The sequence below is a fragment of the Hymenobacter sp. H14-R3 genome, assembly GCF_030063445.1.
Taxonomy (GTDB): Bacteria; Bacteroidota; Bacteroidia; order Cytophagales; family Hymenobacteraceae; genus Hymenobacter.
The window spans coordinates 168367-226037 of the sequence record NZ_JASITD010000005.1 but is presented as its reverse complement, the minus strand read 5'-3'; the positions used below and the strand labels follow the sequence as shown (position 1 = coordinate 226037).

Sequence of the window (57671 nt, the reverse complement as noted above, 5' to 3'; positions counted from 1 at the left end):
CCGCTTTTTTTATGCCCGGCCGGGTGGTATTTGGTAGCAAATAACTTCCGCTACCCGGCGGCCCTTAGCTAATTCGGCTCCAGTTGACGGCCGTAGGCGGCAGGCTTTCGATGTGGCGACGAATGTTGCCGTGCTCGGGCCGGGTCAGCTCGGGGTCGTCGGCCAGGATGGTTTGGGCAGCAGCCCGGCTTTCGCTCATGATGCGGCCATCTTTGGCCAGGTCGGCTATCAGCAAGTCTAATACGCCGCTTTGCTGGGTGCCCATGAGGTCGCCGGGGCCGCGTAATTTGAGGTCAATATCGGCTATTTCGAAGCCGTTGTTGGTACGCACCATCGTTTCGAGGCGGGTGCGGCTGTCTTTGCTCAGCTTGTAGCTCGTCATCAGGATGCAATAGCTTTGGTCGGCCCCGCGGCCCACGCGGCCCCGCAGCTGATGCAGCTGCGAGAGGCCAAACCGCTCGGCGCTCTCAATCACCATTACGGAGGCATTGGGCACGTTCACGCCTACTTCGATAACGGTGGTAGCCACCATTATCTGGGTTTCCTGCTTCACGAAGCGGGCCATTTCGAAGTCCTTTTCCTCGGCCTTCATGCGGCCGTGCACAATGCTGATTTGCAGGTCGGGGAAGGCGCGGCTCACGCTCTCGTAGCCATCAGTGAGGTCTTTGTAGTCAAGGGTTTCGCTTTCCTCAATGAGCGGGTACACAATGTACACCTGCCGGCCCAGCGCCACCTGGTCGCGGATGAACTGAAACACTTTCAGGCGGTTAGCGTCGTAGCGGTGCACCGTTACGATGGGTTTGCGGCCGGCGGGCAGCTCGTCAATCACGCTCACGTCGAGGTCGCCGTAGAGCGTCATGGCCAGCGTGCGCGGAATGGGCGTGGCCGTCATCACGAGCACGTGCGGAATCACGTAGGGGTTTTTTTGCCACAGTTTCGAGCGCTGCGCCACGCCGAAGCGGTGCTGCTCGTCCATGATGGTCAGGCCCAGGTTACGAAATTGCACCACATCTTCGAGCAGCGCGTGGGTGCCCACCAGCATTTGCATCGTACCCTCGCGCAGTTGCTCGTGCAGCACGCGCCGCTGGGCCGTGCGGGTGCTGCCCGTGAGCTTACCCAAGTTGATGCCCAGTTGGTCGGCGTACACTTTCAGGCCCTGGTAATGCTGGTCGGCCAGAATTTCGGTGGGAGCCATGAGGCAGCTTTGCGCACCGTTGTCGGCGGCCATGAGCATGGCAATGAAGGCCACAATGGTCTTGCCCGAGCCCACGTCACCTTGCAGCAAGCGGTTCATTTGCTGGCCGTTACAGAAGTCCTTATAAATCTCGTGGATAACCCGCTTCTGCGCCCCGGTGAGGTCGAAGGGCATGATATTTTTGTAGAAGTGCACCAGCGTGGGCACCTCACTAAAAATCTGGCCGGCCAGCGTCACCTTGCGCTGGTCTTTCTGGCGCAGCAGCTTGAGCTGGATATAAAACAGCTCCTCAAACTTGAGCCGAAACCGCGCCTTTTCCAGCAGCTCGGGCGTTTGGGGAAAGTGAATCTGCTGCAAGGCCGTGGCCTTATCCAGCAGCGCATAGTTTTGAATGAGCGCCGGCGAGAGCGTTTCGGTTACCTGCGGCAACGCAATTTTGAGCAGGTCGCCCACCATGCGCATAATAGTCTTGCTATCAACGCGATGGTAATTTTTAAGCTTCTCGCTGGTGTTGTACACGGGCTGCAAAAAGCTCTGGCCGGGCTTCTGCTCGCTCACCTCTTCCAGCTCCGGGTGGGCCATCTGGGGCCGGCCGTTGAACATAGTAGGCTTGCCAAATACGATGTATTCCTGATGGTTCTTGATGACTTTTTCCAGGTAGTTCACGCCCTTGAACCACACCAATTCCAGCTCGCCACTGGCGTCGCCCACCTTGGCCACCATGCGCTTTTTGGGCCCCTCACCTATCACTTCGCGCCCGCGCAAAATGCCCTTTACTTGCACGTAGGGTAAGTCATCGTGCAGGTCCACAACGTTGTAGAACTGCGTGCGGTCGAGGTAGCGAAACGGGTAGCGCTGGATGAGGTCTCCGTAGGTAAACAGGCCCAGCTCCTTGCCCAGCAGCTGCGCCCGCTGCAAGCCCACGCCGCGCAAATATTCGAGCTTGGTTTGAAAGAAATTACTCATTTCCGGAATAGAATGAGACTAGTATAACGGTAAAAAAAGAACGTCATGCTGAGCCTGCCGAAGCATCGCGCTCGCATCGTTGAGCTAGTAGTCTAACGATGCGAGCGTGATGCTTCGGCAGGCTCAGCATGACGTTCTTTTGGAGAAAATTATTAATACTACTTATACTTCAACGTATTGAGCATCCGCATCATATCGTACTTTACGTACTCAATCACTGGGGCCAGTGAGTCGTTGGCGGTGGCAGTGCGGAAGTACAGCGCCGCCCGAAAGAAGTGCTTGGTGCTATCGGTAGTATAGAACTGAAACTGGCTCGGTACCTCGCCCTCCAGCTCAAACACGGAGGCGCGCATCCCGTTGGGCGTGCGCAGAATTTTCTCCTCAATGGAGGTCGCCTTAATCTGGTGCTTACCGGTGAGCTTGCGCGCATCCTCCATCATCTTGTTGTAGAGCTGGCGATTGTGCACCACATCGGTGTACGTAATCTGCACATTAGCATGTAGTTGCGGGTAGTACACATTCAGCCAGTCGGGCTGCGCCAGGTACGAGGAGTCGCGCAATACTTTGGCCTGGCGCGAATATTCAAACGTATAGGGGTGCCCCGCCGGCAGCGCCCGGTAGAGGTGCGGCGGCAGGTCGATGCGGTTGTAGCCCTTGGGCTTGGGCGTGTAATCGGGGGCCGACGAGCAGGCGCTCAACAGCCCGGCCGCGCCCAGCGCCAGCAGCACTACCCTCCCAAAACGAACAACAATCATAGAATGCAAAAGCCAGGCGAATCCCAAAGTTAGCAGGTGCCTTGCGGCCTAACGCCAAAAAGCCTCGGCTTGGTGCCGAGGCTTTAAGTTTAGCAGCACTTTGCCGCTGGCTAGGTTTGTTTAGAAAGGCAGTTGGTCGAGTTCAGGCTCCTGGCGGAGGCTCACAGTTTCGTCGGCGCTGTTTTGGGCAGCGGCCCCGTTGGCGGGGGCCGCCCCGCCGGGCCGGCCGCCCAGCAGCGAAATTTCCTCGGCGATAATCTCGGTGATGTAGCGCGTCTGCTGGTCCTTGTCCTGGTACTGGCGGGTGCGCAGCTTACCTTCTATGTATACCTGGCTACCCTTTTTCAGGTATTTCTCGGTCAGCTCGGCCAGGCCGCGCCAAGCTGAGATGTTGTGCCACTCGGTGCGCTCTACGCGGGCGCCTTGCTTGTCCTTGTAATATTCGTTGGTAGCGAGGGTAAAATGGGCCACGCTGTTGCCCCCCTCCAGGTGGCGCACCTCGGGGTCTTTCCCCAGGTTACCTACCAAAATCACTTTGTTTACTCCGGCCATAATCCTATACTTTATAGCGTATGCGACAGCCAACCACAGCTGTCATTGACGGGTTAAAAGTACGAAATAATTTTTTATTTTGCAAATATTATTAGCAAACTAAATCTACTTTCACTAGTAATTCTTCATCAGCTAGTGACTGTGCAAAATCAGTAATAAGGAAGCTGCGCGCGAATAACGCACAAGCAATTGCTCAACAATGATTTAGCTCACTTTAGCCAGGTAGTTGCTGATTAGTACGGGCTTGGGCAGCTCCTCAATTTCGGCTGGCGAGTAGGCGCGCAGGCCAGTATCGCGCATGGCGGTTTCGGGTAGCGGCGCGGCCAGCTCCACGGCGTGGAAGCAGGCCTCCAGCTTCTGGTGGCTCAGTACGTGGCGCAGGGCGGGGGCGGGGCGGTCCTCGGCTACGCGGCTGGTATCGGGCTGGCCACCGAAGGCCGCCACATGGCGCAGCACTTCGGCGGCGGGCAGGTCGGCGCTATCGGTTTCGGCCAGGGCAAAGTCGTAGAGGCCCTGCCAGATGTCGCCGGCCAGGCGCTCCTTCAGGTACAGCTGCTCGCCATGGCGCAGCACCAGGTAGTGAAAGAAGCGCACCCGCGCCGCCTTGGCCTTGCTCTTGACGGGCAGCAGCGCCACCTGCCCGTGCTGAAACGCCCAGCAGGAGCCTTGTAGTGGGCAAAACAAGCAGTCGGGCTTGGCGGGGGTGCACTGCAGCGCCCCAAACTCCATAATGGCCTGATTGAACTCGGCGGCCTCGGCGGGCGGCAGGTGCTGGTCGGCCAGCGCCTGGAATTCTTTACGCGAACTCGGCGCCGCGATGTCGGAATACAGGCCAAAAACCCGTGCCAACACCCGAAAAACGTTACCATCAAGCACTGCCACGGCCTCATCGAAGGCAAAAGATGCGATGGCTGCCGCCGTGTAGGGACCCACGCCTTTGAGCTGGCGCAGGCCAGCATAGGTGGCTGGGAACTGCCCACCGAACTCGCTCACTACCTGCTGGGCTGTATGGTGCATGTTGCGGGCCCGGGAGTAGTAGCCCAGCCCCTGCCAATGGCGCAGCACCTCCTGCTCGGGGGCGGCCGCCAGGTCGTGCACAGTGGGGTAAGAAGCCAGAAAATCAAGGTAATACGGCAGACCTTGCGCTACCCGGGTTTGCTGCAGAATAACTTCAGAAAGCCAAATGGCGTAGGGGTCCTGGGTGTGGCGCCAGGGCAAGTCGCGCCGGTGGCGCGGATACCAGGCCAACAAAGCCTGCGTTAGGAACGAACGGCCCGAAAATGGGGCCGTAGCAGCGGGATTTTTGAGCAAAATAATGAGGCAGAATATTTTGGCTAATGGAGAAACTTGGAGATTTCCATTGGCCGAACAAGAATTAAGTAGTACCTTTGCGCTCCGTTTCGAATGGCGAACTTCCTACCGGGCAAGGATTTACGTCGGAAACGGTTGATTATCCGCCTGATATTTTTTTTTCACTTTTAGTACCCCCCTTACCAACGTGACCAAAGCTGAGGTAATTTCCGAAATTTCGCAGAAAACTGGCATTGAGAAAGCCGACGTTCTGACGACCGTTGAAGCCTTCTTCAAAGTAGTGAAGGATTCGATGACCGAAGGTCATAACATTTACGTGCGTGGCTTCGGCTCGTTCGTGAACAAAAAGCGGGCTCGTAAAGTAGCCCGTAACATCTCGAAGAACACGTCGCTCATCATTGATGAGCACTACATCCCGAGCTTTAAGCCAAGCAAGACTTTTGTTGCCAAAATTAAGGGCAGCAAAAAAATCACGGGCGATGTATCGGCCAAAGCCCCTAAGGCTGCCAAAGGCACCAAAAAGGCAAAAGCTTAGTTGTTAGCAAGCGCATGCTTGTGAAAGCAAGGGGGTGATAAGGGCGGACATGGCTAGCCGTAAGGCCGGCTGCGCGTTCCCCTTATCACCCTCTTGCTTAAAGGCTTAACTCACTTTTCAATGGCTACCACCTCCCCTACTAGTACGCATCAACTGTTGCTGCTAGCCGGTGCCCTGGCACTGGCGGGCGGGCTCTACGCCCTGCCAAAGGGCATTGTGAAGCCCAAGGAAGGCAAAGCGGAGCTCACGCAGGACGTGGCGCGCACGGCCAATCGCGACGGAGGTGGCGCCGCCACCAACGGCTCGAAGGCCGATGCCTCGTCGGGCCCACGGCCGGCCGAAACCGGTACTGTAGGCGACGGACACGTGCACAAGGACGGTGACGAGCATGGCCCCGAGGCAAATGCGCCTCACACGCAGGCTACTACCGCCCAGCGCCAGGAGCTGAACACCCTACTGGCTCAGTACCACACCAGTACAACGGCCAACCGCCGCCAGGTAGCCACCACGCTGGCCGCCCGCTACGCCACGGTGCAGCGGTTTGATAGCGCTGGCTACTACCTGACTACGATTGCCACCGTGCAGCCCAGCGAAAAGGCCTGGCAACAGGCTGCCGATGCGTATTTCCAAGCCTATAGCTTCGCGGCTTCGGCCGAACGCAAAAAGATGCTGGGCACTCAAGCGCGGGAGTTGTATGATAAAGTGCTGGCTGCCAACCCGAACAACATGGATGCCAAAACCAACCTGGGGATGGCATACATGAGCAGCGACGACCCCGTAAAAGGGATTGGCCTACTGCGCGAGGTACTGGAGCAGGACCCCAAGAACGAGAAAGTGCTCTATAACCTGGGTATCCTGGCTATTCAGAGCAACCAGTACGACAAGGCTATTGAGCGTTTTTCGCAGTTGGTGCAAGTCAACCCGAAAAACGTGGAAGGTCAATTCTACCTGGGCGTGTCTTTGGCGCGCACCAAACGAGGCGACGCGGCCCGCGCTGCCTTTCAAAAGGCCAAAGCTCTCAGCAACGACCCGGCCCTGGCCGCATCAGTTGATGAGGAGTTGGCTAAAATCAGAAATTAATCCCTGCTTTCAAGCAACTGGCCGCCGGGGCGTTACTTTTACACCCCCAAACCAAGTACAAAAAACAGGAATACTTCCTATCTACCCTTTAACTCACCACGACAATGCCCTGCGGTAAGAAACGTAAACGTCATAAGATTGCCACCCACAAGCGTAAGAAGCGCCTGCGCAAGAACCGTCACAAGAAGAAGTAATATTCTGACTTAGTGCGGAGTAAGGGGTGGGCAGTGCGCCGCGCAAGCGGGGGCTGCTCACCTATCTCTCACGTAGCCTCCGCCACGCGGACGACTAACGTGGTGTTGCCGGACTGCCCACGTAGGGCAGAAGCCGTGGCTCGCGAGGGGAAGCTGGGACACTCTAGTCCTGGCTTCCCTTTTGCTGGTTTCGGGGCATTCCAACCCGTGTTCGGGGCCAGGCGGGCTACTTTAACTAAACCTACTACGTTGAGCAATGAATTAATAATCAACTCCACCCCTGAAGGGGAACGGATTGCTTTGCTCCAGGATAAGCGGCTGATTGAGTATCACTTCGACCGCAATGACACCAACTACGCAGTGGGTGACATCTTCCTGGGTACGGTGCGCAAAGTGATGCCGGGCCTCAATGCGGCCTTTGTAGATATTGGTTCCGAAAAGGATGCCTTTCTGCACTACGGCGACCTGGGCGAGCAATATCCGTCCCTCAACAAGTGGGTGGGCAGCGTGCTGAAGCACCAAGCCCCGGCCGCGGGACTAGAAAATTTCAAGCTGGAAGCGCCCCTCGAAAAAGTTGGCAAGGCCGATAGTGTGTTCAAAAAAGGCCAGAGCCTGCTCGTGCAGGTGGTAAAAGAGCCGATTTCGACCAAGGGGCCGCGCGTGAGCACTGATATTTCGATGGCTGGCCGCTACCTGGTGCTGATGCCCTTTACGAATACCATCTCGGTATCGAAAAAGATTGTGAGCAAAACGGAGCGCGACCGCCTTAAGCGCCTCATTGCCAGCATTAAGCCCGAGGGCTTTGGCGTGATTATTCGCACCGTGGCCGAAGGCCACGAAGTGGCCGAGCTGGACCGCGACATGCAGAGCATGGTCGAAAACTGGGAAACGCTTTACACCAACCTGCGCAAAGGCCAGCCCCGCGACAAGCTTCTGGGCGAGCTGGGCCGCACTTCCTCCATGCTACGCGATATGCTCAACGAGTCGTTTGACTCGATTGTGGTAGATACGCCGGGTCGGTTTGAGGAAATGAAGGAGTACGTGCAGAAAATTGCTCCCGATAAGCTCGGACTGGTGAAGCTGCACAGTAATAAGGCCAAAGTATTTGAGCACCTGGGCATTGAGAAGCAGCTTAAGACCCTTTTTGGCAAAACGGTGAGTGTGCCGGGCGGCGGCTACCTCGTGATAGAACACACCGAGGCGCTGCACGTGATTGACGTGAACTCGGGCTCGAAGAGCAACCAGGAAAACGACCAGGAGGCCACGGCCCTCATGATTAACCTACTGGCCGCCAAGGAAGTAGCGCGCCAGCTGCGCCTGCGCGACATGGGCGGCATCATCGTGATTGACTTCATCGACATGCGCGCCGCCGAGAGCCGCAAGAAGGTGGAGGACGCGGTGTACAACATCATGAAGCAGGATAAGGCTAAGTTTACCATCCTGCCGCTCACCAAGTTTGGCCTGATGCAGATAACCCGGCAGCGGGTGCGCCCGGCCGAAACCATTATTACCGGCGAGGTGTGCCCCACTTGCGGCGGTACCGGCAAGATTTCGGCCTCCATCCAGGTGACGGACGAGATTGACAATAGCATCGACGACCTGCTGGTGAACCAGAACCAGAATGGCCTCACGCTGTACGTACATCCCTTCTTGCACGCTTACTATACTAAAGGCCTGGTAAGCAAGCAGATGAAGTGGTACCTCAAGTACTACAAGTGGGTGAAGGTGATGAAAGACACCGCCCTCGGCCTCACCGATTTCCGCATCGAGGACGAGCACGGCGAGCAAATTGAGCTGCACTCGGCCGCTGGCGCCATGGCCCGCGCCCAAGACCGCGAAGTAGTCGCAGATTTAGACTAAATCGCAGATTTAGACAGATTTCGCTGATTCAGACGACTTCTGAAGGAAACTATCAAAACACAAACGCCACTCCTCTCGGAGTGGCGTTTGTGCTTCAGAGCCGAGCTATCTGAGGCTGATCGGGGTCGTTCTGATCAGCGAAATCAGCGCAATCAGTCTAAATCTGCGCTTAGAATTTGAGGCCTAGGTCGAGGGCGAAGACGCTGTTTTTGATATTGACATCGCTGAAGCCGCGGTTCTTTTCGAAGTAGCGGTCGAGGTCAATCAGGCCGTGGTGGTAGCTGATGCCGGTGAGGACTTTGGTACTTTTTCCTAATTGGTACTCGACGCCGAGGCCGCCAATGAGGTTGGCATCGACGGCGAAAACGTGCTTGGAAGCGTCGGTTTGGGTATTGCTGTTGTAAGCGTCGGTGTAGAATTTGTCGCCGTTGATGCGCGTGCTGACCGGGAAAGCCACCGAGCCGCCCACCTGGAAATAAACGCGCGTGCCGGGAGCTATCTCATTGGTGAACAGCTTAATAGTAGCTGGTATTTCCAGGTACTGCATCGCTATCTTTTGCGTGGTACGCGGCACCGCCGCACCGATAATCGGCTCCTGATAGGAAATAGTACCCCCCTTACCCGTCAGAAAAAGCCCGGTATTGAAGGCGTAATTCTCGCCGAAGAAGTAGTCCATAAAAATGCCACCGCCAAAGCTAAACTTACTTTTTTCGCTCTGAAACGACGTATTCGAAGGCGAATCGGTGCGCAGGTAACTAATAGAGGGAGAAACCTTAAGGCCAATTTCAACTTGCGCGAAGGCAGCGGGAGCTACGGCGAGCGCCGCCAGAGTGAGAATGATTTTTTTCATATGTAGTAGAAAATACGCTTGGCACTACGCAACGGAATGCGGCGTTGGAAACGTGTAATTTTATGCAAAAATACTCTGCGTTTGAAACTCTCTCCTATTATATCAGTGCTGCTGCTGGCCACTACGGGCCTCGTGAGCAGCTGTCGCCAAGGCCAGAACGGTAGCTGCCGCCCCGACCCCGCCGCCGATGCACCGGCCGCACCCGTGCACCTCAAGCACTTAGAACAGGCTTTTTTTCAGATTAAGAATCCGGCCGAAGGGTTGCAGTTCATGCGGGCCAATCCGGTTTTTGCTCAATCTTTCTTGTTATCGGGCCAGGTGCCGGCCGATACGGTGGCGCGTACGCTGGCGCAGCTAGCGAGCAACGCGGGCTTACAAAAACTAGGCCGCGAAACTACGGCCGCCTTCCCGGATACGGCCGCGCTACGGCAGGATTTGGGCGGGCTGTTTGGGCGGGTGCACTACTATTTTCCCGATTTCAAGACGCCTCCCGTAGCCGTTACCAATGTGAGCGGACTGCTGGGTAAGGGCATCTTTGTGAATGATAACTTACTGGTGCTCAACTTAGATTGGTACGCCGGCCCCAAGGCCAGCTACCGGCCCGACATGCCGCAGTACATGCTGCGGCGCTACCGGCCGGCCGACCTGCTGCCCGCCCTGGCCACGTCCGTAGCCGATAAGTACAACAAGCACCAGCTCACGGCCAACTCCATGCTCGACCAGATGGTGGACCAGGGCAAGCGCCTCTACTTTGCGGGCGCGGTGCTGCCCTGCACCCCCGATTCGCTGCTGCTTGGTTACTCGGGCAAGGAGCTTAAGAATGTGCAATTCAACGAAGCGCGCATCTGGGGGCATTTTTTGGAGAACAACCTGCTGTTCAGCACTACGCCATTTGTGATTCAGAAGTACGTGGGCGAGCGGCCGGCTGTGCCCGAGATTGACCGCACCTGCCCCGGCCGGGTGGGCCAGTGGGTGGGCCTGCAGCTCGTGCGCAAGTACATGGCCGAGCACTCCGACGTGACGCTGGCCCAGCTCATGGCGATGAAAGACGCGCAGAAGCTACTTAACGACTCGCACTACCGACCCAAAAAGTAACTAAGTAGCTGGGTAAGTACGTGAAGTTTTCTGTTGGCGCATTTACCCAGCTACCTAGCTACTCAGCTACCCTATGCACGTTGCCGTTTTCAGCCAGTACCACACCAGCCCCGACTGCCCGGCCACCAGCCGGCACTATACGCTGCTGACTGAACTCACAAAGCACCACCGGGTTACGCTGCTGACTACGCCCGCCTGGCGGCCCCAGCAACTGACGCACGAGTGGCCCTGGGTGCCGCCGGGCGTGGAGTTGCTGGAGGCTGATATTCCGTATGAAAATACGATGGGGCCGGCGCGGCGGGCGCTGGCCTTTGCGCAGTATGCGGCCTGGGCCGTGCGGGCGGGCCGCCGCCTGGCCCGGCCCGATGTGGTATGGGGCATCAGCACGCCGCTGACGGCGGCCTGGGCAGCAGCGCGGTGTGCGCGGCACTGGGGGGTGCCGTGGGTATTTGAGGTGCAGGATTTGTGGCCTTCGTTTCCGGTGGCGATGGGCGCGGTGCCCACGGCGCTGGCCCGGCAGCAGCTATTTGCGCTGGAGAAGCGGCTGTACCACAGCGCTGCGCATGTGGTGCCCCTTTCGCCCGATATGAGCCAGTACGTGGCGCAACTGGGTGTTCCGGCTGCTAAGATAACGACCCTGCTCAACGGCACCGACCTCGACCTGGCCGCTCGCGCTACGCCCAAAGCAGTGGCCAGGCTACGCGACGAGCAAAGCATAACGAATAGCAAGACAGTACTTTACGCGGGTACCTTTGGACGAGCTAATGATATGCCTACGGTGGTAGCCGCCGCCGAAGCGCTGGTAGCAGCCGACCCGGCCGTGACGTTCCTGTTTCTGGGACACGGTTTTTTTGAGCCGTTGGTGGCGGTGGCGGCGGCGCGCTGGCCGGGGCGCATCCGGCTGGTGGGCGGGCAGCCGCGCCACGCGGTGTTTAGCTGGTTTGCGCTGGCCGATGTAGCCGTGGTTTCGTTTCTGGATATGCCGGTGCTGGACACCAACTCGCCGGCCAAGCTTTACGATGCGCTGGCCGTGGGCACGCCGGTGATAGTTACTAACCAGGGTTGGACCAAGGCGCTGGTGGAGCAGCATGGCTGCGGTTGGTACACCCCAGCCGGCGACGCGGCTGCGTTGGCCGCGCGGCTGCGCGCGGTGCTGGCCGACCCGGTGGCCGCGGCTGAGGCCGGTAAGCGCGGGCAAGCGCTCGCGCAGCGCGCGTTTGATAGAAGACTGTTGGCTGAGCAAATGCGTGCTATTTTGGAAGAAGCGGCACGCTCGCACAAAAAATAAGCCCGGTCGCAACGCGTGCGACCGGGCTTATTTCACTTGTAGCTTGGCTAAGCTTACTTGATTTTGATGCGCTTGCCGTTGCCCTTCACTTTCGTGCCGGGTGCGGGCTGAATTACGGTTTTACCCTCGTTTTTGGTATCAGCCGACATGGTAGCGGGGTTGTCCGTAGTGGTAGTCGACTCCACAGTGGTCGACGAAGGCGGCGTTGCCGTCTGGTCGGGGCTCGTGGTGGCCGGCGTAGTCGTGGTCTCGCGGGTCGTCGTCGTCGTGGTGCCGGTTTGGGCATTGGCCGAGTAAGCACCGGCGGTCAACATGGCGGCGAGGATGAGCAGCTTTTTCATAAGAAAACGTGTTTTCGTTGGAAGAAGTAGAGTATAGCCGGCAGCTTGCCAGCTGGTGCGGATATCCGCGGTGCCTCTAACGCAGCCTTAGCCGATAGGGTTGTGCTTGATTGAATGAATAGCTTCTATCTCCCTTCAGTAAAAGGGGAAATAAGTACCACTCGAAGTGCGGTAAACCTTACGAAATCGGCACTTTCCGTAGAATAGCCTCAATCAGGTCGTGAGTGCGGATGCCGTCGGCCTCCGCTTCATAAGTCATTAGTATTCGGTGATTTAGCACATCCTGGGCTACGTCTTTGATGTCTTCGGGCAGCACATAGTCGCGGCCGTCGAGGTAGGCCACGGCGCGGGCAGCGCGGTGCAGGGCAATACTGGCGCGCGGGCTGGCGCCAAACTGCACGGCCTGCGCAAACTCGGGCAGGTCGTAGTCAGCGGGGCGGCGCGTGGCGAATACCAATTCGATGAGGTATTTCTCCAGCGTATCCGAAATCTGCACCTGGTTTATCTGGTCGCGGATGCCAAAAATATCTTCCTTGGTGAGCACGGGCTGCACATCGCCCTGGAAACCCATGTTGGCCATGCGGCGCATCACCTCCAGCTCGTCGGCTTTTTTGAGGTAATCGACGTGCACTTTCAGCATGAAGCGGTCTACCTGAGCCTCGGGCAGCGGGTAGGTACCCTCTTGTTCCACAGGGTTTTGGGTGGCCAGCACCAGGAAAGGTCGGTCGAGCAGGTAGGTTTGGTCGCCAATGGTGACCTGGTTTTCCTGCATGGCTTCGAGCAGGGCGCTCTGCACCTTGGCGGGCGAGCGGTTGATTTCGTCGGCCAGCACGAGGTTGGCGAAGATGGGGCCTTTCTTGACTTCGAAAACCGACTGGTTCTGGTTGTAAATCATGGTGCCCACCAGGTCGGAGGGCAACAGGTCGGGCGTAAACTGCACGCGCTGGAAATGCAAATGCAATACTTTAGCTAAAGTACTTACTGTAAGTGTTTTAGCTAATCCAGGTACGCCTTCTAACAGAATATGACCGCCCGTAAACACGCCAATGAGCAAGCGGCTGACCAGCGCGTGCTGGCCCACCACCACTTTTTCCATTTCGGCGAAAGCCTGGCGAATGAGGGGGCGGTAATCGGGGGCGGAAGTAGGCTGCATGGGGCAAAGTAACGGCCGGCCGCGGCTTTGCCCGGCTGGGGAAGCATACCAAAAAGCCTCCTTCACGGCGTTAGCGCTACGGTTGTGCTGCCTCAACCAACGCTATTTTTGCCGGTATTCGCCCAACCCCGTCCAATAGTTTCCCGTTTGGGAAGACTTAGCTCGGTTTAACTACCGGGCTGTACCCGCTTCGCCCCCTTTTTATCTGCTTGTGACCATCTATCTACGACGCCTGCTGTACGTTATCCTTGGATTAATCGCGCTGGTACTCGTGCTGGTGGTGGGAGTAATTGCGTTTTTACAGTTTCCGGCAGGGCAGGATTTTGTGGCGCGGCGGGCAGAGGGCTACCTGCGCGACAAGCTCAAAACGGAAGTGCGCCTGGGGACGTTTCGCACTGATTTTCGGCACGCCATCAACTTCGATAACGTGTACCTGGCCGACCAGCAGCGCGATACCCTGCTGAGCGTGGGCCACTTAGGAGTAAGCGTTGATATTTTCGCGCTGTTAAAAAAACAGGTCAACATCAAGGACGTGGAGATGGAAAACGGCCGCGTGCGCCTGACCCGCACCGAGCCCGACAGCATCAATAACTACGACTTCATTATCAAGGCCTTTACCGACCCCACAGCGCCGGTTGACACCACCAGCGCGGGGCTGAAATACAACGTTGGCAGGGTGCACCTGAGCAATATTCTGTTTACCCAGAATGACCAGGTAGCAGGTTCCGACCTACGCGCCAAACTCGGCGACCTACTGGTGAACATGGACGAGGTAGATGTGGATAACGCTGTGTATAAGGTGGATAACGCAGCGTTGCGCCACGCCTTCATTCGCATGGAGCAAACCAAAACTGCGCCCGAGCTGGATGACAAGAAGCCTGAGAAGCCGCTGGACCTGACGTTTGGCCTGAACAAAGCCACGCTGGAAGACGTGGGCTTCGTGTATAAGAACGCGCCGTCGGCGCAGTATATCAACACAAAAATCGGGTTGGCCGACATCACGGCCAAGAACATTGACTTGGCCAAGGAGCGAATCGACCTTAGCAAGCTCACGCTGAAAAACACCACGTTTGCTTACTCGCAGAACAAGGACGTGCCGGTGGAGCAGCGGGCCATCAACCCTGCCGAAGCGGTGCGCAAAGTGGACGAGGCCGCCGACAAGGCCAGCGCCACGCCCCTGAAATGGCGCGTAACGCTGGGCGAATCCGATATCAGCCAGGTGACAGTAAACTTCGATAACTTCAACGACCCCAAGCTGAAAAGCCGCTACCCGGCACTCGACTATAGCCACCTGCACTTCACTGATTTAGTGCTGAATACGCGGGAACTGTCCTTCACCGAGAACCTGACCACGGTGAAGATTGACAACCTGGCGGGCAAGGACCAGAGCGGCTTCGCCATCAGCTCGGCGCGGGCTAATGTGGTGTACGACTCGGTGGAAATCCGGCTCGACAGCCTCGACCTCGTGACGCCGCACACGCGCCTCAAGCGCAGCCTGGGCATGCACTTTAAGAGCCTGAGCGCCATTGCCGACGACCTGCCCAACCTGGGCCTGAGCGGCGACCTGCGCAACACGCGCCTCGGCTTCCGCGACGTGCTGTACCTGGTGCCGAGCCTGGCCAACACGCCGCCCTTCACCACCGGCCCCAACCAAAGCGTGCTACTGAGCGGGCTGGTGAGTGGCCGGCTGGGCGATTTGCTGATTCGCAACTTCGACTTTGTGGGGCTGCGCAACACTACCATGCAGGCGCGCCGGGCGCATATCGTGGGCCTGCCCAATGTGGATGGCCGGCTGTACGTAGACCTTGATATTCAGAAGTTTAGCAGCACGCGGGCCGACCTGCTGAGCGTGCTGCCCAAGGGCACGGTACCCGACAACATCAGCATTCCGCCGACTGTTTCGCTGAGCGGCACCTTTAAGGGGCGGCCCACTACGCTGGCGTTTGACACCAATTTGAAGTTGCGCTCGACGTATGGTAATGTGGCGTTCAACGGCAAGCTGGGGGCGGCGCAGGCCAATGGGCAGCAGCCGCTGGTGGGCACGTTTGCGCTGCAAAGCTTCGACGCGGGTAAGCTGCTGAAAGACCCTACTATTGGCACGATTACGGGCACGGGGCGCATCAACGCCACTGGCAACTTGCAGGACCCCAACACGTTGGTGGGCAAGCTTACGGCCAATATTCAGAGCGCCCGCTACAACGGCTACAACTACCACGGTGTGGCTACCACGGTAGCTATTGACCGCGGCAAGTACACTATTGCGGCCAGCAGCCATTCCGACCCTAACCTCGACCTCGACCTGAACGCGGTAGTGAACCTGCGCGACGCCAAAAACCCCACCTACGAAGTCACCTCGCTGAACCTGCGGGGCGTAAACCTCACAAAACTAGGCTTTTACACCGGCGGCGACCTGCGCATTCAGGGCGACCTGACGGCCAGTATCCGCGGCTCGGATTTGAACACGATTAACGGCACGTTTAGCGGGCGCAAGGTGGTGATTACTACTGATGGGCAGCCCATTGCGCTGGACTCGCTGCAAGGCAGCATTGTGCAGAACGCCACGCGCACGGCGGTTAAAATCAACTCGGACCTAGCCAACGTGCGGCTGGATGGCAACGTGCGGCTGGGCGAGCTGGCTACCGAATTGCAGCGGCACATCAGCCGCTATTTCAAGCTGCCGGGCGTGCAGCCATTTACCAATACTAGTGGCGACCAGCGCTTTACCTATTCACTGCAAGTGAAGCGCACGCAGCTGCTGACCAAGCTGGTGAAGGATTTGAAGGAAATATCGCCCTTCACGCTGGCCGGCGAGTACAGCCGGGCCCAGGCCAGGCTCACAGCCGATACGCGCATTTCGGTGGTGCGCTACAGCACCTACCGCCTCGACTCGGTGCGGCTGGATGTAGGCTCGAACCCGCAGAAGCTCGACTACGCGCTGCGCCTGGCCAGCGCCAAGCAAGATACCAGCCTGAACCTGCGGCGGCCCAGCATCACGGGTACCGTGGCCGATAACAAGGTGAACGTGCGGGCCGCCATACTCGGCGACAGCAGCAACCGCGAGCGGCTGGTGCTGGCCGGCGCGCTGGCCGTAGTGCCCCAGGGCCGGCGCGGCGACGGCTACCAGTTTGCCTTCGCCAACGACCAGATAATCAACTACGATACCTGGACGGCGGGCGCCGGCAACTACGTGCGCTACAACGCCGACGGCACTGTTGTGGCTAACAATCTGCGCCTCAGCAACGGCACCTCAGCGCTGGTGGTGCAGAGCGAGAACCCGGCCGTGAACACCTCGCCGCTGGCCGTGCGCTTCGAGCAGTTCAACCTGGGCATCATCAGCAAGGCCATTGGGCAAGCCGACTCGACGCTGGGCGGCACCCTCAACGGGCAGGCCGTGGCCCGCAACCTGGGCACCAAAAAGCAGGCATTTACGGCCGACCTCACCATCAAGGACTTGCTGTACAGCAAAACGGTGCTGGGCGATGTGGCGCTGCAAGCCCGCAACCCTACCCCCGACCGCTACGACGTAAACGCCCGCCTTACGGGCGGCGGCGGCAACGATGTGACCCTGAGTGGGTACTACTCTACGGCCACGGGCGCCCAGAACCCGCTCAACTTCGTGGCCAACGTGGCCCGGCTGAACCTGAAGACGGCCGAGCCGTTCTCGGCCGGGCAGCTGAGCCAGAGCACTGGCTACCTGCGTGGCAAGCTCGATGTGGCGGGCACCCCCAGCGCCCCCGAGGTGCGCGGGCAGCTCACTACCTCAACCGATGCCAGCTTTGTGGTGCCGCAGCTCGGCTCGCCGTTCCGCATTGCCAACCAGGAAGTGGGCTTTGATGCAGAAGGCATTCGGTTCCGGGATTTTACGGTGCTGGACTCGGCTGGTAATAAAGCGGTGGCCAACGGGTACTTGCGCACCAAGAACCTGGCCGACCCAAAGGCCTATTCCCTGGACCTGCGGGCCACAACCGATAATTTCCTGGCCGTGCGCAGCAAGCGCAGCAAAGACAATACCCTCTACTACGGCCGGCTGGTGGTAGACTCGGACACGCGCCTGACGGGGCCGCTCTCACTCATTAAAATCGACACCAAGGCTACGGTGGTGAAGGGCTCGGACCTGACGGTGGAAAACCCGGCCATAGACCCCTCGGTAGTAGCGCGGGAGGGCATTGTGGAGTTTGTAGACTTCAGCCTGCCCGACTCATTGCGCAGCCTGAAGGCCGACACGGCTAACTCGGGCGTGGTGGGCTACGAAATAAGGGCCGCGATTACCATCACCGACGCCACGCCGTTCACGTTCATCGTGGACCCGGTGAGCGGCGACAACCTGCGCATTCGGGCGGCGGGCACGCTCACAACCACCATCGACGCGGGCGGCAACATTGGGCTGAGCGGGCGGCTCGACGTGCGGCGCGGGCAGTACCGGCTGTCGCTGTACGGGCTGGCCAGCCGCGAATTCATCATCACGCGCGGCTCCACCATTATCTGGACGGGCGACCCCTACAACGCCGACCTCAACATTACGGCGGTGTATAAGGTGAAGGCGGCCCCGGCCGAGCTGCTGGCCTCGCAGGGCACCAGCAGCGGCTACGCCACTAACATGGCGCGCAATACGCTGAATTTTAACGTGGCTATTAAGGCCACGGGGCCGCTGAGCAAGCCCATTATCGGCTTTGATATTACGCTGCCGCAGGCCGATAAGAGCAGTGCCGTGGGTGGCGAGGTAGATGCGGCGCTGGCCCGCCTGCGCCAACCCGACCAGACTTCGGAGCAAAGCAAGCAGGTGTTTTCGCTGCTGGTGCTGGGCCGCTTCATTCAGCAAAACCCGTTTGAGACGACGGCCGGCGAGGGCATCCTGGCCAGCCAGCTGCGCGGCTCGGTGAGCCAGGTGCTCACCGACCAGCTTCAGAACCTGACTGGCAAGTACCTGGCCGGCCTGGGCCTCGACCTGGGCGTGACCAACCAGGCCGACTACAGCAGCGGCTCGGCCCAGAGCCGCACCGACCTGAACGTGGCCGTGCGCCGGCAGCTGTTTAATAACCGCCTCACCGTGCGGCTGGGCACCGACGTGCCGCTGAGCGGGCAGGGCAACAATGCCACCTCGGGTAAAAACTCGGCTAGTAGCTTTGCCGGTGATGTAAGCCTGGAATACACCATCTTGCGCGATGGCCGGTTGCGGCTGCGGGCCTTCCGGCAAAACTCGTACGAGGATATCGACGGGCCCATTGTGCGCACGGGCGCAGCCCTGGTTTTCCAGCGCGACTACGACAGTTTCAAGGACCTGTTTGCGAAGCTGGCCCCGGCCCAGAAGGAACAGATGCGCGATGCCCGCGAGCAAACCAAAAAAGACAAGGAGGAAATGAAGGAGCGCGAGCAACGCATGGCCGACTCGACGGCCGCCGCCCGCGGTGCCCGCGCCGCCACCCGCCCCGATACCACGAAGTAATGAGGAAGCTGATTAATACCTGTTTATCTGACAAGGTGCAACCGGTGGCGGCACCGCGCCGCGCCGCCTGGCTGCTACTACCCGCGCTACTGCTGGCCTCGTGCTCGGGGCTGAAATACATTCCCGACGGGCAGAAGCTCTACACGGGCAGCACGGTCACGATTGAGGCCCCCGAGAAGCTGCGCAACCAGGATGTGCTGCAAACCGAGCTGGAAGCCGTGGTGCGGCCCGCGCCCAATGCGTCTTTTCTGGGGCTGCGGCCCAAGCTATACTTCTGGCACCTGGGCGTGGGCAAGCAAAAAGGCCTGGGGCACTTTTTGGCCGGCAAGCTGGGCGAGGCCCCAGTGCTGTTGAGCCAAGCCCAGCCAAGCGCCACCCAAAAGCTGATGGCCAACCGCATGCAGAACCGGGGCTACTTCCACGCCACGGCTAGCAGCGAGGTGAAGAGCCAGGAAAAAACCGCCCAGATTGCCTACACCGCCCGGCCGGGCACGCAGTACCTCATCAAGGAAATTCTCTGGCCGGAGCGCGACACGCTCATCGACCAGGCCATTCGGGGCCTGCAGGCCGAAACCCTGCTCAAAGTGGGCGACCCCTACGACCTGGATGTGCTCACCAACGAGCGGGTGCGCATCGACTACGCCCTCAAAAACCAGGGCTATTACTACTTCAATTCCAGCTACTTATTATTTCAGGTAGATAGCACACTGGCCGGGCGCGGGCAGGTGGGCGTGCACTACCGCGTGAAGCCCGACGCGCCGCTGAAGGGACTGCGGCCCTACTGGCTGAAAAAGGTGAGCCTGAACACCGACTTTCAGCTCACCGACACGGTAGCCCGCGAGCCATTTCGCTACAACAAGTACCTGTACTACCCCGACGAGTCGATGTTTAAGGCCAAGGCCATTACGCGGGCCGTGTTTCTGTACCCCGACAGCCTGTTTCGGCAGAAGCGGCGCGACCAGACCCTCTCGCGCCTCATGAGCCTGGGCACTTTCCGCTACGTCGAAACCAAGTTTGACCTCTCGGCAGCCCCCGACTCGGCCGGCCGCGCCTTTTTGGATAGCGACATTCTGATGACGCAGCTCAAGAAGAAGAGCCTGCGGGCCGAGTTGCAGCTGGTGAGCAAAAGCAGCGGCTTCACGGGGCCGGGCCTCACGGCGCAGTTCCGCAACCGCTCGGCGTTGCGCGGGGCCGAGCAGCTGCTCATCAACGCCGTGGCCTCGTATGAGGTGCAAACCAAGGCCCCCTCCAACGCCGAGAGTCGTAACAACTCGGGCCTCATCTCGACCGAATTTGGGCTCGATGCCAAGCTGATTTTGCCCCGGCTGTTGGCACCCAACCTGCCTTTTCTGAACCCCCGGCTGGTAAATTCCGACTTTCAGCCGCGCACCAACTTCGGGGCCGGCATCCGGTATGTGACGCGCACCGGCTACTTCAGCACCACCACCTACTCGGCCAACTACGGCTACTCGTGGAAAACCAAGATTACCAATGAGCAGGAGCTGAAGCTGGTTGATGTGTCGTACAACGCCGTGAGCACCGACCCAGCCTTTGACCGGGTGCTCGTGGCGCGGCCGTTTCTCAAGCAGGCCTACACCTCACAGTTTATCCTAGCCAGCAGCTACCGCTATACCTATAACCAGCAGGTGCTGGAAAACCGCCGCCAGCAGATTTTCTTCCAGGGCCAGGGCGAATTGGCGGGCAACTTCGCCAACCTGTTTGCCCGCGCCGCCGTGGGCACCAAAACGCCCACTGAGCGCTATACCCTAGCCGGCCAACCGTTTGCCCAGTTTGCCAAAGTCGATTTGGAGTTGCGCGAGTATTACCGCATCAGCCCCAAGCCCACGTCGGGCAACCGCCTGGTGGGCCGGCTCCAGCTGGGCGTGGGCCTGCCCTACGGCAACTCGGGCGGCCTGTCGCTGCCCTACGTGCGGCAGTACGGCATTGGGGGGCCCAACTCCATCCGGGCCTTTGCGGCGCGGCAGATTGGCCCCGGCTCGTACCACCCAGTGGCCACCGATTTTATCAATAACTACTACGACCAGACCGGCGACATTCGTATGGAAGGCAACCTGGAGTACCGCCAAGACCTGTTTCCCTACGTGAAGGGCGCGGCCTTCGTGGATGCCGGCAACGTGTGGCTGGTCAACGACGACCCTTCGCGCCCCGGCGGCAAGTTCAGCCCCAGCACGTTTATGCAGCAGCTGGCCGTGGGCGCGGGCCTGGGCCTGCGCATCGACGTGCAGTTCTTCGTCATTCGTTTCGACTACGCCATTCCGCTGCGCGCCAACTACGGCACGCCCGACGATAAAACCGGCCGCCTGAACCTGGCTATTGGGTACCCTTTCTAGCTTTTTTGGGCGCGAAGGCTGGCTATTGGAGGGCCCGTTGCAGCAGCAACGGGCCTTTTTTTTGGCGTGGGCGGGCCTTGCATGGACGCGGCAGTTGGTTTATTTACCGTAGCGCATGGCTTGCGCAGTCGCGGTGCAGGGTAAGCTTTAGCTTACCAGATGCCAGAACCTTATTACTACTATTTATCTGATATACACTATTTTATAACAACGACTGGCAAGCTAAAGCTTACCCTACCTTGCAGTAATTCACTCTTCCCCTCCCCTTCCCCCATGGCTAAACGTTTCTTTTGGCACGGTGCCGCCCTGCTTGGCCTGGCTGGCTGCGCCAGCAGCGGCCCAGCCACGCCCGTAGCTACCACCCCCACGCCGGCCACGCCGGCCGCTGCGCCCGCCCCGGCCGGCGTGGGCCTCGACGTGGCCGACCTCGACCGCACGGTGTCGCCGTGCCAGGATTTCTTCGAGTTTTCGGGTGGCAACTGGCTGAAATCCAACCCGATTCCGAGCTACGCTACCAGCTGGGGGCCGCGCAACCTGCTGGGCCTGCGCACCCAGGCCACGCTCAAGCAAATTCTGGAGGAAGCCGCGGCCAACCGTAGCGCCGCGCCCGGTTCCAACGCCCAGAAAGTGGGCGATTTCTACGGCGCGGCCATGGACACGGCGGCCATTGAGCAAGCCGGCATTGCGCCGCTCAAGCCCGAGCTGGCCCGCATTGCGGCCCTCAAAACCCGCGCCGGGCTGCCCGCACTCCTCGCCCACGAGCAGGATTTGGGCACCGGCGCGTTTTTCCGGGGCGGCGTGCAGGTCGATGAGAAGAACACGACCCGCTACGTCATTGGCCTCGACCAGGGCGGGCTGACGATGGGCGACCGCGACTACTACCTGAAGGACGACGCGCGCACCCTCAAAATCAGGGCCGCGTACCAGGCCTACATGCAGCAAGTATTTGGTTTGCTGGGCGATAACGCGGCCCTGGCCCAGCGCAACGCCGCCACCGTCGAGCGCCTCGAAAAGCGCCTGGCCACCGCCTCGCGCAGCCGCGTGGAGCTGCGCGACCCGCAGGCCAACTACAACCAGATGCCCCTGGCCGCCGCCGCCAAGCGCTACCCGGCCGTGCAGCTGCCGCAGCTGCTGGCCAGTATGCAGCTAGCTAAGGCGCAAGAGGTTATTGTGGGCCAGCCCACATTTTTTGATGAGCTGAACAGCTTGCTCAAAACCGAGCCGCTGGCTGCTATTCAGACCTATCTGCGCTGGCACTTGGTGCGCTCGGTGGCCGCCACGCTGCCGGCCGCCTACGTGGAGGCCAGCTTTCGCTACAACCAGGCCCTCACCGGGGCCAAGGTGCAAACCGTGCGCTGGAAGCGCGTGCAGGCTTCAACCGACGCCACCATTGGCGAGGCGTTTGGGCAGTTGTACGTGGACAAGGCGTTCTCGCCGGAGGCCAAGCAGAAGGCTCTCGACATGGTGGCCAACATCAAGGCTAGCCTGGCCGAGCACATCCAAACCAACACCTGGATGAGCGCGCCCACCAAGGCCGAGGCCCTGAAAAAGCTGAACGCCCTGCGCGTAAAAATCGGCTACCCCGATAAGTGGAAGGACTATTCGGCCCTGCCCATCACGCGGGCCAGCTACGCCACCAACATCCTCAACGCCCGCCGCTGGGAAAGCCGGCGCGAGGCCGCCCGCTTTGGCGGCCCCGTGGACCACACCGAATGGGGTATGACCCCGCCCACCATCAACGCCTACTACAACCCGCCGCTCAACGAGATTGTCTTTCCGGCCGGCTACCTGCAGCCGCCCTTTTTCGACCCCAAGGCCGATGACGCCGTGAACTACGGCGCCATTGGCGGCGTGATGGGCCACGAAATGACCCACGGCTTCGACGACCAGGGCCGGCAGTACGACAGCCAGGGCAACCTGCGCGACTGGTGGACGCCCCAGGACGCGGCCGAGTTTACGAAGCGCGCCGCCGTGGTGGGCCGCCAGTACGACGCCTTTTCGCCCCTCGACTCGGTGCACGTGAACGGCAAGCTCACGATGGGCGAAAACCTGGCCGACTTCGCCGGCCTCACCATCGTGCACGGTGCCCTCGAAAAGCAGCTGGCGCAGCGCTACGGCAACGGCCCGCGCCCGCAGTACGACGGCTTTTCGCCCGAGCAGCGCTTCTTCCTGAGCTGGGCCCAGCTGCGCCGCACCAACATCCGGCCCGAAGCCCTGCGCCAACAAATTCAGACCGACCCGCACTCGCCGGGCCAGTACCGCACCATCGGGCCAGTTATGAATATGCCGCAGTTTCAGGCGGCCTTTGGCTGCAAGGAAGGCGATAAGATGACGCGTACGGCCGCCGACCGGGCAGTTATCTGGTAAAATAAGTGCAGGCCGCGCCGGCCGGCCGGCTTGCGCCGGCGAACCGGCGCGGCGGCGCGCTAGCCTGCAACTTGATAGGACTCACGCAAAAGCCGCGTTGGCCCACTGACTCACGGGTATCGGCGTTAGCTGGTACCCGTTTTTTGTGTTGGTCGGCCCGGCCAGCCAAGCCACGGTATCGACCAACTGGCAGGTGGCCTGGCCCGGCTCCATGCAGACCCACTACCAGGCGCGCCCCGGCAAGAAGCGCCACTTGCGCCAGCAGGGGCAGCATGTGGGCCAGGGCTCGTCGCGCAGCAAATACTCTTCTACCGACTGCTACGCTCGGCTGGCGGCAGAGCCACGAAACGGCTTAAAAAGGCGGCTTCAGTAGGAAGCGGCGGCCTGGGCGCGCAGGGATAAACACGGGTACCAGGGGCCGCGCAATGCACTCAATTTTTCATCTTTCTCATTTTCAATGGGTTAAAAATTTATTACTGATATGGCTAGGTGGGCGGGTACAGTGCGGCTACGCCACTGGCGCACCGCCCAGGGCGCGCCTCTGGTGAACGATGACAAACAGCGCGCGCGGCGCTGGTGTGGCTGCGCGGCTATGTGCAGGGCACCCTGCTGGGCACCAGGGCCACGGCGGTCGCGGCGGCGGGCGTGTTTCTCCACCCCAACCCCGCGGCGGGCGGGTGCGTGTCGCTGAGCTTGCCAGCCAGCCTGGGCCAGCAGGGCATCGGCGTATCGCTACTCAATGCACTGGGCCAAAGCGTGTTGCAGCAATACCCTGCCCCCTCTACCGAAGCCAGCCGCGCGCTGGCGCTGCCCGGCGTGGCCCGCGGCCTCTACACCATGCGTCGGCAAATCAGCGCCGGTGCCCTCAGCTAGCACTTAACGGTAGAGTAAGGGCCTTAGCGCCAAACTTGTCTTTTGCATAACTACTTACTACGCAGCCTACTGGCATTTTTGCCGGGAGGTCGTTGGCGTTGGGGGCTAGCGCCTGGGCGGGGTTCGGCCGGCGGGTAGCTACTTTCGCTTTTCTTCCAACTTATGCTTCGCAAACTCCTACCCTTTTTCGCGGCGCTGCTGCTGCTGGCGCGCCCAGCCGCTGCGCAGTCCATCTACTCGGCCACCGACCCGCTGGCCCACACCTTCAGCATCGTGGCCCGCGACCCCAAGACCGGCGAAATGGCCGTGGCTGTGCAAAGCCACTGGTTTTCGGTGGGCACCAGCGTGAGCTGGGCCGAGGCCGGCGTGGGCGTAGTAGCCACGCAATCGTTTACCAATAAGTCGTTTGGCCTGCGCGGTCTGGCGTTGCTAAAGAGCGGCAAAACCGCCCAGCAGGCGCTCGACGAGCTGCTGGCCGCCGACGAGGCCCGCGAGGTGCGCCAGGTGGCCATCCTGGATAACCAGGGCCGCGTGGCCACCCACACCGGCAAAAAATGCGTGGATATGGCCGGCCACCAGCAAGGCGCGCAGTTCTCGGTGCAGGCCAATATGATGCTCAACGCCACCGTGTGGGGGGCCATGGCCAAGGCCTACGAAGCCAGCGCCGCCCTGCCCCTGGCCGAGCGCGTGCTCGCCGCCCTCGACGCGGCCCAGGCCGCCGGCGGCGACATCCGGGGCCGCCAGTCGGCGGCGCTGCTGGTGGTGCGCGGCACCACCACCGAAGGCCCCTGGGCCGACCGCCTCGTGGACCTGCGCGTGGATGACAGCGCCGCGCCCCTGCCCGAGCTGCGCCGCCTGCTGAAGTTGCACCGCGCCTACGACCACATGAACGCCGGCGACCTGGCCGTGGAAAAAAACGACATGCCAGGGGCCATTGCCGAGTACCAGGCCGCCGAAAAGATGCTTCCTAATAACCTGGAAATGAAGTACTGGCACGCCATCACGCTGGCCAACAAGCAGCAGGTGCCCGCCGCAATGGCCCTGCTGAAACCCATTTTCAAGCAGGAGCCCAACTGGCGGGTATTAACTGAGCGCCTGCCTAAAGTGGGCCTGCTCACCGTGTCGCCGGCTGAGTTGAAGCAGATTCTGGCCCTGTAACGTAAGCTTCAGCTTGCGAGCGAGCGCAGCGAGCAGGCGGTACCGCGCGGCTCAAACGACCATGCTCGCTGCGCTCACGCACGAAGTGGAAACTTCGCGCTACTCATCGCCCTCGACGCCGATGTGGCTATTACCCATCAAACCAGTCCTCAATGCCCAATCTGGATTCCTTTTTGGTTAAGCTAAGCCAGCTGGAAGCGCAGCTGCAGGCGCTGAGCCACGAATATACCGAGCTGTACCAGCAGTTTGCCGGCGACGCATTTGCCGAGCAAAATGCGTACGCCAGCCGCTTGGAGAACCTGGTTTTAATGGCCACCCACGAAAGCGCCACTGGCCTGGGCTTTGCCAGAGAAGCACTGATAATCTTGGCGAAATTCACTGCGTTCCGCCAAGATTATCAGCACCTTTCTGATTGGCAATTGGCACAAATTATTGATAACCAAACACTAACAGCCCCGGCGAAGCTGGCCCTGAAAAGCCAGCTGGCTAGCCAGGATACAGCGCACTTGCTATCGCTCCTCGCCGAAGTCAAAAAAGCCTGGCAACTGAAGTTTCCCACCAAAACCTATGAGCAGGTGAGACAGGCCGTTGCGTAGCATATTTCGTAACTAACTTTGAATTAAACACTTGTAAAAAATTGCATCAAAGTAAGCAGCTGCCAGCCCTGTAGCGTAAGCTTTAGCTTGCGAGCGAGCGCCAGCGAGCAGGGTCGTTCGCGCCGGGCGGGGCCGCCTGCTCGCTGGCGCTCACCCGCAAGCTAAAGCTTACGCTACACTTTTACTTACTCTTCGTTATGCGCCAGTTCCTACCCCTGCTTTTCCTACTCACCGCCTTCGTCGCCCAGGCCCAAACCAAGCCGGCTGCTAAAGTGCCGCACCACTTTTTCACCCTCCCCAACTTTAAAACCGAGGGCGGCGCGGTGCTGCCCCAGGCGCGGGTGGGCTACGGCACCTACGGCCACCTCAACGCCAAGCGCGACAATGCCGTGCTGCTGCCCTCGCATTACATGGCCGACCACCGGGGCTATGAGTGGCTCATCGGCCCCGGCAAGTGCCTCGATACCACCAAGTTGTTTCTGGTTACTACCGAGCTGTTTGGCAACGGCCATTCCTCCTCGCCCAGCAACACGCCCGAGCCGTTTCACGGCCCGCGCTTCCCGGTGATGACCATCCGCGACAACGTGCAGGCCGTGCACGAGCTACTGGCTAAAGACTTAAAAATAACGCATTTGCGCGCCATCATTGGCTTTTCGATGGGCGCGCAGCAGGCCTTTCAGTGGGCCGTGAGCTACCCCACCTTCGCCGACCGCATCGTGGCTACCTCGGGCACGGCCAAGAACTACCCCCATGGCGTAGTACGCCTCGAAGGCCAGATAGCGGCCCTTACCGCCGATGAGGCTTTCCGGAACGGCGACTACACCGCGCCGCCCACTAAAGGCATCGAAGCCTTCGCCACCGTCTGGACGGGCTGGCTTTTCTCGCAGGAGTGGTGGCGCAAAGAGCTGTGGCGCAACGAGGAGAAGCCCGGCACCACCTTCGAGCAAGTGCTGAATAACTACCGCACGCACTTCATTCCGGGGGCCGACGCCAACGACCTCATCGCCCAGATGCGCACCTGGGAGTACCACAACGTGGGCACCACGCCCGGCATGGGCGGCGACGTCGAAAAAGTCTTGCGCAGCATCAAGGTGCCCATTTTATACATGCCTTCCGAAACGGATTTATACTTCCCGGTGGGCGACGCGCGCTATGAGGCGGCGTTCATTGCGGGCGTGCAGCTGCTGCCCATTCCGTCGCTGTGGGGCCACACCGCCGGCGCGGCCAGCAACCCCGCCGACGCCAAGTTTCTGAACGAAAACATTGGGAAGTTTCTAAAGTAGCGTAAGCTCTAGCTTGCGAGCGAGCGCCAGGGAGTATGGTCGTTCGCGCCGCGCGGAGCCGCCTGCTCGCTACGCTCACTCGCAAGCTAAAGCTTACGCTACTTTTTGAAAATGCTTTTGGGTAGCAGCATGTGCGCGCCGCGGGTGCCGTCTACCACTTGCGTCACGTTGAGGTCGCCGGCCACGCTGCACAGCATGTAGGCATCGTCCTTGGTCATGCCCTTGGTTTTCATCAGGAAAGCTATCATTTCGCGCACGGCCTGCTTGCCGGCTAGGGTCAAATCCTCATCCAGGCCCATGCTGATGTAGTGGGTCGGCGTTTCGGCACGGGGCAGGGCTAAGTGCGTGTCTTTGTGCACGATAAACTCCAGGTTGCCGGTCAGGGAAGTTTCGAGGGCGGTGATATCGACCTCACCGTTACCCTGGCCAGCATGGCCGTCGCCCACAAAGAATAGTGCGCCCGGCACGTGCACCGGCAGGTAGAGCGTGGTGCCCACCACCAGGTCTTTGTTGTCGAGGTTGCCGCCGAATATGCCGGGTGGCGCGCTGTTTACCCGGCCCATCGCGGGCGGCGGGGCCACGCCCATGCTCCCAAAAAACGGGTGCAGCGGCAGCTCAATGCCGGGCGCAAAGTCGGCCACCATCCGCTTCTTATCGAGCGGAATAATCTTCATCTTGGCGTAGCCAAAGTCTTCGGGAATAAACCCGCTCTTCGGCCCAAACCCGTTGTAGGCGTACGGAATAGCCAGCTCAATGGCCTTGATGCGCACCTCCAGCACGTCGCCCGGCTCGGCCCCTTCCACAAAAATGGGCCCGGTGAGGATATGCCCGCCCGGCCCCTTGTTGGTCACTTTCTCATAGATATCGCGCAGCGACTGCTCTACCTGCGCCGGGGCCACGCCCGCCCCTTCGAGCCGCGTGGGGCTGGAGGTAAGGAGCGTGTGCACCTGCACCGTCTCGCCCGATTTGATGCGCATCACCGGCGGCGCATCGGCTGAGTAGTAGCCCCAGGCCACGGTGGTGGGGGTGGCCAGCAGCTCGTGCTGGGCTTTGGGCAGGCGTTGCGCCTGGGCCTGGCAGCCAGCCAGCAGCGCGGCGGCTAGCAGGAGGAATCGGGTATTTTTTTTCATTGCTGGAAAGTACGGCACGAACGGCACCCCCCCGGCCCCTCCCCTGCGGGGGAGGGGAGCCGGGGCAACGCAATCGTTCGTCTGCCAAAACCCCTCTTACCTGGGGGATGAAAGCTACAGTAACGCATCGGCAAATTCGTCTGGCTCCCCACCCCCGCAGGGGAGGGGCCGGGCGTGGAGCTACTTCGCCTACCCGTTCATTACCCGCTCCTGGCGCATAACCGACTCCAGGTGAACGGCTTCCAGGTAGCGCTCCACGAAATCTTCCGTGAGGCCCACCTGGGCACCCTGGCGCTTGCTGCGCTCCAGAATCTCGTTGAGGCGGGCGGTTTGCAGGATGGTAATGTCGTTGTCTTTCTTGTACTGCCCGATTTTTTCGGCCACGGCCATGCGGCGGCCCAGCAGCTGCATCACCTCGGCGTCGAGGTTGTTGATTTGCTCGCGCAGGCCGGCCAGGGCAGTCAGGTACTCGGCCTTGTCGGTGGTCTCGTGGCGCCACACCAGGTTGGTGATGAGTTGGCCCAGCACCTCGGGCGTGATTTGCTGCTTGGCATCGCTCCAGGCGTTGTCGGGGTCGATGTGGCTCTCAATCATGGTGCCGTCGAAGTCGAGGTCGAGCGCCTGCTGCGCCACGGCAAACAACGTATCGCGCCGGCCGCAGATGTGGCTGGGGTCGTTGAGGATGGGCAGCTCGGGCATCCGGCGCTTCATCTCGATGGGCAGGTGCCACATCGGCGCATTGCGGAAGTCGGTGTTGCCGTAGCTCGAAAAGCCCCGGTGAATCATGCCAACCTGCTTCAAACCAGCTTTTTGCAGGCGCTCGATGGCCCCCACCCACAGCTCCAGCTCGGGGTGAATGGGGTTTTTGACCAGCACCGGAATATCGACGCCGCGCAGGGCATTGGCGATTTCCTGCACCGAAAACGGGTTGCCCGTGGTGCGCGCGCCCACCCACACCAGGTCCACACCAAAGGCCAGGCAGTCCTCCACGTGCTTGGCGGTGGCTACTTCCACGGCCACCGGCAGGCCGGTGAGCTCGCTGGCTTTTTTGAGCCACGGCAGGCCCTTGGCCCCCACCCCTTCGAAGCCGCCGGGCTTGGTGCGGGGCTTCCAGATACCGGCGCGCAGGGCCTGCACCTTACCGGTGGCGGCCAGGCGCTGGCAGGTTTCGAGCACCTGCTCCTCGGTTTCGGCCGAGCACGGGCCAGAGATGAGGAAGGGCTTATCCTCGGGTTTGCGGTTGAAGAGGTCGTTGAACATGGGGGTATGAGTTGGTTGTGAAAGCGAAGTAAAACGGAGTGACACTCCGTTTGGCGTAAGCACGGGCCGCACAAGCTGGCCGAGCGGAAACGGAGTGGCACTCCGTTTTACATTTCAGGGAATTATTTTCTTTATCTCGTTGGCGTGTTCCAGCTGCTGCGTCAGCCCGACGTAATCCTCGGTGGCCAGCAGTTCGCGCAGCTTATGCAGCTGCACCAGGTGCTCATCGAGCACATCGAGCACGTTTTCCCGGTTTTGGCGGAAGATGGGCACCCAGGTAGCCGGCGCACTCTTGGCCAGCCGCACGGTGGAGGCAAAGCCGCCGCCGGCTAGGTCAAAAATGCGCTGCTCGCCGCGCTGCTCCTTCTCCAACACCGTGAGGGCCAGCGCAAACGAGGTGAGGTGCGAGATGTGCGACACGTAGGCCGTGTGCAGGTCGTGGTCGGCCGCGCCGAGGTGCAGCACCCGCATGGGCACGGCCCGAAACAGGGCCTCCACCGTGGCCACGGCGTCGGGGTCGCTGGCGGCAGCATCGCAGACTACCAGCGTTTTGCCTTCGAATAAGCCACTCACCGCCGCATCGGGGCCCGAGTATTCGGTGCCGGCCATGGGGTGCACGGCCACGAAGCGGCCCCGGCGCGGGTGCCCGGCCACGGCCGCCAGCAGGTTGCCCTTGGTCGAGCCAACGTCGATAACCAGCTGCTTATCAGTTACTAAATCAAGCACTTGCGGTAATACCGTCAGCATGGCATCCATGGGCACGGCCACAATAACGAGGGCTGCCGGGGCCACCGCCGCCGCCAGGTCGGGGCCGATTTCATCGACCAGGCCCAGCTCCAGCGCCCGGCGGGCGTAAGCGGGGTTGGCCTCCACGCCGATGAGCCGCGTGGCTAGCCCGTGCTGGCGCAGGCTGAGCGCCAGCGAGCCGCCGATGAGGCCCAGGCCGATTATGGTGATAGTCATACTAATACACTTATTACCTGCACGTCGTGCAGACCGAAGGGAAGCACCTCGCTCACCTCGTTGCTGACGATTGATTTACTGCTGCTTGCGAGCTGCTACCCGGCGGTCTGCATGAGTTACTTTCATACTTTCAACCCGTTCCAGCGCCTCGCGCAGCACGCTTTCGGGCTGGCACAGGCTGGCCCGGATGTAGCCGTTGCCGTTGCTGCCGAAGATGCCGCCGGGCGTCAGAAAAACCCGCGCCTCGGCCAGCACGGCGTCGCTCAGGGCGTAGCCATCGGCGTACTGCGGCGGCACGGCGGCCCAAACGAACAGGCCCGTTTGGCCCGGCGCGGCCTCGCAGCCCAGCGCCGCCAGCAGTTCGCGCACCAGCTCGCGCCGGGCGCGGTAGGTGGCGTTCAATTCTGCAAACCACTCCTCACCCAGCGCCAGCGCCGCTATCGCCGCCTGTTGAATACCCAGGAACACGCCCGAATCCATGTTGCTCTTGAAGCGCAGCACCTCGGTGAGCCAATCGGCGCGGCCCACCAGCATGCCCACGCGCCAGCCGGCCAGGTTATGGCTCTTGCTCAGCGAGTTAAGCTCCAACGCCACTTCCCTGGCGCCCGGAATACTGAGCAGACTGGTGGGCGGCGTTTCGTTCAGCACGAAGCCGTAGGGGTTGTCGTGCACCAGCATAATGCCGTGCTCCGTGGCAAACTCAACCAGCTTGGTCAGAAACTCGGGGCTGGCCGGCGTGCCGGTGGGCATGTGCGGGTAGTTGACGAGCATCAGCTTCACGCGGCGCAAGTCGCTCTGGGCCAGGGCTTCCAGGTCGGGCAGCCAGCCGGTGGCGGCGGTCAGGTCGTAGTCGCGCACCTCGGCCCCGCAGATTTCGGCCACCGCGCGGTAGGTGGGGTAGCCGGGGTTGGGGATGAGCACCGCGTCGCCGGCCTCCAGAAAGGTCATGCCAATGTGCATCAGGCCCTCTTTGGAGCCAGCCAGGGGCAGCACTTCGGTGGCGGGGTCGAGGGCCACGCCGTAGCTTTTTTGGTAGAAGCCGGCCATGGCCTGGCGCAGCGCGGGCGTGCCCTGGTAGCTCTGGTAGCCGTGGGCGTTGGGCTGGGCGGCGGTGGCCGCCAGCGCCGCCACCACGCGCGGGTGCGGCGGCAAATCGGGGCTGCCGATGCCCAGGCTGATGATATTGGCCCCGGCCGCGTTGAGGGCGGCCAGCTCGCGCAGCTTGCGCGAGAAGTAGTATTCGCCGGTGTGGGCCAGGCGGCTGGCGGTGGAAACTTGCATTTTTCTAGCTACTTAGATAATCGGCTGTCATTGCGCGCGCAGCGAAGCAATCGCATCAGCACGAAATCGTTGAATTCTTATCGTTCTATCGGGTCGTGCTGATGCGATTGCTTCGCTGCGCCCGCAATGACAACTGGCGCGGAAAACTCCTGCCTGAAATCCATGCTGCCGCGCTCGTAGGCGCCCAGCACCCGCAGCTCCTCCGTCACGGCGGGCAGCTCGGCCAGCAGGGCCGCCAGCTGGGCGGGCGCGCCAAACTCCACGTCGGCGTGGAAGCCGTAGTGCCAGGGCTGGCTGGGGCGCGGGCACGACTGCAACTTGCTCAAATTCAGGCCGTGGCTGGCTACCAGCGTGAGCACCCGCGCCAGCATGCCCGGCGCGTGCGAAGTGTAGAAATACAGCGATGCCTTATCGGGCTGGGCCACCGGCTGGGCCTCGGCGGCGCACTCCAACACCAGGAAGCGGGTGTAGTTACTGGGGTCGTCGTTGATGGCGGGAGCCAGAATTTCCAGGCCGAAGGCCTCGGCGGCCTGCGCGCCGGCTACTACGGCCACGCCCGCCGGGCGGCGCTGGGCCAGCAACTGGGCGCTGAGGCCAGTGTCTTCGGTTTCAACTAGTTGCCAGTGGGGGTGTTGGCTCAGGAAGTCGCCGCACTGGCGCAGGGCCATGGGGTGCGAGTGCACGGCCCGGATGTTGGCCAGCGTGGTGCCGGGCAGCACCAGCAGGTGCTGGTGGATGGGCAGGTACACCTCGCCCGTGATGGTGAGGTGGGCGCGCTCCAGCAGCAGATAATTAGGTAAGATGCTGCCCGCCAGCGAGTTTTCCATGGCCATGAGCGCCGCCTCGGCGCGGCCGTCGGCTACCTGGGCCACCACTTCGCCAAAGGTGGCGCAGAAATTCAGCGCCGGGGCCGCCCCGAAATACTGGCGGGCCGCTACTTCGTGGAAGCTGCCTTGGAAACCCTGAATGGCAACGCTTGCTGGTGCTTGATACATAGTGCTTGGTGCTTGAAGTAGCTGGCTACAAAGCTGAAACGCATAAAAAAAGCGCCACCCGAAGAACGAGTGGCGCTGCTAAATCTCAGTGGCTTAGCTACATGGCGACTCGTTCTACGCGGGAGGCGTAAAATAATAGAAGCCAAAAAAGTAGCGGGCGGTGAACATGATATCTGTCGAACTGGGTGGCAAGGTAGGCAGGAATTCTAAATCTCCAAGCGCCGTAGCGTGGACTCTGCGAGTCCGCGCGTGGTAACGTTGGTCAATGACCCCACGCGCGGACTCGCAGAGTCCACGCTACCTCACCCGTTCCAGGTGCCAAATTTCCCCTGCTGATAATCGGTGTACGCCTGCTCGATTTCGGCCTCCGTATTCATCACAAACGGCCCGCCCGACACCACCGGCTCACCAAACGGCTCGGCGTGGCCTAGTAGCAACACGCTGGTAGCCAATGCTTTAATTACCAGCTCGTCGCCATCATAAGTAAACTCGACCAGCTCGCGGGCAAACGCTTCGGTGCCGTTTACGCGCACGCTACCGCTTACCACGTAGAAGAATACACTGCGGCTGGCCGCAATGGGCAGCGTCACCGCCGCGCCCGCCGCCAGGTCGAGCCAGGCCAAAGCCACGTCGGCCAGCGGCTGCACGGCCCCGGCGGTGCCCGACCAATTGCCCGATACCGCGTGCGCGGTTACGCCGGCAGCCAGCTCCGTTACGGGTATCTCGTTGGCTTGCAGGCCAATGTAGCGCGGCTCAATCAGCTTGAACTTCGCCGGCAGGTTCACCCAAAGCTGCAAGATTTCGAGTGGCCCACCCGTTTTCTTGAACTCATCGGACGACACTTCGGCGTGGATGAGGCCCGCGCCGGCCGTCATCCACTGAATGCCGCCGGCTTTTATCACGCTCTCGTGGCCGCTGCTGTCCTTGTGCAGAATATCGCCTTCCAGAATAAACGTGACCGTTTCGAAACCCCGGTGCGGATGCGGGCCGAAGGGTAGGCCCCGGTTATTAGCCCGGTACACTTGCGGCCCGTGGTGGTTCAGAAACAAAAACGGGTCAATGTATTCGACTGATTGCGTGGGGATTGCCCGGTACGTAACGAGGTCGGCAATGGGGGCGCTTACGGCCCGGTGCTTTTGAATGACGGTGCGCATAGAGTGCTTTAACTCGCTGCCCCGCCTTCAGTTCGGCACCAGAAACGGTATGTTGCCGGTGGCTACGTTGCCGTGGCCATCGTGGGCGTACACAAACAGGCGGTAGGCCCCCGGCGCGGTGGGCGCGGTAAGCGTGGTTTGGCCCGTTGCGCCGGCCGGTACGCGGCCCGCCACGGGCGTGGGGCGGCTTTCGCGGTCGCCGCCCTGCTTGAGGTCGGTGCTCTCGGGTAGCAGCTCCCACTGGTAGGTGAGCGCGTCGTGCTCGGGGTCGGTGACGGCGGCGGCCAGGGGGTAGGGCTGGCCGGGGCGCAGCGTTACGCTGGCCGTAGCGGGCTTGCCATCAAGGGTTAGCGTGCTAATATGCGGGGCGCGATTCTTCGGATAGTGGCCGGTCCAGAGGTACTGAATCACGTCCACGACCTCCGTTTCTTCCCCCTTCTCGGTGAAGATGCCGTACCAGGTGGGCGTGCGCTCCTGCTTCTGGCCCCAGAGAAACACGTAGCTGCCCAGGCAGTGCGCCCGGTCTTTCTCGATAGAGGCCTCGTAGCGGCTCTTATACACGGCCGCTTTTTGGCTACTGGTTTCCTCCACCGAGGCTTTCCAGGCGGTTTGGGGGCCTTCCCAGTGGCCGGTGGGGCCCCACTCGGCCACGAGGTAGGGGCCGGTCCAGCCAGCGTCGGCTACCTGCTGGGGCAGGGTGGCCAGCCCGGCGTAGGTGTTGATACTCAGGATGTCCACGGCCGGGCAGCGGGTTTTCACGTACTCGACCTCCTTTTTATTGGCCCCGGCCAGCACAGTCGAGGTAGGGTGGTTGGGGTCGGTTTCGTGAATCATCTTCGCGATGTCGTTCACGGCGTCCCACACCTTGGGGTTGGTGTAGTCGAGGTTCAGCTCATTGCCGATGCCCCAGAACAACACGGCCGGGTCATCCTTGTACATAAGTACCTCTTGCTTGATTTTTTGCAGCTGCGCGGCCACGGCGGCCGGGTCGTTGTAGTCGAAGCCGTGGCGCTCGCGGGCCACGTCGAGGCCCAGCATCACGGTGAGGTGGTGCTTATTGGCCTCCGCCAATACCTTGGGCGCCTCATCGGTGCTCCAGGTGCGGACGGAGTTGCCGCCGTAGGCCGCAATGCGCTCGGGGTACTGGCCGCCGCCCGCGCCTTTCACGAAGTAGGGTTGGCCGGCGCGCAGCAGCTCGTAGCGGCCATTGGCCTGGCGCACAGCTACTTTAATGGGGCCGGCGGGTGGGCCGGCCAGGGCTGGCACGCTGGTGAGCGCGGCCAGGGCCAGCGTCAGGACATAGGGTGAGAAGCGGTTTTTCATGGGGTGGGAAGCGGTAGAATTTGGCAAAAATAACCGTGCGCGGGCACCTCACCCCCGGCCTCCTCTCCCCAGAAGAGGGGGAGCCTGACCACCTTTTTGAGAAGCAGAAAGCACCCTCAGCAAATGCTAAAAGTGCTTTCTATCCTTGCGAATTTTCAAGAAATCATCCGGCTTCCCTTCTTTTGGGGAGAAGGGGCCGCGGGTGAGGTGCCTTACGCCTCTTCCTCGGTGGGCGGCGTGCCGCGGAAGGCGTCTATTTTACCCACGCCGGCGGTTAGCTTCACGGGCCGGTTCTCCTTGGCCGACTGATAGATAGCCTCCATAATGCGCTGGTCCTGCAAGCCCTCTTCGCCGGGCGTGTAGGGCGTTTTGTTGCCGCGCACGCACTCGGCCATGTGGTCCATTTCGAGGGCGAAATGCTGCTTGGCGGGGTTACTCGGGATTTCGGTTACCTGCTTGCCGTTGGGGGCGTGCACCAGCTCCTGCTTGAGGCCTTTGTAGGGGAAAGCGGGGTCCATTTTGATGGTGCCGGTTTCGGAATGTACGGCGTAGCTCTTAGCGTTGAACGAGCCGTAGCCCGTCATGCACTGCGAGATAACGCCGCTCGGGAAACGCAGCGTAAAGCTCACATTCTCTTCGATTTCCCGGAAGCGGTCGTCGCCGGGCGTGCTATAGATTTGGGCCGAAACCTCAGTCGGCTCCTCCCCCAGCAGAAAGCGCGTGGTGTTGAGGCAGTACAGGCCCACGTCGGGCAGCGAGCCGCCGCCGGCCAGGGCTTTTTTGTGGCGCCACTGCTGGTCGTGGGCCTGGTTCTGGCAGTTCATCATCTGGATGAGCTTGGGCGCGCCGTAGGTTTTAGCGCGCACCAGCTTCATGGCGGCGCGGTTCAGCGGCTCGTACTGAATGCGGTACGCAATCATGAGTTTCTTGCCGGCTTTGTTGCAGGCGGCAATCATTTCCTCGCACTCCTTCACGGTGTTGGCCATCGGCTTTTCGCAGAGAATGTGCTTGCCAGCCTGCGCGCCCCGCAGCGTGAACTCGTGGTGCTGCGAATTAGGCAACACAATGTAAATCACCTCTACTTCGGGGTTATCCTTGAGCTTATCGTAGGTTTGGTACGAGTAGCAGCTGCTGGCTTTGATGCCGTACTGCTTGGCCACTTTGGCCATTTTCTCGGCGTCGCCGCTCACCAAAGCTACCGGCTTGGCGTGCTTGCACTGGCCGAAGGCGGGCAGGATTTCGGCCAGCGTGAGGTGGCCGAGGCCCACCAGCGCGTAGCCCACGCGCCGGTCGGGGGCGTCGGGGTTGGGCAGCGGGCCGGCCTGGGGGTCGGTGGGCGCTTCGAGGGGCGGCAGCTTGATATCGAGCGGGCCCGTGATGGGCGGCGTATCGAAGCCGCCGAGGTCGGCGGCTTCGGCGGCGGCCAGCGGCAGGGCGGTGGCCAGGCCGGCAGCCAGCAGGCCGCGCCCGGCGTGGTTGATAAACTGGCGGCGCGAGGCGCTGGTGGCCGTATCGACCGCAACCCGGTCGAGGGTTTCGGCAGTGGAAATCTCGTGGAACATAGTAGTGCGGGGATAGAAAGCTGGCTTTACGTGCCACCAGGGGCCTAGCGTTGCCCCCGTGGCACGTAAGCTCGGCGGTGATAACCTCTACTGCATAACCTGGTTTAGCACAAGTCAATCGCTGGCTATCAGCCGCTTATCTTCCTCACTAACTACTTGATAAGCAAGCAGTAGCAAGGCAATTTTTACTTTCCCGACGCTTATTTCCTTTCGCATGTCCGCACTTTTCGAGCCGCTTACCCTACGCGGCCTCACGCTCAAAAATCGCCTTGTCGTTTCGCCCATGTGCCAGTACAGCGCCGTCGATGGCTTTGCCAACGACTGGCACCTGGTGCACCTGGGCAGCCGCGCCGTGGGCGGGGCCGCTTTGCTCATTCAGGAAGCCACGGCGGTGTCGCCCGAGGGCCGCATCACGCCCGAAGACCTCGGCATTTGGAAGGATGAGCACATTGATTTTCAGCGCCGTATCAACCAGTTTATCGAAGCCCAGGGCAGCGTGCCGGGCGTGCAGCTGGCCCACGCCGGCCGCAAAGCCAGCACCTACACCAGCTGGCTGGGCAAAGGCCACGGCGCCATACCCGAGGCCGAGGGCGGCTGGCAGGTAGTGGCGCCCAGTGCTATCCCGTTTTCGGCCGATTATCCCCAGCCGGTGGCGCTCGACGCGGCCGGCATCAAGAAGGTAATTGCCGATTTCCGGAGCGCCACCGAGCGGTCGTTAGCGGCTGGCTTTAAGGTAATTGAGATTCACGCGGCCCACGGCTACCTGCTGCACGAGTTTCTGTCGCCGCTCAGCAACCAGCGCACCGATACCTACGGCGGCTCGTTCGAAAACCGCATCCGGCTGCTGCTGGAAGTAGTGGCCACCGTGCGCCAGGTACTGCCCGACAACCTGCCGCTGCTGGTGCGCATTTCGGCCACCGACTGGACCGAGGGCGGCTGGTCGGCCGACGAGTCGGTGCAGCTCAGCACCGGGCTGCGCGACCGCGGCGTGGACCTCATCGACTGCTCGACGGGCGGCAACGTGGCCGACGCCAAAATTCCGGTCGGCCCCGGCTACCAGGTCGAATTTGCCGAGCGCATCAAGCGCGAAGCCGGCGTGCCCACCGGGGCCGTGGGCCTCATCACCACGCCCGCCGAGGCTGAGCAAATTGTGGCCAGCGGCCAGGCCGACCTCGTACTGCTGGCCCGCGAAGAGTTGCGCGACCCCTATTTCCCGCTGCACGCCGCCCACGAGTTAGGGGCCGAGGTAGCCTGGCCCGTGCAATACGAGCGCGCCAAGCCGCGCAAGTAAGTAACGGCTCGCGTGGAGGACATTCTTAGCCCCAGCGGGGTCGTACCCGGTAGGGCTAAAAAAGCATTTTCTGCGTGAGTCTTAACTGATGTTATGCAGCAGGATGTAGCGCGGACTTTGTAGTCCGCGTTGCCACGCCGTTAAAGCCTGCCTGATGGCGCGGCAACGCGGACTACAAAGTCCGCGCTACACCCCTGGCGTAGCCGGTACTAAGGCCCTGCGTAACAGCAGTTATTGATAATTCATAACTAGCCTAACCGTTACCAGCAATTGCCCTACGTGGCGCGTGGTATGCTCGGCGGCGTGTACCAGCAGGCCGATAACGGTGCTCGGCAGCTGCGCCCGGCCCACGCCGCGCCACTCGGGCAGGCTGGTTTCGGGAGTAACCTCTAGCTGCGCCAAGGCCTTATCTACTTGCTCATTAAACAGTTGCACCAACTCTTGCGCGGCGCCGGGGTGCGTGGGCGGCTGGCCTTCGGTAGCCAGGTAGGTCAGCTGGGTTTCGCTGAGGGCCGCGCCGCGGGCGTAGGTGAAGGTGCGGTCGAGCACGCCCGCCAGGTGGCGCAGGTGGAAGCCCACCGAGGCCAGGCCCAACGGGCGCTCGGCTAGGCGTGCGGCCGGGAAATCGGCCATGATTTTGGCCACTTCCTCGCGGGCTTGCAGCAGGGCGTGGGCTACGGGCTGGAGCAGCGGCGGCACCGCGGGCAGCGGGCCGCGCAGCCAGACTTCGGGCAGGTTCTGGGACATAGTTATTGCTAACGCAATTTGTAAATCAAGGCAGGTGCGCTGGTCGGCTAGCTTCGCCAGCCAACCGGATGACGCGGGAAACAGGACTGCACGACGGGCCCGGCGGCGCATACTGCAACCGGCCGGCCGGCTTCGCCGACGGACCGGGGCATGTGGCCGGACGAGTACCCGCCAGCGGGCGCGAATTGGGGTGGCGCACAAAGTTCGGGGGCCACGCTACTACCAGGGCCGGCCAACGTATTTTTGCGGGTACTTATGTCTGCACTTCCAACTACGGCCCTGCTGGCCGCCGCCGCGCAGTTTGGCACCCCGCTCTATGTGTATCAAGCCGATACTATTCGGGCTCAATACCAGAAGCTTACCACCGCCTTTAGCGGCCACCCCACGCGGTTTTTCTACGCCTGCAAAGCGCTAACCAACGTGGCCATCCTGAAGGTGATGCTAGCCGAGGGCGCGGGCCTCGACTGCGTGAGCCTCAACGAAGTAAAGCTGGGCCTGCACGTGGGCTTCCGGCCCGAAAACATTCTCTTCACGCCCAACAGCGTGGCATTCAGCGAGTTGGTAGAGGCCAAGGAGCTGGGCGTGAACCTCAATATCGACAACCTATCACTGCTGGAGCAGTTTGGGGCCACCTACGGCGGCAGCTACCCGGTGTGCGTGCGCCTGAACCCGCACATTGAGGCGGGCGGCAACTACAAGATATCGACCGGCCACATCGACAGCAAGTTCGGCATCAGCATTCACCAAATGCGCCACCTGGAGCGCGTGGTGAAGGGCACCGGCCTGCACGTGCGCGGCCTGCACATGCACACGGGCTCCGAAATCAAGGACGTGGCGGTGTTCCTGCGGGCCCTCGAAGTGCTGTTCGACGCCGCCCGGCGCTTCCCGCAGCTGGAGTTTCTGGACCTGGGCTCGGGCTTCAAAGTACCCTACAAGTCCGGCGACTACGAAACCGACATGACCAGCCTGGGCCAGCAGGTGACAATGGCTTTCCAGGAGTTTGAGCAGGAATACGGCCGGCCGCTCGAAGCCTGGTTTGAGCCCGGCAAGTACCTGGTGAGCGAGGCGGGCTTCCTGCTGGTGGAGGTTGCGACCGTGAAGCACACCACGGCCACGGTATTTGCGGGCGTCAACTCGGGCTTCAACCACCTCATCCGGCCCATGATGTACGATGCGTACCACTACATCAGCAACCTCTCGCACCCCACCGGCCCCGAGCGCCTCTACACGGTGGTGGGCAACATCTGCGAAACCGACACCTTTGCCTGGGACCGCCTGCTGCCCGAAGTACGTGAGGGCCACGTACTTGCCTTCCACAACGCCGGCGCCTACGGCTTCGAGATGAGCAGCTCGTTCAACTCGCGCCTGCGCCCCGCCGAGGTGCTGCTCGATGGCGACGCCCCGCCCCGCCTCATCCGCCGCCGCCAAACCTTTGAAGACCTGTTGGCCGGGCAGGTTATTGGTGAATGAGTGAGTTGGTGAATGAGTGAATTACCTACTTTTAATTCGCTCATTCACCAGCTCACTGCCCCAAAAGCCAGTTTACGGCGTCGGTTTCGCCCTCAAAATTGCGGTAGAGGTGGCCGAGCCGGCGGCTGGTGGCGAGCACGCTATTCATGGCGAGGCGGGCAAATACGTCGTGTGCCACGAGCACGGCCCCGTAGCGGTAGCCGTTTTCCTGCACGGCCCGGGGCAGCCATTCGTTGTTCATCCAGCTCTCTTCGGCGGGCGTGAAGGGGTTCATCTGCTGCTGGTTGATGAGCACGCGGCTCCAGCTGTGGCGCTGCATGGCCTGCCGCAAGTGCGTCAGCATCGACCGGAATTGTCCTTCTTCGCGGAGGCCGGGGTAATAATCGAGCCGCAGGTAGGCCTGTGGCTCTTCCCAGATACAGCCGATGCTGTTTTTGAAGTAGATAGTACGAGAATCGGCGGGCATAACACGCAAGCAAAACGGCCGGCTCGTGCCCAACCGAAATATGCCGGTGGGTGGGGCGAAGCCGGGGCAACCCGCCTTAAACTGTGAATTACCGCTTTAGGTTAGGGCGGCGCGCCGTTTACTTTGCGGTCTATGAAGCCCCGCCGCAAGCCCGCTGCCCTCCGCAAGCCCGATTATTTTCCTGCCGATAACGTACTCACCGGCCTCGATGCGCCCCGCCTTCTGGCGCTAGGTACTGACTTTGAGCAGTTTCGCTTCGTGCAGTGCGATTTTAGCGAGGCCAGCCTGGCCGGCCTGCGCTTCGAGGATTGCCTGTTTGAGCGCTGCAACCTCACCACCACCAAGCTCAGCAGCACCTCTCTGCAAAACGTGGCTTTCGCCGATTGCAAGCTGCTGGGCGTGAGCTTCGGCGCGTGCCTCGACATGCTGTTTGGGGTGCATTTCGATAGCTGCCAGTTGCGCTACGCCTCCTTTGGGGGCAAGAAAATGGCGGGCACCCACTTCGGCCAATGCAGCCTCGACGAGGCCGATTTCACGAATGCCGACCTGAGCAACGCCGTTTTTCAGGGCTGCGACCTTACCCGCACCAATTTTCACAACACCCTGCTGGCCGGGGCCGACTTCACCACGGCCACTGGCTTCAGCCTCGACCCCGAGAATAATAACCTGACGGGCGCTCGCTTTGCGCTTGCCGGCTTGCTGGGCCTGCTCGATAAGTACGGCCTCGTGGTGGAGTAGTGAGTGAGGAAGTAATGAGTAACAAGGGCAAAAGAACGTCAGGCAGACCGAAGGGAAACCTCGCGCGTGGGATAGCAACTACAATTGTTCAACGGGGCGAGCGAGAGGCTTCCCTTTGGTCTGCCTGACGTTCTTTTGTGCTCCCCCATCCCACTCCATCCCCTTTCTCATGGACCAAATCCCCCCCGCCACCCACTACCGCTGGGACGACATGCCGAAGGACGAGCTGTCGGACACCATTGCGCGCCGCCTCATCACCGGCGACCAGATGATGCTGGCCCACGTGTACCTCAAAAAAGGCGCGCTCGTACCCAAGCACTCGCATCATAACGAGCAGATTACCTACATTTTAGAAGGAGCCCTGCGCTTTCACCTCGGCGAAGACGAAAGCCAGGAGGTAATCGTGCGGGCCGGTGAGGTGCTCACCATCCCCTCGCACCTGCCGCACAAGGCCGAAGCCCTGGAAGACACCCTCGACGTAGACGTTTTCAGTCCCCCCCGCCAGGACTGGCTCGACGGCAGCGACAGCTACCTGCGGCAGAAGTAGTTACTAACTCAATTGTCATTGCGAGCACCGCGAAGCAATCGCACCGGAACGAGTCGTTCGGGCATCGTTCTGGTACAATTGCTTCGCGGTGCTCGCAATGACAACTTTCCTTACCCTACCAAAATGGACCTCGGAATAACCGGAAAAGTAGCCCTCGTAACGGCCGCCAGCAAGGGCCTGGGCCGCGCCGTGGCCGAAGAGCTGGCGGCTGAAGGCGCCAGCCTGGTGCTGTGCGCCCGCACCGACGCAACCTTGCAGGCAACCTGCACTGCCATCCGGGCCGCTACCGGGGCGCGGGTGCTGGGCGTGGCCGCCGACGTGGCCAACCCCGCCGACGTGGCCCGGCTGGTGCAGGCCGCCCTGGCCGAGTTTGGGCAGGTCGATATCCTGGTGACCAACGCCGGGGGGCCGCCCGCCGGCACCTTCGAGCAGCACGATGCCGCCGCCTGGGACGCCGCTACCCGCCTGCTGCTCAGCAGCGTAGTGGAGCTTACGCGGGCCGTGCTGCCCGGCATGCAGGCCCGCGGCTGGGGCCGGATTCTCAACATCACATCCATCGCCGTGAAGCAGCCCGTGGCGGGCCTCATGCTTTCCAATAGCCTGCGGGCGGCCGTTACGGGCATGGCCCGCACCCTGGCTACCGAGGTGGCGGCCAGCGGCGTCACGGTCAACAACATCTTGCCCGGCTACACCCGCACCGAGCGCGTCGAGCACCTGGCCAGCGCCGCCGCCACCCGCGACAACATCAGCCCCGAGCAAGCTACCGAACGCTGGACCAGCGAGATACCCATGCGCCGCCTGGGCGAGCCGCGCGAGTTTGCGGCGCTCGCCGCCTTCCTGTGCTCCGAGCGGGCCAGCTACATCACCGGCACCTCTACGGCCGTGGATGGCGGCTGGCTGCGGGGTCTTTATTAGGCTTCTCCTTATTTGTCATTGCGAGCGCAACCAAGTGGAGCGCGGCAATCGCCCCAGAACGAAACCAGAACAAGCTAATTGAGTTGTTTTACTATCGTTCCAAGGTGATTGCCGCGCTCCACTTCGTTGCGCTCGCAATGACGTATTTATACTGAATTCTTTATTTTGATTACCCTGCTCGTCGGCACCAGCCGCCCCCAATCGCGCACCCGGCGCGTGGCCGAATTTTACGCCAGCCTGCTCGATGAGCTGGACGCCCCCTACCAGTTTCTAGACTTGGTGGATTTACCCACCGACTTTCTTAGCGTTGCGCTCTACCACAACGCGGGCAAGCACGCGGCTTTCAACCAGCTGGCGGCCCCGCTCGACCACTCGGAGCGCGTCGTCATTTTCGCGCCCGAGTACAACTGCTCCATTCCCGGCGCGCTCAAGGCCTTTATCGACGCCTTGCCCTACCCCGGCGGCCTGCGCGGCAAAAAAGCGGCCCTCGTGAGCCTGAGCAGCGGCGGCCAGGGCGGCCTGCTGGCCCTGAGCCACCTCACCGACATCCTTTTCTATCTGGGTAGCAATGTGTTGCCCCAGCGCGTGCGCCTGCCCAACATCAGCCAGCACCTCTCCAAGGAAGGCCAGATAACCGACCCGCTGCTATGCCAGGTGCTGCGCGAGCAAGCCGAAGCCCTGCTGGCTTGGTAATGGGTAATGGGTAATGGGTAATGGGTAATGGGTAATGGGTAATTAAGAAAGAACGTCATGCTTCACTGCGTTCAGCATAATGTTCTTTCTTTTTTGCTAACTACCTAACCAACAATTATTTACGTGTTCGCAGCAACAGCACGAAGCCATAGAGCGTAATGGCCAGCACACCCAGCGCCGAAAGCATGGCCACGGCGTCGCGCACGTTTTTGCCGGCCCAATCCATGAGGAAGAATTTATGGAGCACGGCAAATGAAAGCCCCTCACGCCGGTCGCCGTCAGTGACGCGCGCGGCGAGGCGGCCGGTGGCGGGCTCCACATACAGGGCCGGGTGGCCGGCCCCGGCGTAGGCCAGCTTCACTACCGGCAGGCGCTTGTTTACGAAGCCATACTCGCCGGCAAACTTGGTTACCAGCTCGGGGTCGGACTCGGTAGAGCTGCCCAAGTTGGCCACGGCGGGCGCGCCAATGGCCACCGGGGCCTCGGTGGTAAGAGCGGGCGCGGTGCAGCAGTCGGGCAAGGCACCGTCTTCGGCCGCGCCGGTGGCGCTGGCCGTGGCCGGGCGGCCATCGAGCGCCAGCATAAACTCCTGGCCCAGCTCGGCGGCGTAGCGCATTTCGCCATTGGGCAGTTCGGTACCGTCGCGGGTGCTGCGGTAATGCACAGTTGACTGGCCGTCAGCGCCTTTGCTCACCAGGCGGTAGTAGGGCTGGCCGGCTACGCGCGCCAGCGATAGCCGCGTGGCGGGCGCAGGGCCCGCCAGGGCGTCGGCCAGCGGCCAGGTTAGCTCGCTGGCGGCAAAGGCGCTCACCCGCGCCACGGCGTCGCGGCGGTCAGGCGTGATTTTTTGCCAGAGGTGGTACGATGCGCTGAAGGCAAACGTGCACGTAACGAACGCCACCCACAGCCCCAGCGTGCGGTGCCGGCGGCGCAGCCAGCCCACCTGGTCGTGCGCCGAGCGGGGCTGCTGCAATTTCTGGCGCACAAAGCCGTAGATAACCAGCCCGCTCAGCGCCGACAGCCAGATAACGGTGGTAAAAACCAGCATGATACCCAGGTGCAGCGGCCGGGGCAACGCATCCAGAAAATCCCAGTTGTGCAGCATTCCAAACACCCACAGGAAGCGGGCGCGGGCCAGGTTGTTGAACGTGCCCAGGCGGCTCTGGCCGGTTTCGATATACACGGCCATGCCGTCGGGCCGGGCAAAGGTGATTTTCCAGACGGGCAGCAGGCGGTTAATAAACTTATAATCACCCGTGTAGTGCGTCAGGCGCTCGGCGCGGGCCAAGGCGCTGGTCGAGTCGGCCAGCAGGTAGCGGGACAGTTCCTCGGCGTAGGCTTGGTCGCCGCCGGGCACTTCCTGGCCGGTGGCGGCCAGGAAGTAGCGCAGCCGCCCCCGAAAGTCGGTGAGCTGATACGCGGGCTGGCGAAGCAGCCGCACTACGCGCAGGTTTTGGATGGCCGCCAGGTGGTTTTGGGCCAGCAGCTGCGCCACCGGCACGGTGAGCTGGCTGGCCAGCAGCGGCGGCGCGGGCACGGTTTCGTGGGCAATGGCCGGGCGCAACCAATTGGACATCAGCGGGTGCGAGAGCCCGCTGAGCGTCCACATAATAACGGGCAGCAGCGTGACCAGGCCCAGCGTACGGTGCCAGCGGTACAGGTGCCGGCCCACAAAGCGCCGCACGGGCGAGGCGGCCGCGCGGGGCGGCGGGGAAGTGGCTTGCATATGGTTAATTATTAAGCAGTTAAATCTTGTCAACGATTCGTCCCCCCCTCTCCCGGAGGATATCGCGCATGAAGCGAGGGGGGCCGGGGGGTGAGCGCGGAGGGCTACTCCCGCGCTTTGCCAGCAAACGTGTAGCCCAGGCCCAGCGTAACGGTGCGCGGCGCGGCGGCCTGGTAGGTGGTGCCGTACTGGTTGCTGGTTACTAGGCTGGCGTACAGCTCATTGCTGAGGTTCGCCACGTTGGCCCACACTTCGAGGCCGCGCACGGCGGGCTGCGGCAGGCGGTAGCCGAGGCGCAGGTTCAGCAGGTTGTAGCCGGCGTAGGTCTTAGTATTGGCCGCGTTAGTGAAATACTGGCCAATGCGCTGGTACTCAAGCCCCAGCCGGGCCCCGGGCACGAAGCGCGGCTTGTAGAACACCTCCGCGTTGGCAATCCAGGTGGGGGCGCTCACCATGCGGTTGCCGGCGTAGTCGCGGTTTTTGCCCTGCACTACTTCGCTGTATTCCAAGTAGGTATGCTGCACGTTGGTGCCGCTCACGCGGAAATTCACCTCCGATACCGGCGCGTAGGTCAGCGTGTATTCGATACCCCGGTGGCGGGTCGCGCCCACGTTTTCGCTCTGCGTGGTGTTGTCGGGCTGCAAGAGGCTCACCATCTCGTTGCGGCCCTCTAACACGTATGCACTCAGGTCGATATACACTTTGCGCTCAAACAGCGCCACCCAGCCGCCCACCTCGTAATTGTTGAAATTGGCCTGCTTTAGCTCAATCGTCTGGCGCGAGCTGTAGAGGCTACCCGTTTCGGGCGGCTGAAAACCGGTGCTGAAGTTGGCGTACAGGCCCTGCGCCGGCCCCAGGGCGTAGGTCAGGCCAAGCTTGGGGGCCACAATGTTGTAGGTATTGTTCTGGACCGCTTTTTTGGTGGTTTGCGCGCCGCTCAGGTTGTTACTGAAATTGTACTGTACCCGGTCGTAGCGCAGGCCTCCCACTATCCGCAGCGCCTCAGTGGCCTGCACCTCATACTGGGCGTAGGCCGCCGTGTTGAAGAGGTCAATCTGGTAGTTGTCGAGGTAGCGCCCGGTGTCGGTGTAGCCTGTGTAAAAGTTGTTGGCCACGTCCTTGTCAATAGTCAGGTAGCGGGCGTAGTACGTGCTCGGGCTATAATCAAAATAGCCACCCACGATGAGCCGCGAGTTCAGAAAGCCCAGGTCGAGGCGGTGTTGCGCCAGCGCCCCATAGCTACGAAACGACTGGTTATTTACCTGCCCGTTAGAACTTTGATACACGCCCTTAACCCGCATATCGCTGATAAAATAGCTCGGCAGCTGGCCGGTCGAGTTGTAGCGTGCAAATGCCGTAAAGGCCGTTTGCTGCGCGGGGCTCCAGTCGTGCTCCAGGCGCAGGCTGGCCCGCACCGCCGATACCACGCGGTTGGTGAAGCGGTTGTTACTCTGGTAGCGGCGGCTGTAAAAACGGGTGCTGTCCAGGGTGCCCGGCGTTTGGGTGTTGAGGTAGTTGTAGGTACCCATGCCCACCAGCCGCGTTTTAGCACTAACCCGGTAGTCGGCCCGCGCCGTCCACGACTGCTTATCGAAGTCGGTGTAGTCTTGCCAGCTGTTGCGCTGCCGGGCCGCGTAGCCGCCCACGTACAGGCCCAGCCGGCCGGCTGGGCCGCTGGCGCTGGCATCGACGCGCCGATAGCCGAAGCCATCGCCCTGCACCGAAATGCCCGCCGTGGGCAACGGCGTGGGGCGCTGCGTCAGAAAATTTATAGCCCCCCCGATGGCGTTGGAGCCGTAGAGCGATGAGGCCGGGCCCTTCACCACCTCTATGCTGCGCACGCCGGCCTGGTTTATCTCATACAGCGCGTTGTGGTTGAAGATACCGATGGGCCGAATGGGCAGGCCATCTTCCAGGTACAGGTACACCGCGTTGGTACTAATGGGCTGGCGGATAGCCATCATGTGCTGTTCATTGCCGAGGTTCACCATGTACACGCCCGCTACCTTGTTGAGCAGCTGGTAGGGCGCGGTGGCCTTGGTATCGGCAATAAGCTGCGGCGAAAGCTGGCTGATAGCTACCGGTGCTTCGGTGCGCTTTTCCTGCTCGCGGCTCGCCGACACCACCACGCCTTGCAGGCTCACTGGCGCAGCTTCGAGCCGTACGGTGAGGGCCTGGCCGTTAGCAGGCACGCGCGCCTCCTGGGCACTATATCCTATAAATGAAATAGTTACCTCCCGCACATCGACTGCCGCGGGTAGCGTAAAGTGTCCAGCGGCGTCGGTGGTGGTGCCCAGGCTACTGCCGGGCACTACCACCGTTACGCCCGGCAGCGGCTGCTGCGACTGCGCATCGAGCACGGTGCCGCGCAGGGTGGTTTGCTGCGCCACGGCGCAGCTCAGGCTGGCAACGGCCAGCCCAGCAGTCATAAAAATAGACTTCATCCCCTTGAAAATCAGGTTAAAAACAAACCAAGGGGGCAAGGCTCGGCAGGCCGGAATGCGCGCCAAGCGGCATCCGGGCCACGGCCGGCCGGCAACTCCCCAGTCGAAGGTTGGTTTTTAGCCCAGCGGGGGGCGGAACACGGTGCCTAGCGGGGCAGCGTAGGTGCCCGGCACGAGGCGGCGGTAGCGCGCCACCACCCGCGCCACGGGGCGCGTGGCCTGCGGCTGCCAGGCCGCGAAGGCGGGCGGCAGCATTTCGAGGCGCTCCTTGAGCGGGCCGGCCGAGCGGCTTTCGCGCTCTTCCTGCTGCTTCAGCTTTTTGGCGAAGTAGCACTTGCCATCGCAGTGCAGCAGGGGCCGGGCCTTGTTCACGCAAAAGCGCGCCGTGATGGTAGCCTGGTTCAACGTAAAATCTACCACCAACAGCTCACGGCTGAAGGTTTGCAGCAGCACGAGGACCGCGAGCAAATAGGCGAAACAGGATTTCAACAGAAAATAAACAGGGTGAACCGAGGGCAAAAATACGGGCAGTTGCCGGTTATCCGGCTGCGTTGGCCGCTTATTGGCAATTTCTTCACGCGCCCCACAACCAACGGCGCTAGTTTAGCCCCTGTAAATCTGCTACCTTTAACAAGCATTGCGCAGGTGGCTAGCCGCCGCGCCGGGGTCGAACTTTTCGGCCGCGCGGCTTATGCTGACGGCCACCCTTTCCTGCGCACCTTTCGCCTTGGCTTTCTTTACTATCCCGATGAGAACCCGCTCGTTTACTACCCTTTGCGGCTTGCTGTTTGTGGCTTCGACGGCCGTTTTTGTCGGCTGCAAAAAAGACAGCGACCCCGAAATAACCACGCCCGGCGAGGTCGATTTGCAAATCTCCAACGTGGTGGGTACCAAGGCCCTGGCCCTCGATGGCACGGCTTACGCCACGCCGGCCGGCGAAACCTTCACCGTTGCTACCCTCAAGTACTACGTTTCCAATCTGAAATTTACGAAGAGCGACGGCACCGTGTATGCCGCGCCCAACACGTATTTCCTCGTTGACCAGGCCCAGCCCGCCTCGCAGCGCTTGGCCATAACGGGCGTGCCCGCGGGCACTTACACCGGCGTGAGCTTCGTGGTGGGCGTCGATGCGGCCACCACCCAGGCCGACCCGCTCGGGCTCACCGGCGCCCTCAACCCCGCCAACAGCATGTACTGGGTTTGGGCCACGGGCCACATTTCCATGAAAATGGAGGGCACCGTGACCTCCGCCAGCCCGGCGCGGCCCATCACCTGCCACATCGGCGGCTACACCGACCCCAACAATGCTATCGTAACGGCCACGCCCGCCCTCAATGGCAACGTGCTGAGGGTGAACGGCTCGCACACGTCAACCATCGCCGTGCAGGCCGACGTGCTGAAGCTGTTTGACGGTGCTAACCACATCACCCTCAGCACGTTCTCCAACGGCATGATGCCCGGCCCCGAGGCCATGAAAGTAGCCAAAAACTACGCCGCGGGCATGTTTACCGTCACCAAAACGCAGGTAAACTAGCGCGGGCGTGCGAACCGGGTGGTGGAAATCGGCAGCGTGGCCCGGGTTGGGGCTGCTGGGGCTGGCGGCCTTGCTCGCGGCCGGCGGCTACGGCACGGCGCGGCCCGCCGCGGCCGCGGCCATGCCGGGGGCCGCGCAGCCCGCCAACTTCCCGGCCATGACCTACGCGCTGGCTAAAAACCAGCCCAACCGCGCCACCTTCGAGCTGGGCCGGGCCCTGTTCTACGACCCGCGCCTGTCGAGCAGCGGCACCGTGTCGTGCGGCTCGTGCCACCAGCAAAGCCGGGCCTTCACCGACGGCCGGACGCTGGCCCTTGGCGTGGCCGGGCGCCGCAGCCCGCGCAACGCCCCCACCCTGCAAAACCTGCGCTGGCGCACCAGCTTCATGGCCGATGGCGGCGTGCACGGCCTCGAATTGCAGGCCCTGGCCCCCCTCACCAGCCCCGCCGAGATGAACACCCCCCTGGCCACCGCCCTGGCCAGGCTCAACGCCGACCCCGCCTACCGCCAGCGCTTCGCGGCCATCTACGGGCCGGGCACCATCGATACGCCGCAGTTTTTGCGGGCCCTGGCGCAGTTCACGGCGGCCCTCACGTCGGCCAATTCGCGCTACGACCGGTACGTGCGCCACGAGGCGGGCGGCACGCTCACGGCCCCCGAGCGGCGCGGCCACGCGCTATTCGTGGCCAAGTGCGGTGGCTGCCACGCCGGCGAGCTGTTTAGTGATAACTCCTTTCGTAACAATGGGTTAGACAAGTCCTTCCCGGTCGATTCGGGGCGGGCGCACATTACGCTGCTACCCGCCGATGCCGGCCGCTTTGCCGTGCCCAGCCTGCGCAACGTGGCCCGCACCGCGCCTTACATGCACGACGGTCGCTTTGCCACGCTGCCGCAGGTGCTGGCCCACTACGCCCACGGTGTGCGGCCCTCGCGCACCCTCGACCCACTGCTGCGCCCACCGGGCGGCCGCCTGGGCATTGCACTCAATGAAACGCAACAGGCTGATTTACTTGCTTTTCTGAATACGCTCACCGACAATAGCTTTCTTACTGATAAGCGCCTAGCCGACCCCACGTTGGAAACCAAGCCGGCTACTCTGCGCGTTGAGGCTGCGGTGACCGCCGTACTTTTTGGCCGCTAACTCCGCTCTTTATCTCTTTTTTATGGCGCTGTTTATTACGCGGTTTCGGGCACCTTTACTGCTGGCAGCCAGCGCTTTACTCGGCCTCAGCAGCTGCGGCAAGGGCAGTGAGCCATCGGTAGAGCCCACCCCCACTGCGCCCACGGCCTACCAGCTGGTGGTGCCGGCGGGCTTCCCTACGCCCGTTATCCCAGCCGATAACCCGCTCACCAACGAGGGCGTGGCGCTGGGTCGCCAGCTGTTCTACGAAAAGGCGCTGTCCGGCACCGGCACCATGAGCTGCGGCTCGTGCCACCAGCAAAGCAAGGCCTTCACCGATGGCCGCGCCCTGGCTGTGGGTGTCGATGGAGTAGCCAACCCGCGCGGCACCATGTCGCTGGCCAACGTAGGCTGGAGCACCCAGCTCACCTGGGACGGCGCCTTTACTACCCTCGAAACCCAGGCCCTAAAGCCCCTCGAAAACCCCATCGAGCTGCACCAATCGCTCACTATGGGCGTGGCTAAGTTGCGGGCCAGCAGCACGTACCCGGCGCTTTTCCAGGCCGCGTTCGGCACCAAAACGATTACCAATGAGCTAACCCTGAAGGCGCTGGCTCAGTTTGAGCGCACGCTCATTTCGGGCAATTCGCGCTACGATAAGTACATGGCTACCCGCCAGGGCTTTACGGCTGATGAGGTGACGGGCCTGAAGCTCTACACCACCCACATCGCGCCCGGCGTGGTGCGCGGGGCCGAGTGCTTTCACTGCCACACCCAGCCGCTGATGTCGTCAAACTACGAGGGCCGGTTTTTTAACAATGGCCTCGACCTCACCTTCCCCGACCCCGGCCGGGGGGCCATTACCAAGCTAGCCGTGGACCAGGGTAAGTTCATTGCCCCTACCCTGCGCAATATCACGCTCACTGCCCCCTACATGCACGACGGCCGCTTCAAAACCTTGGAAGAGGTGCTCGACCACTACTCCGACCACGTGCAAATGGCAAGCCCCGGCCTCGACAACAACCTCATCCAAGGCCTCAACAACCCGCCCTTCGGCACCCACATGGACCTCACGGCCCCCGAAAAGCGCCAAGTGCTAGCCTTTCTTAAAACCCTCACCGACTCCACCTTCATCAATAACAAGCAACAATCCGCCCCCCAATAATCGCAGATTTAGACAGATTGCGCTGATTCAGATGTCAGATAGCGGCGCATACTATGATTGACATACAAAAGGGTGGCCGCTTCGAGAAGCAGCCACCCTTTTGTATGTCAATCATGCCTGATAAATACCTTGTATGCAGCGCTTTAGCTGACGTCTGAATCAGCGAAATCTGTTTGAATCTGCGATTGCGCCCGAATCAGCAAAATCAGTGCAATCTGTCTAAATCTGTGATTTAGTCGACATTATCGTGCAGGAAGCGGTTGTCGCCCAGCAGCTCGTTGTCGTCGCTGAGGTTGAAGCGGGAGATGTTCTGGGCGCTGCTGGGCGTCACGGGCTCCAGCTTTTGGCCGCGGCGCAGGTAGGCGGGCGTATCGAGGTGCGTGGTGGCTTCCGGCGACAGGCCCTGGTTCTGGCTGAGCTGCTGCAAGCGGCGGCGACGCTCCTCAGCCTGGGCCTCCAAAATGGCGGGGCGCGGGCGGGGCGGGGCGGGCTGGCCCGGCTGCGCCGAGCCTTGGCCCTGGCCCTGGCTCGATGATAGCAGCACGGGGTCGCCGGGGGCAGTGATGGGTGCGCCCGCTAGCCCGGTTTGGGCGTTGGGCGTGTTGGGACCGTTGAGCTCGTAGGTAACGCGGGCGGGCTCGGGCGTGATGAACTTCGGCACTACGGGCACCGTGGTGGCGTGCTGCGCGGGCTTGTCGTAGGCTACCTCCGCTACCGGGGCCGCAGCCACTGGCTCGGGGGTAGCTTCGGCGGGCCGGGTGTTGGTCGAGATGGTGTGCGCCTCGCGGGCAAAACCGGTGGCAATAACCGTCACGCGGATGCTCTGGCCCAGCGTATCGTCGGTGCCATGGCCAAAAATCATCTCGGCATCCTCGCCGGCCTTATCCTGGATGTACTCGGTGATTTCCGACAGTTCATCCATTTCCAGCTCGGCCTGGTCGCCCGACATGATACTGAGCAGGATGCGCTGCGCGCCCTTGATGTCGGTATTATTGAGCAGCGGCGAGTTCAGCGCCTCCTCGGCGGCGCGGCGGGCGCGATTTTCACCCTCCGTAATCGAGCTGCCCATTACGGCCGCCCCCGAGTCCTTCATCACCGTTTTCACGTCCTCGAAGTCCACGTTCACATCGCTGGTCACCGTAATGATTTCGGCAATCGACTTGGCTGCCGTGGTTAGCACCGTATCGGCCTTGGCAAAGGCCTGGCCCATGGTAAGATTGCCATAAAGCTGGCGCAGCTTATCGTTGAGAATCACCAGCACCGTATCGCAATGCTCACTCAGTTCCTTGATGCCTTGCTCGGCCTGGTCGCGCTTCTTCTTACCCTCAAAAAGGAAAGGCGCCGTCACGATGCCCACCGTCAGAATATTCAGCTCCTGCGCCACCTGGGCAATAACCGGGGCTGCGCCCGTGCCCGTGCCACCGCCCATGCCGGCCGTGATAAACAGCATTTTGGTGCCGTTGCTCAGCAGCTCGCGAATCTGCTCGCGGCTTTCAAGGGCCGCCTGGCGGCCGCGCTCGGGCTTGGCCCCCGCGCCTAGTCCTTCGGTCAGGTCTACCCCAATCTGGAGCTTATTGGGCACCGTGGAGCTTTCCAGGGCCTGCCGGTCAGTATTACAGATAATAAACTCCACGTCCTTGATGCCCTGCTTATGCATGTGCTTCACGGCATTGGAGCCCCCACCCCCTACCCCAATCACCTTAATGATGGAGCGGCTTTGGGCAGGAATGTCGAAGGTAAAATTCATAGATTCAATGAGTGAGTGAGTGATTGAGTGAATGAGCGCTTGAGCAGGCGGCTGGGCCATTCACTCAATCACTCATCCACTCATTCGCTCATTGATTAATATTGCTTATCGTCAAAATCGTCAATCAGAATACCCTTCAGCTTACGGGTGATGTCACCCAAAAACTTGAGACCTTTCTGCTCCTTTGCCGGTTTAGGCGGCTCGGGGGTAGTGGCCGCCGGGGCCACCGGGGCCGGGGCCTGGGGCGTGAAGCTGGGCACCACCGGCGCGGCCACCGGGGCCACGGGCTGGTAGTTGTAGGCCGAAACCTCTTCCTCGCCGTAGCCGGGGCGGGCAATGCGCTCGTCCTGCGCCTGGTAGCCGGCCAGCACGAGGCCCACGCCGGTGGCGTGCATCGGCGACTTCACGGCTTCGATTTTGCTTTTGCCCAAGTGTTGGTTGGGGTAGCCGATGCGCGTGTCGAGGCCGGTGAGGTACTCGGTCAGCTGCTCCAGGTTTTGGAGCTGCGAACCGCCGCCAGTCAGCACAATGCCGGCCGAGAGCTGGTCTTGCAGGCCCATACGATAGATTTCGGCATACACCAGCTCGATAATCTCCGACATGCGGGCTTCGATGATATAGGCCAAATTCTTGAGCGACACCTCTTTGGGTGGGCGGTTGGGCAGGCCCGGGATGCTCACGATTTCGTAGTCGCTGGCCTCCTCGGCAATGGCTTTGCCAAACTTCACCTTTAGCTGCTCGGCCTGGTTGGGCGTCACGTTGCAGCCCTGCTTGATGTCCTGGGTGATGATGTTACCCCCAAACGGCAGCACTGCCGCGTGGCGAATAATGCCATCCTTAAACACCGCCAAATCGGTAGTGCCACCGCCAATATCAATCAGGGCCACGCCGGCTTCTTTCTCCTCGTCGCTCAGCACCGATACGCTCGACGCCAGCGGCTCCAAAATGAGGTCGGCAATGGCCAATCCCGCCTTGGTTACGCACTTGTTGATGTTGTTGATAGCCGCGCTTTGCGCCGTGATAATGTGGAAGTTACCTTCCAGGCGCACGCCTGCCATGCCGATGGGGTCGGTTACGCCCCCTTCAAAGTCAACTTTGTATTCCTGCGGCATCACGTGGATAATCTGCGAGCCGGGCGGGGTCACCAACCGGTACATATCCGCCGTGAGGCGATTCACATCGTCCTGGGTAATCTCGGTGTCGCTGCTGGGCCGCGTGATGGAGCCATTGTGCTGCAAGCTCTTGATGTGCTGCCCCGCAATGCCCACGTTCACCACCCCAATATCGATGCCCGACTGCTCCTCGGCCTGCCGAATGGCGCGCTTGATGGCATCCACGGTCTTGTCGATGTTGAGCACAAGGCCACGCTGTACCCCATCGGACACAGCCTTGCCCATACCCAAAATTTCGAGCTTGCCATACTCGTTTTTACGGCCTACCAGGGCACAGATTTTCGTTGTACCAATGTCGAGACCGACGACGATTTTATCTTGTTGCATAGGATGGAGGTAGGCAGTGAAAGAGCAGAAGCTAAACTAGTTAGCAAGACACGTAAAAAATAGATTTATGATTGCCAAGCAGTTACTACTCGCAAATTATTTGGTTTTGGTATTCTACGTTGACGCGATGGTACGTATCCCAGCCCAATACCGAGGGTATTTGTCGGTAAAATACCATCAATTTGGCGAATTTCTCCGAAATGTTGTCCGGTGCGCCAAACTCGATGCGTTGGTCGCCAACCTGCTGCGTAAAGCTGAGCTTACCGCCCGGCTCCACGAACACCTCAGCCACCTGGGCGCGCCAGAAGGGATGCTCGTCTACGAAGCGCAGGAAATCTAGGTAACCCCTACTAGTGCTATCCTGAAAAAAATTACTGGGGAGCGTGCCGCCACCGGCCCGGCTCACCGTGGCCACCCGCGCCGTGTAGAGCGGCGAAAGCGGCAGGCGCTTGCCCGAGGCATCGACGTAGGCATCGAGGCGGTCGTCGGGGTGCACGAGGCGGGCAATGGGGCGGTTCTGGTGAATATCGGCGTGCAGCGTGCCCGACAGGTCGCGGTACACCTGGGCGTCGCGCACGAAAGGGTGCGCCTTGAGGCGGTTTTCGAGCTCCCGCAGGCGGTCGCCCTCGGGCACGGTGCCAATCACGGGCTCCTTACCGCCGTTGGTGAGCAGGGCCGTGACGCCGCGCTCGCTGATGAAGTAATTATCGGCGTCGTTGGCCACGTTCACCACAATGTCCTGCACCGGGCGGTGGGCCTGCCGAAAAGCCGCAAACGCGGCCATACCTCCCAGCCCCAGCAGGCAGGCAAGCGCGACGAGCAAATTGCGAACGGTTTTGGTCACGATGTATAATGCTTTTAAGGCTAAGCGTTTGTCATTGCGAGCGTAACATTCTGCGCATCAAGCAGAGGTGGGGCGCGGCAATCTTTTCTTCACGGTCGGGTTACTAACTCAGTGAAGCGAACGACCAGGAAAGATTGCCGCACTCCATCTCTGCTTGATGCGCAGAATGTTGCGCTCGCAATGATGGGCGGTTAATTTCGATTAATTCAGAATTCTTTTTAGCTGCGGAACCAGCGTGTCGATGTCACCGGCACCCACGGTTGCCAGGATATCAAAAGTAGGGTTATTTTCCACTCTTTCCAACACTTGTTCCTTGGTTTGCAAGGATTTAGCTGCCGAGGTAATGGCGGGCAACAGCATGGCTGCCGTGATGCCCGGCAGGGGTAGCTCGCGGGCCGGATAGATATCCAATACTATCACTTCGTCGGCCAGACTCAGGCTCTGCGAAAAGCCCTCCGCAAAATCGCGCGTGCGGGTAAATAGGTGGGGCTGAAAAATGGCGCAGATTTTTTTATTCGGGTATAATGCCCGCAGCGAGCGCAGAAAGGCTTCTATCTCCCGGGGGTGATGGGCGTAGTCGTCTACGTACACTTTGTCGGGCCCGGTTACGATAAATTCAAAACGCCTTTTCACGCCCTGATAAGTAGCCACAGCCTCAGGAAGTTGTGCGGCCGTGACGCCAAATAATTGTGCGGCGGCGGCAGCGGCCAGCATATTTTCCACGTTGTGGAAACCCGGCACGGCCAGTTCCAGCCCCGTTGCTACGCCCTCGGGGCCATGCAAATCGAAGTGAAACTGGTGGCCCTGAGCTGTAATATTGGCCGCAAATAAATCGGGGCCTTCGGCGGCCGTGAGGCCGTAGCGCAGCACCCGCGTGCCGGGCGGCACGGCAGCGGCCACGCGGGCATCGGCGGTGTGGTTGAGCAGCAGCGTGCCGCCGGGCTTTATCTGGCTCACAAACTGGCAAAACGAGTCGATAAGCGCGCTTTGCTCGCCGTAAATGTCGAGGTGGTCGGCGTCGGTGCTTGTCACGATGGCCACGTCGGGGTACAGCGTGAGGAAGCTGCGGTCGTACTCGTCAGCCTCGACTACCACGGGCGCATCAGGGCTGTTGGGCAGCAATAGATTCGAGCCCAGGTTTACGGCGATGCCGCCCAGAAACGCGCCCGCATCGAGGCCCGCGTGGTGCAGCAAATGCGCCACCATACTGCTGGTAGTGGTTTTGCCGTGGGTGCCGGCCACCGCGATGGTGGGCCGGCCCTGAGTGAGCAGGCCCAGCACTTGGCTGCGCTTGCGAATATCGTAGCCCTGCGCGCGCAGCCACGCCCACTCCAGGCTGGTGGCCGGAATGGCGGGCGTGAGCACCACCAGCGTCTGCGCTTTATGCTCCCGAATTTCCAGCGGAATATTCCTCACCTCGTCGGCGTAGTGCACGGCAATTCCTTCGGCCTGCAAAGCCAGGGTAAGCGGCGTTTCGGTTTTATCGAAGCCGCTGACCTGGTGGCCATTAGCCTTGAACCAACGCGCCAGCGCCGACATGCCAATGCCCCCGATGCCGAGGAAAAATATGTAGGGAAATTGCTGCATTATTTATTTTTTACTGCTGATAATTCAGACCGTCATGCTGAGCGCAACGAAGTGGAGCCGAAGCATGACGGACCATTTTGTTCCCTTTACTTTCTGATTAACTTAAACAGCTCATCCACAATATCTTTGGTAGCATCGGGGCGGGCCAGCTCGCGCACGCGCTCGCTGAGCTGCTGCTGGCGCTCGGGGTCGGCGAGCAGGCGCAGGGTTTCGTCGTAGAGGCG

At 61.3% G+C, this 57671-nt stretch carries 47 protein-coding genes (1 of these 47 running past the window's edge); 22 read left to right on the top strand and 25 right to left on the bottom strand.

What is annotated here, in order from left to right:
• Positions 1-64 precede the first annotated feature (64 nt).
• The 4 genes from recG to mutY all read right to left on the bottom strand — a co-directional run bounded on the left by recG (position 65) and on the right by mutY (position 4779).
• Complete coding sequence (gene recG / locus QMK33_RS07310; protein WP_283563913.1) at positions 65-2161, bottom strand: ATP-dependent DNA helicase RecG; 2097 nt, start codon at positions 2159-2161, stop codon at positions 65-67.
• 158 nt (positions 2162-2319) lie between these two features.
• A complete protein-coding gene (gldD, locus tag QMK33_RS07305; RefSeq protein ID WP_283563912.1) occupies positions 2320-2916 on the bottom strand; it encodes a gliding motility lipoprotein GldD in 597 nt (198 codons plus the stop codon).
• Positions 2917-3036: 120 nt separating this feature from the next.
• Positions 3037-3468 (bottom strand): single-stranded DNA-binding protein, encoded by a 432-nt coding sequence (locus tag QMK33_RS07300; protein ID WP_283563911.1) that lies wholly within the window; start codon positions 3466-3468, stop codon positions 3037-3039.
• A 204-nt stretch (positions 3469-3672) separates the two neighbouring features.
• Positions 3673-4779: an A/G-specific adenine glycosylase gene (gene mutY, locus QMK33_RS07295; RefSeq protein ID WP_283563910.1), complete on the bottom strand. Its 1107-nt coding sequence runs from the start codon at positions 4777-4779 to the stop codon at positions 3673-3675.
• A 187-nt stretch (positions 4780-4966) separates the two neighbouring features.
• Between mutY and QMK33_RS07290 the strand changes: the two genes are divergently transcribed.
• From QMK33_RS07290 to QMK33_RS07280, 3 genes are all read left to right on the top strand, one after another.
• Positions 4967-5314: an HU family DNA-binding protein gene (locus QMK33_RS07290; RefSeq protein ID WP_283563909.1), complete on the top strand. Its 348-nt coding sequence runs from the start codon at positions 4967-4969 to the stop codon at positions 5312-5314.
• Between the two features lie 120 nt (positions 5315-5434).
• Complete coding sequence (locus tag QMK33_RS07285; protein WP_283563908.1) at positions 5435-6394, top strand: tetratricopeptide repeat protein; 960 nt, start codon at positions 5435-5437, stop codon at positions 6392-6394.
• A 443-nt stretch (positions 6395-6837) separates the two neighbouring features.
• A complete protein-coding gene (locus QMK33_RS07280; RefSeq protein WP_283563907.1) occupies positions 6838-8448 on the top strand; it encodes an Rne/Rng family ribonuclease in 1611 nt (536 codons plus the stop codon).
• A gap of 169 nt (positions 8449-8617) precedes the next feature.
• Here the strand turns inward: QMK33_RS07280 and QMK33_RS07275 are convergent, their stop codons facing one another.
• Positions 8618-9298 carry a porin family protein gene (locus tag QMK33_RS07275; protein ID WP_283563906.1) on the bottom strand — a complete coding sequence of 227 codons (681 nt, stop codon included), beginning with the start codon at positions 9296-9298 and terminating at the stop codon, positions 8618-8620.
• Between the two features lie 81 nt (positions 9299-9379).
• Between QMK33_RS07275 and gldB the strand changes: the two genes are divergently transcribed.
• Positions 9380-10393 carry a gliding motility lipoprotein GldB gene (gldB, locus tag QMK33_RS07270; RefSeq protein WP_283563905.1) on the top strand — a complete coding sequence of 338 codons (1014 nt, stop codon included), beginning with the start codon at positions 9380-9382 and terminating at the stop codon, positions 10391-10393.
• A 73-nt stretch (positions 10394-10466) separates the two neighbouring features.
• The gene (locus QMK33_RS07265; RefSeq protein WP_283563904.1) at positions 10467-11681 is read left to right on the top strand and encodes a glycosyltransferase family 4 protein; all 1215 of its coding nucleotides are present in this window, start codon (positions 10467-10469) and stop codon (positions 11679-11681) included.
• 53 nt (positions 11682-11734) lie between these two features.
• On the opposite strand, the gene QMK33_RS07260 is transcribed toward QMK33_RS07265, so the two are convergent.
• A complete protein-coding gene (locus tag QMK33_RS07260; protein ID WP_283563903.1) occupies positions 11735-12022 on the bottom strand; it encodes a hypothetical protein in 288 nt (95 codons plus the stop codon).
• A gap of 178 nt (positions 12023-12200) precedes the next feature.
• The gene (locus tag QMK33_RS07255; RefSeq protein ID WP_283563902.1) at positions 12201-13175 is read right to left on the bottom strand and encodes an AAA family ATPase; all 975 of its coding nucleotides are present in this window, start codon (positions 13173-13175) and stop codon (positions 12201-12203) included.
• Between the two features lie 211 nt (positions 13176-13386).
• Between QMK33_RS07255 and QMK33_RS07250 the strand changes: the two genes are divergently transcribed.
• From QMK33_RS07250 to QMK33_RS07215, 8 genes are all read left to right on the top strand, one after another.
• On the top strand, positions 13387-18618 hold the full coding sequence (locus QMK33_RS07250; RefSeq protein WP_283563901.1) for a translocation/assembly module TamB domain-containing protein: 5232 nt from the start codon (positions 13387-13389) through the stop codon (positions 18616-18618).
• On the top strand, positions 18618-20969 hold the full coding sequence (gene tamL / locus QMK33_RS07245) for a translocation and assembly module lipoprotein TamL (RefSeq protein WP_283563900.1): 2352 nt from the start codon (positions 18618-18620) through the stop codon (positions 20967-20969). The genes QMK33_RS07250 and tamL overlap by 1 nt, the downstream gene beginning before the upstream one ends.
• 273 nt (positions 20970-21242) lie before the next feature.
• Positions 21243-23336 (top strand): M13 family metallopeptidase, encoded by a 2094-nt coding sequence (locus tag QMK33_RS07240; protein ID WP_283563899.1) that lies wholly within the window; start codon positions 21243-21245, stop codon positions 23334-23336.
• Positions 23337-23481: 145 nt separating this feature from the next.
• Entirely contained in the window at positions 23482-23709 is a 228-nt protein-coding gene (locus QMK33_RS07235; protein WP_283563898.1) for a hypothetical protein, read from the top strand.
• Between the two features lie 221 nt (positions 23710-23930).
• Positions 23931-24209, top strand: coding sequence for a hypothetical protein (locus QMK33_RS07230; RefSeq protein WP_283563897.1), 279 nt, complete (start codon positions 23931-23933; stop codon positions 24207-24209).
• Positions 24210-24371: 162 nt separating this feature from the next.
• Positions 24372-25367: a DUF1028 domain-containing protein gene (locus tag QMK33_RS07225; protein WP_283563896.1), complete on the top strand. Its 996-nt coding sequence runs from the start codon at positions 24372-24374 to the stop codon at positions 25365-25367.
• 152 nt (positions 25368-25519) lie between these two features.
• Positions 25520-25963, top strand: a complete 444-nt coding sequence (locus QMK33_RS07220; RefSeq protein ID WP_283563895.1) for a hypothetical protein — start codon at positions 25520-25522, stop codon at positions 25961-25963.
• Between the two features lie 197 nt (positions 25964-26160).
• Positions 26161-27246 (top strand): alpha/beta fold hydrolase, encoded by a 1086-nt coding sequence (locus QMK33_RS07215; protein WP_283563894.1) that lies wholly within the window; start codon positions 26161-26163, stop codon positions 27244-27246.
• Between the two features lie 98 nt (positions 27247-27344).
• Here the strand turns inward: QMK33_RS07215 and QMK33_RS07210 are convergent, their stop codons facing one another.
• The 8 genes from QMK33_RS07210 to QMK33_RS07175 all read right to left on the bottom strand — a co-directional run bounded on the left by QMK33_RS07210 (position 27345) and on the right by QMK33_RS07175 (position 36914).
• Positions 27345-28376: an acetamidase/formamidase family protein gene (locus QMK33_RS07210; RefSeq protein ID WP_283563893.1), complete on the bottom strand. Its 1032-nt coding sequence runs from the start codon at positions 28374-28376 to the stop codon at positions 27345-27347.
• Positions 28377-28565: 189 nt separating this feature from the next.
• Positions 28566-29636 (bottom strand): chorismate mutase, encoded by a 1071-nt coding sequence (locus QMK33_RS07205; protein ID WP_283563892.1) that lies wholly within the window; start codon positions 29634-29636, stop codon positions 28566-28568.
• A 114-nt stretch (positions 29637-29750) separates the two neighbouring features.
• Positions 29751-30599, bottom strand: a complete 849-nt coding sequence (locus QMK33_RS07200; protein WP_283563891.1) for a prephenate dehydrogenase — start codon at positions 30597-30599, stop codon at positions 29751-29753.
• Positions 30600-30674: 75 nt separating this feature from the next.
• Positions 30675-31880, bottom strand: a complete 1206-nt coding sequence (locus QMK33_RS07195) for a pyridoxal phosphate-dependent aminotransferase (RefSeq protein ID WP_283563890.1) — start codon at positions 31878-31880, stop codon at positions 30675-30677.
• Between the two features lie 77 nt (positions 31881-31957).
• A complete protein-coding gene (locus QMK33_RS07190) occupies positions 31958-32875 on the bottom strand; it encodes a prephenate dehydratase (protein WP_283563889.1) in 918 nt (305 codons plus the stop codon).
• A 302-nt stretch (positions 32876-33177) separates the two neighbouring features.
• Positions 33178-34029, bottom strand: a complete 852-nt coding sequence (locus QMK33_RS07185) for a pirin family protein (protein ID WP_283563888.1) — start codon at positions 34027-34029, stop codon at positions 33178-33180.
• 27 nt (positions 34030-34056) lie between these two features.
• Complete coding sequence (locus tag QMK33_RS07180; protein ID WP_283563887.1) at positions 34057-35379, bottom strand: glycoside hydrolase family 2 TIM barrel-domain containing protein; 1323 nt, start codon at positions 35377-35379, stop codon at positions 34057-34059.
• 185 nt (positions 35380-35564) lie between these two features.
• Positions 35565-36914, bottom strand: a complete 1350-nt coding sequence (locus QMK33_RS07175) for a Gfo/Idh/MocA family protein (protein WP_283563886.1) — start codon at positions 36912-36914, stop codon at positions 35565-35567.
• Positions 36915-37128: 214 nt separating this feature from the next.
• Here QMK33_RS07175 and QMK33_RS07170 point away from each other — a divergent pair, with 214 nt between their 5' ends.
• Positions 37129-38205 (top strand): NADH:flavin oxidoreductase/NADH oxidase, encoded by a 1077-nt coding sequence (locus tag QMK33_RS07170; protein WP_283563885.1) that lies wholly within the window; start codon positions 37129-37131, stop codon positions 38203-38205.
• A gap of 231 nt (positions 38206-38436) precedes the next feature.
• Here QMK33_RS07170 and QMK33_RS07165 read toward each other — a convergent pair whose 3' ends face one another.
• Positions 38437-38952 carry a DinB family protein gene (locus tag QMK33_RS07165; RefSeq protein WP_283563884.1) on the bottom strand — a complete coding sequence of 172 codons (516 nt, stop codon included), beginning with the start codon at positions 38950-38952 and terminating at the stop codon, positions 38437-38439.
• Positions 38953-39207: 255 nt separating this feature from the next.
• On the opposite strand from QMK33_RS07165, the gene lysA reads away from it, so the two are divergent.
• Positions 39208-40422, top strand: coding sequence for a diaminopimelate decarboxylase (lysA, locus tag QMK33_RS07160; protein WP_283563883.1), 1215 nt, complete (start codon positions 39208-39210; stop codon positions 40420-40422).
• Between the two features lie 52 nt (positions 40423-40474).
• Here the strand turns inward: lysA and QMK33_RS07155 are convergent, their stop codons facing one another.
• Positions 40475-40888, bottom strand: a complete 414-nt coding sequence (locus QMK33_RS07155) for a hypothetical protein (RefSeq protein WP_283563882.1) — start codon at positions 40886-40888, stop codon at positions 40475-40477.
• Between the two features lie 132 nt (positions 40889-41020).
• Between QMK33_RS07155 and QMK33_RS07150 the strand changes: the two genes are divergently transcribed.
• The 4 genes from QMK33_RS07150 to QMK33_RS07135 all read left to right on the top strand — a co-directional run bounded on the left by QMK33_RS07150 (position 41021) and on the right by QMK33_RS07135 (position 43781).
• On the top strand, positions 41021-41626 hold the full coding sequence (locus QMK33_RS07150; RefSeq protein WP_283563881.1) for a pentapeptide repeat-containing protein: 606 nt from the start codon (positions 41021-41023) through the stop codon (positions 41624-41626).
• 169 nt (positions 41627-41795) lie between these two features.
• Positions 41796-42173: a cupin domain-containing protein gene (locus tag QMK33_RS07145; protein WP_283563880.1), complete on the top strand. Its 378-nt coding sequence runs from the start codon at positions 41796-41798 to the stop codon at positions 42171-42173.
• 123 nt (positions 42174-42296) lie between these two features.
• Positions 42297-43088, top strand: coding sequence for an SDR family oxidoreductase (locus QMK33_RS07140; RefSeq protein ID WP_283563879.1), 792 nt, complete (start codon positions 42297-42299; stop codon positions 43086-43088).
• A 165-nt stretch (positions 43089-43253) separates the two neighbouring features.
• Positions 43254-43781 carry an NADPH-dependent FMN reductase gene (locus tag QMK33_RS07135; protein ID WP_283563878.1) on the top strand — a complete coding sequence of 176 codons (528 nt, stop codon included), beginning with the start codon at positions 43254-43256 and terminating at the stop codon, positions 43779-43781.
• Between the two features lie 115 nt (positions 43782-43896).
• On the opposite strand, the gene QMK33_RS07130 is transcribed toward QMK33_RS07135, so the two are convergent.
• From QMK33_RS07130 to QMK33_RS07120, 3 genes are all read right to left on the bottom strand, one after another.
• Positions 43897-45507 carry a PepSY domain-containing protein gene (locus QMK33_RS07130; RefSeq protein WP_283563877.1) on the bottom strand — a complete coding sequence of 537 codons (1611 nt, stop codon included), beginning with the start codon at positions 45505-45507 and terminating at the stop codon, positions 43897-43899.
• A 104-nt stretch (positions 45508-45611) separates the two neighbouring features.
• Positions 45612-47951 carry a TonB-dependent receptor gene (locus QMK33_RS07125; protein ID WP_283563876.1) on the bottom strand — a complete coding sequence of 780 codons (2340 nt, stop codon included), beginning with the start codon at positions 47949-47951 and terminating at the stop codon, positions 45612-45614.
• A gap of 117 nt (positions 47952-48068) precedes the next feature.
• Positions 48069-48419, bottom strand: coding sequence for a hypothetical protein (locus QMK33_RS07120; RefSeq protein WP_283563874.1), 351 nt, complete (start codon positions 48417-48419; stop codon positions 48069-48071).
• A gap of 280 nt (positions 48420-48699) precedes the next feature.
• Between QMK33_RS07120 and QMK33_RS07115 the strand changes: the two genes are divergently transcribed.
• From QMK33_RS07115 to QMK33_RS07105, 3 genes are read left to right on the top strand one after another with little or no spacing between them, the layout of a single operon-like run.
• Entirely contained in the window at positions 48700-49485 is a 786-nt protein-coding gene (locus QMK33_RS07115; RefSeq protein WP_283563873.1) for an MbnP family protein, read from the top strand.
• Between the two features lie 7 nt (positions 49486-49492).
• Positions 49493-50626, top strand: coding sequence for a cytochrome-c peroxidase (locus QMK33_RS07110; protein ID WP_283563872.1), 1134 nt, complete (start codon positions 49493-49495; stop codon positions 50624-50626).
• A gap of 22 nt (positions 50627-50648) precedes the next feature.
• Positions 50649-51770 carry a cytochrome-c peroxidase gene (locus QMK33_RS07105; RefSeq protein WP_283563871.1) on the top strand — a complete coding sequence of 374 codons (1122 nt, stop codon included), beginning with the start codon at positions 50649-50651 and terminating at the stop codon, positions 51768-51770.
• 232 nt (positions 51771-52002) lie between these two features.
• Here the strand turns inward: QMK33_RS07105 and ftsZ are convergent, their stop codons facing one another.
• From ftsZ to murG, 5 genes are all read right to left on the bottom strand, one after another.
• Entirely contained in the window at positions 52003-53517 is a 1515-nt protein-coding gene (gene ftsZ / locus QMK33_RS07100) for a cell division protein FtsZ (protein ID WP_283563870.1), read from the bottom strand.
• Positions 53518-53612: 95 nt separating this feature from the next.
• A complete protein-coding gene (gene ftsA / locus QMK33_RS07095; protein ID WP_283563869.1) occupies positions 53613-55016 on the bottom strand; it encodes a cell division protein FtsA in 1404 nt (467 codons plus the stop codon).
• A gap of 85 nt (positions 55017-55101) precedes the next feature.
• Positions 55102-55860: a cell division protein FtsQ/DivIB gene (locus QMK33_RS07090; RefSeq protein WP_283563868.1), complete on the bottom strand. Its 759-nt coding sequence runs from the start codon at positions 55858-55860 to the stop codon at positions 55102-55104.
• Between the two features lie 201 nt (positions 55861-56061).
• Positions 56062-57447, bottom strand: coding sequence for a UDP-N-acetylmuramate--L-alanine ligase (murC, locus tag QMK33_RS07085; RefSeq protein WP_283563867.1), 1386 nt, complete (start codon positions 57445-57447; stop codon positions 56062-56064).
• A gap of 86 nt (positions 57448-57533) precedes the next feature.
• Positions 57534-57671: the final stretch of an undecaprenyldiphospho-muramoylpentapeptide beta-N-acetylglucosaminyltransferase gene (murG, locus tag QMK33_RS07080; protein ID WP_283563866.1), read on the bottom strand. The gene runs 951 nt beyond the window's last position; 138 of the gene's 1089 nt are visible here — the last part of the coding sequence; the start codon falls outside the window, past its right edge; the stop codon is at positions 57534-57536.

Coding starts and splice junctions, on each gene's coding strand:
- recG (WP_283563913.1), bottom strand. CDS start 2,161: ATGAGTAATTTCTTTCAAACCAAGCTCGAATATTTGCGCGGCGTGGGC.
- gldD (WP_283563912.1), bottom strand. CDS start 2,916: ATGATTGTTGTTCGTTTTGGGAGGGTAGTGCTGCTGGCGCTGGGCGCG.
- QMK33_RS07300 (WP_283563911.1), bottom strand. CDS start 3,468: ATGGCCGGAGTAAACAAAGTGATTTTGGTAGGTAACCTGGGGAAAGAC.
- QMK33_RS07285 (WP_283563908.1), top strand. CDS start 5,435: ATGGCTACCACCTCCCCTACTAGTACGCATCAACTGTTGCTGCTAGCC.
- QMK33_RS07275 (WP_283563906.1), bottom strand. CDS start 9,298: ATGAAAAAAATCATTCTCACTCTGGCGGCGCTCGCCGTAGCTCCCGCT.
- QMK33_RS07265 (WP_283563904.1), top strand. CDS start 10,467: ATGCACGTTGCCGTTTTCAGCCAGTACCACACCAGCCCCGACTGCCCG.
- QMK33_RS07260 (WP_283563903.1), bottom strand. CDS start 12,022: ATGAAAAAGCTGCTCATCCTCGCCGCCATGTTGACCGCCGGTGCTTAC.
- QMK33_RS07255 (WP_283563902.1), bottom strand. CDS start 13,175: ATGCAGCCTACTTCCGCCCCCGATTACCGCCCCCTCATTCGCCAGGCT.
- tamL (WP_283563900.1), top strand. CDS start 18,618: ATGAGGAAGCTGATTAATACCTGTTTATCTGACAAGGTGCAACCGGTG.
- QMK33_RS07240 (WP_283563899.1), top strand. CDS start 21,243: ATGGCTAAACGTTTCTTTTGGCACGGTGCCGCCCTGCTTGGCCTGGCT.
- QMK33_RS07225 (WP_283563896.1), top strand. CDS start 24,372: ATGCTTCGCAAACTCCTACCCTTTTTCGCGGCGCTGCTGCTGCTGGCG.
- QMK33_RS07220 (WP_283563895.1), top strand. CDS start 25,520: ATGCCCAATCTGGATTCCTTTTTGGTTAAGCTAAGCCAGCTGGAAGCG.
- QMK33_RS07215 (WP_283563894.1), top strand. CDS start 26,161: ATGCGCCAGTTCCTACCCCTGCTTTTCCTACTCACCGCCTTCGTCGCC.
- QMK33_RS07210 (WP_283563893.1), bottom strand. CDS start 28,376: ATGAAAAAAAATACCCGATTCCTCCTGCTAGCCGCCGCGCTGCTGGCT.
- QMK33_RS07205 (WP_283563892.1), bottom strand. CDS start 29,636: ATGTTCAACGACCTCTTCAACCGCAAACCCGAGGATAAGCCCTTCCTC.
- QMK33_RS07200 (WP_283563891.1), bottom strand. CDS start 30,599: ATGACTATCACCATAATCGGCCTGGGCCTCATCGGCGGCTCGCTGGCG.
- QMK33_RS07195 (WP_283563890.1), bottom strand. CDS start 31,880: ATGCAAGTTTCCACCGCCAGCCGCCTGGCCCACACCGGCGAATACTAC.
- QMK33_RS07190 (WP_283563889.1), bottom strand. CDS start 32,875: ATGTATCAAGCACCAGCAAGCGTTGCCATTCAGGGTTTCCAAGGCAGC.
- QMK33_RS07185 (WP_283563888.1), bottom strand. CDS start 34,029: ATGCGCACCGTCATTCAAAAGCACCGGGCCGTAAGCGCCCCCATTGCC.
- QMK33_RS07175 (WP_283563886.1), bottom strand. CDS start 36,914: ATGTTCCACGAGATTTCCACTGCCGAAACCCTCGACCGGGTTGCGGTC.
- QMK33_RS07170 (WP_283563885.1), top strand. CDS start 37,129: ATGTCCGCACTTTTCGAGCCGCTTACCCTACGCGGCCTCACGCTCAAA.
- QMK33_RS07165 (WP_283563884.1), bottom strand. CDS start 38,952: ATGTCCCAGAACCTGCCCGAAGTCTGGCTGCGCGGCCCGCTGCCCGCG.
- lysA (WP_283563883.1), top strand. CDS start 39,208: ATGTCTGCACTTCCAACTACGGCCCTGCTGGCCGCCGCCGCGCAGTTT.
- QMK33_RS07155 (WP_283563882.1), bottom strand. CDS start 40,888: ATGCCCGCCGATTCTCGTACTATCTACTTCAAAAACAGCATCGGCTGT.
- QMK33_RS07150 (WP_283563881.1), top strand. CDS start 41,021: ATGAAGCCCCGCCGCAAGCCCGCTGCCCTCCGCAAGCCCGATTATTTT.
- QMK33_RS07145 (WP_283563880.1), top strand. CDS start 41,796: ATGGACCAAATCCCCCCCGCCACCCACTACCGCTGGGACGACATGCCG.
- QMK33_RS07140 (WP_283563879.1), top strand. CDS start 42,297: ATGGACCTCGGAATAACCGGAAAAGTAGCCCTCGTAACGGCCGCCAGC.
- QMK33_RS07130 (WP_283563877.1), bottom strand. CDS start 45,507: ATGCAAGCCACTTCCCCGCCGCCCCGCGCGGCCGCCTCGCCCGTGCGG.
- QMK33_RS07125 (WP_283563876.1), bottom strand. CDS start 47,951: ATGAAGTCTATTTTTATGACTGCTGGGCTGGCCGTTGCCAGCCTGAGC.
- QMK33_RS07115 (WP_283563873.1), top strand. CDS start 48,700: ATGAGAACCCGCTCGTTTACTACCCTTTGCGGCTTGCTGTTTGTGGCT.
- QMK33_RS07105 (WP_283563871.1), top strand. CDS start 50,649: ATGGCGCTGTTTATTACGCGGTTTCGGGCACCTTTACTGCTGGCAGCC.
- ftsZ (WP_283563870.1), bottom strand. CDS start 53,517: ATGAATTTTACCTTCGACATTCCTGCCCAAAGCCGCTCCATCATTAAG.
- ftsA (WP_283563869.1), bottom strand. CDS start 55,016: ATGCAACAAGATAAAATCGTCGTCGGTCTCGACATTGGTACAACGAAA.
- murC (WP_283563867.1), bottom strand. CDS start 57,447: ATGCAGCAATTTCCCTACATATTTTTCCTCGGCATCGGGGGCATTGGC.